This is a genomic window from Methanobrevibacter wolinii SH, assembly GCF_000621965.1.
GTDB lineage: Archaea > Methanobacteriota > Methanobacteria > Methanobacteriales > Methanobacteriaceae > Methanarmilla > Methanarmilla wolinii.
Genome location: NZ_KK211376.1, coordinates 60,700 through 114,847, shown reverse-complemented (window position 1 = coordinate 114,847; position 54,148 = coordinate 60,700). Strand labels below are relative to the sequence as shown.

General features: G+C 24.1%; 41 protein-coding genes and 1 tRNA gene. 34 read left to right on the top strand and 8 right to left on the bottom strand.

The genetic code is table 11. The annotated features are described in order from the left end of the window. The coding region (locus T523_RS09170; protein WP_198016031.1) for a hypothetical protein at positions 1-714 on the bottom strand (714 nt) is incomplete at its 3' end. Between the two features lie 324 nt (positions 715-1,038). Between T523_RS09170 and T523_RS05565 the strand changes: the two genes are divergently transcribed. The 9 genes from T523_RS05565 (at position 1,039) to T523_RS05525 (ending at position 10,889) form a co-directional block, all read left to right on the top strand. Beyond that, complete coding sequence (locus T523_RS05565) at positions 1,039-2,274, top strand: LL-diaminopimelate aminotransferase (RefSeq protein ID WP_042707936.1); 1,236 nt, start codon at positions 1,039-1,041, stop codon at positions 2,272-2,274. 150 nt (positions 2,275-2,424) lie between these two features. Then, on the top strand, positions 2,425-3,120 hold the full coding sequence (locus tag T523_RS05560; RefSeq protein WP_052334655.1) for a DUF6882 domain-containing protein: 696 nt from the start codon (positions 2,425-2,427) through the stop codon (positions 3,118-3,120). A 278-nt stretch (positions 3,121-3,398) separates the two neighbouring features. Beyond that, positions 3,399-4,016 (top strand): DUF6891 domain-containing protein, encoded by a 618-nt coding sequence (locus tag T523_RS05555; protein ID WP_042707934.1) that lies wholly within the window; start codon positions 3,399-3,401, stop codon positions 4,014-4,016. Positions 4,017-4,261: 245 nt separating this feature from the next. Further along, the gene (locus T523_RS05550; RefSeq protein ID WP_042707933.1) at positions 4,262-4,894 is read left to right on the top strand and encodes a hypothetical protein; all 633 of its coding nucleotides are present in this window, start codon (positions 4,262-4,264) and stop codon (positions 4,892-4,894) included. Positions 4,895-5,238: 344 nt separating this feature from the next. Further along, positions 5,239-6,258: an adenylosuccinate synthetase gene (locus tag T523_RS05545; RefSeq protein ID WP_042707932.1), complete on the top strand. Its 1,020-nt coding sequence runs from the start codon at positions 5,239-5,241 to the stop codon at positions 6,256-6,258. Between the two features lie 298 nt (positions 6,259-6,556). Then, entirely contained in the window at positions 6,557-6,940 is a 384-nt protein-coding gene (locus tag T523_RS05540) for a transposase (RefSeq protein ID WP_042707931.1), read from the top strand. Positions 6,941-7,588: 648 nt separating this feature from the next. Beyond that, complete coding sequence (locus T523_RS05535) at positions 7,589-8,536, top strand: ABC transporter substrate-binding protein (protein WP_042707930.1); 948 nt, start codon at positions 7,589-7,591, stop codon at positions 8,534-8,536. Between the two features lie 732 nt (positions 8,537-9,268). Further along, a complete protein-coding gene (locus tag T523_RS05530) occupies positions 9,269-10,012 on the top strand; it encodes an ABC transporter permease (protein WP_042707929.1) in 744 nt (247 codons plus the stop codon). Positions 10,013-10,154: 142 nt separating this feature from the next. Beyond that, positions 10,155-10,889, top strand: a complete 735-nt coding sequence (locus tag T523_RS05525; RefSeq protein ID WP_042707928.1) for an ABC transporter ATP-binding protein — start codon at positions 10,155-10,157, stop codon at positions 10,887-10,889. 247 nt (positions 10,890-11,136) lie between these two features. Here the strand turns inward: T523_RS05525 and thiD are convergent, their stop codons facing one another. The 3 genes from thiD to proS form a co-directional block, all read right to left on the bottom strand. After that, a complete protein-coding gene (gene thiD / locus T523_RS05520; protein WP_042707927.1) occupies positions 11,137-11,889 on the bottom strand; it encodes a bifunctional hydroxymethylpyrimidine kinase/phosphomethylpyrimidine kinase in 753 nt (250 codons plus the stop codon). A gap of 117 nt (positions 11,890-12,006) precedes the next feature. Then, complete coding sequence (cofC, locus tag T523_RS05515) at positions 12,007-12,696, bottom strand: 2-phospho-L-lactate guanylyltransferase (protein WP_042707926.1); 690 nt, start codon at positions 12,694-12,696, stop codon at positions 12,007-12,009. A gap of 23 nt (positions 12,697-12,719) precedes the next feature. Continuing rightward, positions 12,720-14,129 carry a proline--tRNA ligase gene (proS, locus tag T523_RS05510; protein ID WP_042707925.1) on the bottom strand — a complete coding sequence of 470 codons (1,410 nt, stop codon included), beginning with the start codon at positions 14,127-14,129 and terminating at the stop codon, positions 12,720-12,722. A 419-nt stretch (positions 14,130-14,548) separates the two neighbouring features. Between proS and T523_RS05505 the strand changes: the two genes are divergently transcribed. The 8 genes from T523_RS05505 to T523_RS05470 all read left to right on the top strand — a co-directional run bounded on the left by T523_RS05505 (position 14,549) and on the right by T523_RS05470 (position 22,917). Then, on the top strand, positions 14,549-15,064 hold the full coding sequence (locus T523_RS05505) for a nitroreductase family protein (RefSeq protein WP_042707924.1): 516 nt from the start codon (positions 14,549-14,551) through the stop codon (positions 15,062-15,064). Positions 15,065-15,721: 657 nt separating this feature from the next. After that, a complete protein-coding gene (locus T523_RS05500) occupies positions 15,722-17,392 on the top strand; it encodes a nitrogenase component 1 (RefSeq protein WP_232229042.1) in 1,671 nt (556 codons plus the stop codon). Between the two features lie 12 nt (positions 17,393-17,404). Further along, positions 17,405-18,787, top strand: coding sequence for a nitrogenase component 1 (locus T523_RS05495; protein WP_052334654.1), 1,383 nt, complete (start codon positions 17,405-17,407; stop codon positions 18,785-18,787). Positions 18,788-19,057: 270 nt separating this feature from the next. After that, the gene (locus T523_RS05490) at positions 19,058-19,936 is read left to right on the top strand and encodes a nucleotide-binding protein (protein ID WP_042707923.1); all 879 of its coding nucleotides are present in this window, start codon (positions 19,058-19,060) and stop codon (positions 19,934-19,936) included. Positions 19,937-20,478: 542 nt separating this feature from the next. Then, positions 20,479-21,522 carry an NAD(P)-dependent glycerol-1-phosphate dehydrogenase gene (locus tag T523_RS05485; protein WP_042707921.1) on the top strand — a complete coding sequence of 348 codons (1,044 nt, stop codon included), beginning with the start codon at positions 20,479-20,481 and terminating at the stop codon, positions 21,520-21,522. 11 nt (positions 21,523-21,533) lie between these two features. Beyond that, on the top strand, positions 21,534-21,971 hold the full coding sequence (locus tag T523_RS05480; protein WP_042707919.1) for a UPF0179 family protein: 438 nt from the start codon (positions 21,534-21,536) through the stop codon (positions 21,969-21,971). Positions 21,972-22,019: 48 nt separating this feature from the next. Continuing rightward, positions 22,020-22,691 carry a ribose-5-phosphate isomerase RpiA gene (rpiA, locus tag T523_RS05475; RefSeq protein WP_042707918.1) on the top strand — a complete coding sequence of 224 codons (672 nt, stop codon included), beginning with the start codon at positions 22,020-22,022 and terminating at the stop codon, positions 22,689-22,691. A 22-nt stretch (positions 22,692-22,713) separates the two neighbouring features. Further along, positions 22,714-22,917, top strand: a complete 204-nt coding sequence (locus tag T523_RS05470; RefSeq protein WP_042707917.1) for a hypothetical protein — start codon at positions 22,714-22,716, stop codon at positions 22,915-22,917. A 539-nt stretch (positions 22,918-23,456) separates the two neighbouring features. Here T523_RS05470 and T523_RS05465 read toward each other — a convergent pair. Then, positions 23,457-24,791, bottom strand: coding sequence for an FAD-dependent oxidoreductase (locus T523_RS05465; protein ID WP_042707916.1), 1,335 nt, complete (start codon positions 24,789-24,791; stop codon positions 23,457-23,459). Between the two features lie 564 nt (positions 24,792-25,355). On the opposite strand from T523_RS05465, the gene mch reads away from it, so the two are divergent. From mch to T523_RS05450, 3 genes are all read left to right on the top strand, one after another. Further along, entirely contained in the window at positions 25,356-26,327 is a 972-nt protein-coding gene (gene mch, locus T523_RS05460; protein ID WP_042707915.1) for a methenyltetrahydromethanopterin cyclohydrolase, read from the top strand. Between the two features lie 269 nt (positions 26,328-26,596). Continuing rightward, entirely contained in the window at positions 26,597-27,139 is a 543-nt protein-coding gene (locus T523_RS05455; protein WP_042707914.1) for a flavodoxin family protein, read from the top strand. 75 nt (positions 27,140-27,214) lie between these two features. Beyond that, positions 27,215-27,625: a secondary thiamine-phosphate synthase enzyme YjbQ gene (locus tag T523_RS05450; RefSeq protein WP_042707913.1), complete on the top strand. Its 411-nt coding sequence runs from the start codon at positions 27,215-27,217 to the stop codon at positions 27,623-27,625. Between the two features lie 358 nt (positions 27,626-27,983). Here T523_RS05450 and T523_RS05445 read toward each other — a convergent pair whose 3' ends face one another. Then, the gene (locus T523_RS05445) at positions 27,984-29,705 is read right to left on the bottom strand and encodes a right-handed parallel beta-helix repeat-containing protein (RefSeq protein ID WP_042707912.1); all 1,722 of its coding nucleotides are present in this window, start codon (positions 29,703-29,705) and stop codon (positions 27,984-27,986) included. 766 nt (positions 29,706-30,471) lie between these two features. Here T523_RS05445 and T523_RS05440 point away from each other — a divergent pair. After that, on the top strand, positions 30,472-32,304 hold the full coding sequence (locus T523_RS05440) for a right-handed parallel beta-helix repeat-containing protein (RefSeq protein ID WP_042707911.1): 1,833 nt from the start codon (positions 30,472-30,474) through the stop codon (positions 32,302-32,304). Between the two features lie 181 nt (positions 32,305-32,485). Here T523_RS05440 and pheT read toward each other — a convergent pair whose 3' ends face one another. Next, the gene (gene pheT / locus T523_RS05435) at positions 32,486-34,144 is read right to left on the bottom strand and encodes a phenylalanine--tRNA ligase subunit beta (protein ID WP_042707910.1); all 1,659 of its coding nucleotides are present in this window, start codon (positions 34,142-34,144) and stop codon (positions 32,486-32,488) included. Positions 34,145-34,329: 185 nt separating this feature from the next. Then, on the bottom strand, positions 34,330-34,686 hold the full coding sequence (locus T523_RS05430) for a hypothetical protein (protein ID WP_042707909.1): 357 nt from the start codon (positions 34,684-34,686) through the stop codon (positions 34,330-34,332). A 410-nt stretch (positions 34,687-35,096) separates the two neighbouring features. Between T523_RS05430 and T523_RS05425 the strand changes: the two genes are divergently transcribed. From T523_RS05425 to T523_RS05365, 13 genes are all read left to right on the top strand, one after another. Continuing rightward, complete coding sequence (locus tag T523_RS05425; RefSeq protein WP_042707908.1) at positions 35,097-37,823, top strand: valine--tRNA ligase; 2,727 nt, start codon at positions 35,097-35,099, stop codon at positions 37,821-37,823. 485 nt (positions 37,824-38,308) lie between these two features. Next, positions 38,309-39,631: a 3-phosphoshikimate 1-carboxyvinyltransferase gene (gene aroA / locus T523_RS05420; protein ID WP_042707907.1), complete on the top strand. Its 1,323-nt coding sequence runs from the start codon at positions 38,309-38,311 to the stop codon at positions 39,629-39,631. 47 nt (positions 39,632-39,678) lie between these two features. Next, positions 39,679-40,320 carry an endonuclease III gene (gene nth, locus T523_RS05415; RefSeq protein WP_042707906.1) on the top strand — a complete coding sequence of 214 codons (642 nt, stop codon included), beginning with the start codon at positions 39,679-39,681 and terminating at the stop codon, positions 40,318-40,320. A gap of 655 nt (positions 40,321-40,975) precedes the next feature. Beyond that, positions 40,976-41,965 carry a cysteine synthase A gene (cysK, locus tag T523_RS05410; RefSeq protein WP_042707905.1) on the top strand — a complete coding sequence of 330 codons (990 nt, stop codon included), beginning with the start codon at positions 40,976-40,978 and terminating at the stop codon, positions 41,963-41,965. 413 nt (positions 41,966-42,378) lie between these two features. Next, positions 42,379-43,101: a serine O-acetyltransferase gene (gene cysE, locus T523_RS05405; protein WP_042707904.1), complete on the top strand. Its 723-nt coding sequence runs from the start codon at positions 42,379-42,381 to the stop codon at positions 43,099-43,101. A 268-nt stretch (positions 43,102-43,369) separates the two neighbouring features. Continuing rightward, entirely contained in the window at positions 43,370-43,747 is a 378-nt protein-coding gene (locus tag T523_RS05400) for a transcriptional regulator (RefSeq protein ID WP_042707903.1), read from the top strand. A gap of 136 nt (positions 43,748-43,883) precedes the next feature. Beyond that, a tRNA-Cys gene (locus T523_RS05395) sits at positions 43,884-43,955 on the top strand. 370 nt (positions 43,956-44,325) lie between these two features. Next, complete coding sequence (locus T523_RS05390; protein WP_042707901.1) at positions 44,326-45,501, top strand: MalY/PatB family protein; 1,176 nt, start codon at positions 44,326-44,328, stop codon at positions 45,499-45,501. A gap of 187 nt (positions 45,502-45,688) precedes the next feature. Then, positions 45,689-47,158 (top strand): cysteine--tRNA ligase, encoded by a 1,470-nt coding sequence (gene cysS, locus T523_RS05385; RefSeq protein WP_042707900.1) that lies wholly within the window; start codon positions 45,689-45,691, stop codon positions 47,156-47,158. A gap of 354 nt (positions 47,159-47,512) precedes the next feature. Beyond that, on the top strand, positions 47,513-47,740 hold the full coding sequence (locus T523_RS05380) for a hypothetical protein (RefSeq protein WP_042707899.1): 228 nt from the start codon (positions 47,513-47,515) through the stop codon (positions 47,738-47,740). Positions 47,741-48,680: 940 nt separating this feature from the next. Next, the gene (locus T523_RS05375) at positions 48,681-50,165 is read left to right on the top strand and encodes a radical SAM/SPASM domain-containing protein (protein ID WP_042707898.1); all 1,485 of its coding nucleotides are present in this window, start codon (positions 48,681-48,683) and stop codon (positions 50,163-50,165) included. Between the two features lie 439 nt (positions 50,166-50,604). Next, positions 50,605-51,189 (top strand): TetR/AcrR family transcriptional regulator C-terminal domain-containing protein, encoded by a 585-nt coding sequence (locus T523_RS08770; protein WP_052334653.1) that lies wholly within the window; start codon positions 50,605-50,607, stop codon positions 51,187-51,189. 592 nt (positions 51,190-51,781) lie between these two features. Further along, a complete protein-coding gene (locus T523_RS05365; RefSeq protein ID WP_042707897.1) occupies positions 51,782-53,878 on the top strand; it encodes an acetate--CoA ligase family protein in 2,097 nt (698 codons plus the stop codon). Positions 53,879-54,148: the final 270 nt, after the last annotated feature.

Here is a 54,148-nt window from a genome sequence, read left to right as displayed (position 1 = left end):
TGTTTTTATTTCTGTTGGTTCTGGTTTTTCTTCTTTTATTTTTTGTGTTGTTGGTTCTGGTTTTATTTTAGGTTCTGTTCTTAATTTTGGAGTTATGTGTGCTTTTTGTTTTGGTTTTATGAATTTTACTTTAGTTTCTTCTTTTGGTTCTATTTTTTCTTTTATTTCATCTTTTTCTGGTTCTACTATCTCTTTGTGTGCAGCTTTAACTGGTTTTTCTTCAATTTTTTCAATTTCTTCTTTACTTACTTTTGGTTTTGTTGCTGTAGTTTTCAATTTATCTTTTGCTATTTCTTCTTGAGTTTTAGCATTTACTACTTTTGGTTTTATTTCTGGACTGTTTTTAACATTTATACTAATTGGTTTTCCATTTGGTTTATTATTGTTTTTTGGTTTTTCTTTTAATATGGTTCCATTTGTATTTGTTGTTTGTATTATTTTGTTATTTTCTTCTTTACTTGGTGTTGTTGTAGTTTTTGGTCTTGTAATTGTTAGTTCTTCAATCTCTTTATTAAGATTATCATTATTTTCTTTTACTTGTTTGGTTTTGAATATTTTATTTTTAGTAGATGATATTGTATTATTAATTTTGTTTCTGCTATCTTTTTTATGATGTTCTTCTTTAAATAAAGGCATTTGGTTATGTCCTTTTAAACTACTTTCAATTTCATGGGTTTCTAATTTTCTTCCTTTTTCTTCATCTCTATAATACAATTTAACGATTATGCATGCTATTATACATATAATAGCAATGTTAATCAGTATTAATATTGTTTTAAATGGCATGTTATCCTCAACTTTCTTTTTTAAAGATTAATTAATTAATCATAATAATTTTTATTATTATTAATATATATTATTTATTAAATATTATAATTTTAATTTATTATTAATAAGAATATTTAATTATAAATTTCCATTTAATTTATATATTTATAAAACCTAATATTTTATTAGTGTAAATCTTACATATTATTTTTAAAAATATTATTTTAAAATAATCTTTTTAATTTAATTTAAATTTTATCGAGGAATAAAATGGTTGTTAAAGTAAATGAGAATTATCTTTTATTAAAAAGTAATTATCTTTTTGCTGAAGTAGCAAATAGAGTTGCAAAATTTGAGGAAGAAAATCCAGATATTGATCTTATTGCAATGGGTATTGGGGATGTAACAAAACCATTACCAAAAACAGTAATCAAAGCATTTAAAGATGCAGTTGATGAAATGGGTGATTCTGAAACATTTCGTGGATATGGTCCAGAACATGGTTATGAATTTTTACGTGAAGCTATTATTAAAGGTGATTATGAACCTTTAGGTGTTTCTTTAGATGTTGATGAAATATTTATTAGTGATGGAGCTAAATGTGATACTGGAAACATTCAGGAATTATTTTCAAATGATAACATTATTGCAGTAACTGATCCAGTATATACTGTTTATGTTGATACAAATGTTATGGCAGGAAGAACTGGTGAAATGCAAGATGATGGTAAATATGAAGGATTAGTATATCTTCCATGTACTGAAGAAAATAATTTTGAACCTTCTATTCCTGATGAAGATTTTGATATTATTTATTTATGTTATCCTAATAACCCAACTGGTTCAACTTTAACTAAAGATCAACTTGCTAAATTTGTTAAATATGCAAAAGAAAATAATGTTTTAATTTTATTTGATGCAGCTTATGAAAAATTTATTACTGAAGATAATATACCTCACAGTATCTATGAAATTGAAGGAGCTAAAGAAGTAGCTATTGAATTTAGAAGTTTTTCAAAAACAGCAGGTTTCACAGGAGCTCGTTGTGCTTATTGTGTAGTTCCTAAAGACCTTAAAATTCAAGATAATGAAGGTAATAAACATTCTGTAAATGCTTTATGGGATAGAAGACAATCTACTAAATTTAATGGAGTATCATATCCTGTTCAAAGAGCTGCAGAAGCTATTTATACTGAAGAAGGTCAAAAAGAAATCCAATCTAATATTGATTATTATCTTAGGAATGCTAAACTTATTCGTGAATCTTTATCTAATATTGGATTAAGTGTTACTAGTGGAATTAATTCACCATATATTTGGGTAAAAACTCCAAATGATATGCCTTCTTGGGAATTCTTTGATTTATTATTAAATGAAGCAAATATTGTAGGTACTCCTGGTGCAGGATTCGGACCTTCTGGTGAAGGATACTTTAGACTTACTGCATTTAATACTTATGAAAACACAAAAGAAGCTATGGATAGAATTTCAAAATTGTCCTTTTAAGATTTAAAATTTTTTAATCAAATTTAAAAAACAAATATTTTAATCTTTTTTAGATTTGATTTTATTTAATTTTTTTTAAATTTAAATTTATATAATATTTAAATTATATTCTTATTTTATTTTTTTATACAATTATTAAGGAGAATGATTATGTTTAATTTACCATTAGAAATTACCGCTGAAGATGATTTACAATCAATATTTACAAAATATGGTGCTTATGCTTTAGATAAGCAAGAAAATTTATCTGATTTGATTGGAGAAAAAAAAGGAAATTTAGATATTGAAAATGGTATATTATCTTTTGGTGAAGATTTAAGTTTTTCTATTCAATTAATTGCTTACTTATCTCTTGATGATAATAAATTTTCATGGGCATGGGATAATAGTGAAATTGGTTTTCCGCTTGAATTAATTGATGAAGCTAAAAAAATTAAAGAATTTGGTGAAGAATATAATATTCCTCAATTTACAACTCCAATGTTTAATGCAGATATTGAAGAAGCACACTTTTTACTTATGACTGTTATTTCTTTATTTGATGATAGTGCATATTATGTTGCAGAAATTGGAAACTTTGCATTCTTTGTAACTATTAATTCTGAGGATATTCCTGAAAATAATACTATAGATAGATTTGAATTCATTTATTATAATTTCCAAAAAAATTATGATGTAAATGGTAAAATCGCATTTGAAGGTTATGCAGCACTTAAAGGTTATCCTACAAATGTTTATGATGAAGATAATTTTCAAGTTGCAATCATTGGTGAAGATAAAATAATGATTGGATATTCTAAAAGAGGTAATGTAAATCTTATTAAAACATTTAAACCTAATGAATAATCTTTTTCTTTTTTTATTTTAACTATCTTTGTTTTTTATATTTTGTATTTATAAGAATATGAATTATATTTGTATCTTATTTTTTCCTTTTTATTTAATTAATATTTTTTAGACTTTCTTAAAATCAATAAATTAATAATATAATCTAATTTTAGTTTAAAAATAAAATAAGTTTTTAAGAGTCAATTTTTTAAAGTACTATTTATCTAAACTCTAGAATCAAATTTATATAATTAATAATTATATATAATATTTAATTATAGATTTATTGTGATTTTATGAGTGATGATTTAAAAGAAGAATTAAATTATGAAATTGATTTTCTTGTAAAAACTGGTTTTTATGATATAGAAGAAATCTTAGAGACTATTGATGATGAATTTATTGATTATAATATTGATTTAGATGTTGTATCTAATATTATAGAGAATATTTATACAAAACATAATAGTACTAAATCAAATAGTTCTGATTTTAATAATTTAAAAAAAGTTTTTAATAGTTTATCTAAACAAGGTATTGTTTCAATTCATAACTGTGGTTATGATCCTGAAGAAGGTATACATGATTCTATTGAGGTATATACTCATTTAATAAACAATAATTATAAACCAATAGGTTTTGTATTTTATACATTATTTGATATTGAAACGGTTTTAGATGATAATTACTTAAGTATTTATTTTGGGGATTTTCATGGTGATAAAAAAGTTTCTAATAAATTAGCTAATATGATTATTAAAACTTTAGAATCATTTGGATTTAATTTAGATTGGGATAATAATCCTGAAAATCCAATTATTATTAATGATTTTAATTGGATTAAAATATTTGATAATGATAATTATTTCATGGAAGGAGCTTATGACGTGTTTACTCAATTTAACACTAATTAATCATTATTTTGAATTTTAATCTTTCGTTTACTATTTATATTTTTATTATTTGGTTGAATTAGTATTTTTATTGGATGTTAGTTTGTTTTGAATTGTGATTTTTTATATTATTTGGTTGAATTAGTATTTTTATTGGATGTTAGTTTGTTTTGAATTGTGATTTTTTATATTAATAATATTGAAATTATAAATTTATTAAATATTTTTTAATAATTTTTTATAGAAAATAATTTGAATTGATATTTATGAATAATAAATCTTATTTAATATTAGAAGATGTTATCTCTGAGGCAGGTAAATGGGTTTCATTAGAAGTTTCTGGTGATACTATTTATTTAGATTTCTCATCTGTTGAGTTATTTAATATTCATGATGATTCAAAAAAAGATTCTAAGATTTCTATCCGTTTTTCTGATAATTCTCTTTTTTCTATTTTTTATAATGATAAAAAGGACCTTGATTTTTTAAATCTTACTAAAAAAGATAGAAATGATTTTTTAATGGAATTTAATAGGAATTTAGATAAAGGCATGTTTAAGTTTCAGGATATGTCATTTATTAATTCTAAATTTACTAAGTTTAAAAATGAAATGATTTTCTTAGATAATTTTAATAATGATTCACCTGATTTTATAATGTCTTTTTTATCTAATGGTATTGGTGTATGTGTTGGTGGAAATTCATTAAATATTTATATGGGCCTTGAAGAATTAACAGATAATGATATTTTGTTTTTATCAAATAAATGGTCAAGATATTATCTTTCATATTGGATAAATAAAGGTACTAAAGATGAATATAGTTATGATGCTCTTTGTGAATTAAATCCAATTGAAATTAATAAAGGTTTTAAATTATTTAGTAAATTTAAATTTTGATTTTATTTGACTTTTTTAAATCATTCTAATTTTTTAAAATAAAACTTTTAAATTTAATTTTTAAGTATTAATGTGGTTTAAATTCTTATAGTAAAATATTATTTCAACAGACTTATTTTTTAATTCTTTTTTTAATTTTTCATAATTTTTTATTTATTTTTTAATTTTAATTTTTTTAATTTTTCATAAATATTTTTAATTTTTTCTAAAACTTTATTAATATTAAATTATTAATATTGTAATGGTCTATAAAAACATTTTTTAAATTTATAGTTTATGTGAAAAAAAGGGTTTTTTTACAAAATTTTTAAGACTATTTATTATATTTATTTAGGAGATTTTAAATGACTTGTAGTATTTTAACTGGTGGTGCATGGGGAGACGAAGGTAAAGGTAAATGTATTACCTACTTCTGTAAGAATGATAATCCTTCCATCATTGCTCGTGCTGGTGTTGGTCCTAATGCGGGACATTCTGTTGAATTTAATGGCGAAAAATATGGTTTAAGACTTATTCCTTCTGGATTTGTAAATACTGATTCTGAGCTTCTTGTTGGTGCAGGAGTTTTAGTTGATCCTGAAGTACTTTTCCATGAATTTGATTATTTAAAAAAATACGATGTTAAAAGTAGAACTTTAATTGATGGTCGTTGTGCTATTATTAAACCAGAACACCGTGAAAGAGATAAACACTCTGATTATTTATCTAATAAAATTGGTAGTACTGGATCAGGTTGCGGACCTGCAAATTCTGATAGGGTTTTAAGAATTGCAGATTTAGCAAAAGATATTCCTGAATTAGAAGAGTATATTACTGATGTTTCTTTAAAAGTTAATGATACAATTGATGAAGGTAATGATGTATTTATTGAAGGTTCTCAAGGTTTTGCTTTATCTTTATATTATGGTACTTATCCATTTGTAACTAGTAAAGATACTTGTGCTAGTACATTTGCTGCAGATGTAGGTGTAGGACCAACTAAAGTAGATGAAGTAATAAGCGTATTTAAATCTTATATTACTCGTGTTGGTGAAGGACCTTTCCCTACAGAAATTTCTCAGGAAGAAGCTGCTGAAAAAGGTATTGAAGAGTATGGTGTTGTAACTGGTAGACGTAGAAGAGTAGGTTTATTCGATTATGACCTTGCTAAAGAATCTTGTAGAATTAATGGTACAACCCAAATTGCATTAACTTGTGTTGATAAATTATATGATTGTGCTGGTATTACTGATTATTCACTTTTACCTGCTGATGCTAAAGAATTTATTAATAAAATTCAAACTGCTACTGGTGTACCTGTAACTATTATTTCTACTGGACCTGATTTAAAAGAAACAATTGATTTAAGAGATGAATTATTATAATTCATTTTTTATCTATAATTTTTATTTTTTTAGTTTTTTGAAATCTTTTCTATTTTTGTGTGATTTTTAGTTTTTTTTAGTTTTTTTTGAAATCTTTTCTATTTTTTGAGTATTTTTTTAATTTTAATTTTCAAGTATTAATTTTTTTATAAAAAACTAGAATTTTAATAAACTCATTTTTTATATAAAATAAACTTTTTTTATAAGTTATATGCTTTTTAATTCTTTTTAAAACTTTATATTTTTTATTTAAATTCTTTCAAAAAATTTATATTTTATTTATTATATATTTATTATTATGAATGATTCTAAGAATACTGAAATTAAAACACCTGATGATAAGATAGCTATGGCTTTTTTTAGAAGTCTTAGATGGGTTAATGGTGTATATTGTCCTCAATGTAAATCTTATGATATTGTAAATAGAGGTCAACAAGGTAGAGTTAGAAGATATTCTTGTAAAAATTGTAAATCTAATTTTAATGATTTTACTGGAACTATTTTTCATAAAAGTAGAATTCCTATGGGTATGATGTTGTATGTCTTATTTAATATGGATGATAAAACAATTACTCAATTATCTGAAGAAACTGGTTATTCTCGTCAGTGTATCTCAAGACTTAAACATCTTTTTGAGAAAAAATTATTAAATAATCCAGAATTTTGTGATAAAATAGATTAACTGGTTTTTTGACTTCTTTTTTCTTATATCTAATTTTATTTTAATTAATTTTTAATTTAATTTACTCTTCTTTCTTTTATTATATCTTTATTTTTTTTATTTTAATATTTTTAAAATTTAACAATTGTTATATTTTTATATTTATTTTAATAAGTTCAATATTTTTATTTTAATTTTCATATTTTTTTATTATGTTAGTCTATTGAAATAATACTTTTTTATAATTTAATATTAACTTTTATTAGTTTTTTTATTATTTCATTTTAATGTTTATATTCTATTTTTTTCTAAAATCAGGTTAATTTTATTTATTTTTAAAAAATAAGTTTTAATATTTTATTTTAATCTATTTTATCGTTTTTTAGTTTATATTTTTATTTTTTAATTTATTATTTTAAAGTTAATATTTTTTTTATATAATACTTAATTTTTATTATTTTATATATTTTTCTTAAAGATTTAATCTTTAATTTTTATTTTTTGTAATAATAGTTTTACATTTTTTATTTTATAACAACGTTTATATATTATGTTTAAAAACTTAATATTATATTTTAATAATCATAATAATCAGTGTAATTTTTTTATTTTTTATAATTTGATTATTTAAAATATTTTAATTTTTTTTCAAAAATAAAAGGTGATTTAATGGAGAAGAAAACCGCAGGAATAATTATAGCAATTGTTATAATTATTGCTTTAATTGGAGGTTATGTATACTTTGCACATCCTGGTGAAACCACTGTAAAAATAGGATACTTACCTTCAGATCATGATTCTGCTTTATTTGTAGCACAATCTCAAAAATTATATGAAGCACAAGGAATCAATGTAGAAACCTCACAATTTAACAATGGTGGAGATTTAATGACTGCTATGGCTAGTGGTGATATTGATATTGGTTATGTTGGTGTAACTCCTGCTTTATCTTCTATTGCTAAAGGTGTACCTATAAAAATTGTTTCTGGTGCACAAATGGAAGGTAGTGGTATTTTAGTAGCTAATAATTCAACAATTACTAGTGTTGCTGACTTAAAAGGTAAAAAAGTAGCAACTCCTGGTGAAGCATCTATTCAATACATGCTTTTAGAATATGCTCTTAACCAAGAAAATATTAATATTTCTGAAGTAAATCCTTCATCTATGAAAGTTGCTCAAATGAATGATGCTCTTAAAACTGGTAAAGTAGATGCAATTGTAACTTATGAACCATATGCTTCTATTGCAACTAATGCTGGTTATGGTAAATTATTAGAAAATTCATCTAAAATATTACCAGATCATCCATGTTGTGTAGTTGTAGCTAGTGATAAATTTATTAAAGAACATCCTAAAGAATTAAAATCAATTTTAGCTATTCATGAAAATGCAACTAAATATATTAATGAACATCCTAATGATGCTGCTAAATTATTACCTAGTGACATAGTACCAAATGCAACTCTTGAAGGTAAAGTCTTAAGTAATATTAATTTCGTCTCAGGATTAAATGATTCATATAAAAAATCTGTTACTGATTTCATGAATACTGAGGTTAAATTAGGTGTATTAAAACAAAGTATTCCTGAAGATAAAATATTCTACAAACCACAATAAGTTGTTTAAGATTTATCTTTAGGTTTTAATAAAATTATTTAGATTATAATTTTTTATAATTCTAAATAATTTTATATTTTTAATTTGAAATTCTATTTTTATAAAAATTTAAAGAGTATTTATATTTTAAAATTAAATTTAAGAAAGTTTATTTTAAAAATTAGTGTTTTTAATATTATCATTTGAATTTATTATATTAAAAATTCGTTAAAAGCTATTTTAAAGAGTATTTATTTTTAATTTTAAAAATTATTAGTTTAAAAATTTAATTTTTAAATAAAATAAGTTTTAAAACAGTAAAAACAATTTTTATTTTATTAAACTTAAAATTATTTTATTAATTTAAATTTTTAATTAAGAAATTTATTTATTTATTATAAGAATAAGTTAAATACTTCTTTTTAAAAATTTTTTATTAATATTATTGTTTTTTAATTAAAAAAAAGGTTATTTTTATATATTATTTTAATATAATTTTATATAACAAGTGTTTTTTTAGTAATAATAAGTTTAAATAATTTATAGTAAATTACTTATTATTCTTTAAAAGTATCTTTTAGTATTATAAAGTATAATTTAATTTAATTAAGTTTTAATTTTAATTAAAATTAAATTATATCTTGATATAATTATTTATTGTTATTTTTAAGTATATTTATCTTTAAAAATATTTATTTAATTATATATGTTGAATTTATTGAATTTAAAAATTGTAATTATCAAGTGATTTATTTGAATTTTAAAAAATATGGATTACCATTAATATTACCATTAATTGTTCTTTTTGTATGGTATTTAATAACTGATGGTTTAGCATTATTACCTAACTATATATTACCAAGTCCTGTATCAGTTTGTCAATCTGCTTATACAATTTGTATTAATGGTCGTTTAGTTAATAATACTATAAGTACTTTGATTAAAGTTTTCTTAGGTATTGGTCTTGCTGCTGTTATAGCTATTCCTTTAGGTATATGTTTTGGATATTCTGAAACTTTAGATAGGTTTACTTCTTTAATGATAAGTATTTTAAGACCTATTCCTCCTATTGCTTGGATTCCATTTTCAATTTTATGGTTTGGAATTGGATTAAATTCTGCTATATTTATTATATTTATGGGTTGTGTTTTCCCACTTCTTGTTTATACAATAGATGGTGTAAAAAGAACTCCAAAAATTTTAATAGAATCTGCAGAAACATTAGGTGCAAGTAATAGTACTATATTAAGAAAAATTATTTTACCTTCATCTGTTCCATATATTATATCTGGACTTAAAGTAGGTGTAAGTATTGCATTAATGTGTACTATTTCTGCAGAAATGATTGGTTCAAGTACTGGTTTAGGTTATATGATTTTAACAGCAAGTAACTTATTTGATCCAGGTACAACTGTAGTTGGTATGTTAGTTATTGGAATTATTGGAATTGTATTTGATACAGTCTTTGGAAAATTACAAGATAAAATATTTTGGTAAATTATTAATCTAAATTTATTTTTAATTAAATTTAATAATTTAAATCATTTTAATTAAAATTTAATGGTTTAATTATTATTTTAATTTAATTAAATAATTTATTTAATTTTTTATTATAAATTAATATTAATGGGGATTTAATTTGACAATTGAAGTAAAAAATTTAACTAAAACTTTTAAAAACAATGATAATGAAGAAAAAACAGTTTTAGATAATTTAAACATTACTTTTGAAGATAAAAAATTTGTTTGTTTACTTGGTCATTCTGGTTGTGGAAAAACAACATTACTTAGACTAATTGGAGGACTAGATAGTCCAAGTTCTGGAGAAATTCTTGATGATGGTAAACCTATTACTGGACCTTCAACTAATAGAGGTTTTATTTTTCAACAATATTCTCTTTTTCCATGGATGACTGTATTTGATAATGTAATGTTTCCTTTAAGAGTTAAAGGTGATGATGAGGAAAAATCTAAACAAAGAGTTGAAGCATATCTTAAAGGTGTTGAATTAGAGAGTGCTAAAGATTTATATCCATATCAATTATCTGGTGGTATGAAACAAAGAGTAGCTCTTATTAGGACTTTAATTAACCATCCTAAAACTGTACTTATGGATGAACCATTTTCTGCTTTGGATATGTTAACTAAACATGATTTACAAGATAAATTATTAACTGCAGTTGGTAAATATAATACTATTATTTTTGTAACTCATGATGTTTCAGAAGCTACTTATTTAGCAGATGAAATAGTTGTTATGGGTAGAACTGGTGGAGAAATTAAAGATATTATTGAAGTTGATGTTCCTCGTCCAAGAAAAAGAAATGATCCAGAATTATTAAAAATTCAGGATAAAATTTCAGAATATTTATAAATTTTTATTTTTTTTTTTATTTTTTTATATTTTCTAGTTTTTTAGATAAAAAAATCATATTTTTAATAATATAAATGGTTTTTTTTTAATTTTAATTTAAGAATTTTTTTAAAAAATTAGTAATTTAATAAGTTTTTTTATTTTTTAATATCTTTTATAATTAAAAAAACATAAATAAACATCTCTTTTAATTGTTTAAATTAAAAATTTTATTAATATTATTAAATGTTTTTTAAAATTATTAATATTATTTATTGTTTAATTTATATAATGGATTTAATGTTTTGTATCTACCATATTTAATACTATTATATACATATTCATTAGATTTTTCAATGGATTTTCTTAAATCATGATTTTTTATAAGATATCCGCATACTGCAGCAGAAAATGTACATCCAGAACCATGAGTATTATCTGTTTTTATTAGTTCTTGATTGTATATTTTGATATCTCCATCATATAGAATACTTTTTCCATTTAAGTGTCCACCTGTAATTATAATATTTGATTTTTTACCTATTTTTTCTGCAGCTTTTATTCCATCTTCAAGATTATTAATTTTAATTCCAGATAATTTTTCAGCTTCATTAACATTAGGACATACTAGTATTCCATTTGGAATTAAATATTTTTTTAAATATTTACTATAATTATTATCTGATAAATTACTACCAGAACTTGCTATCATTACAGGATCTATTATAATATTAAGTTCATTTTCAACTATCTTTTCACTTACTAATTTAACAATATCCTTAGAATATAACATTCCAGTTTTTCCATATTTAATTGGGTATTCATTAAGTAAGGAATCAAATTGTAATGATATAAAATCTGTATCTATTTCTTTTATTCCATATACTTTATCTGGATTTTGTGCAGTTAAATTTGTAATAACACAAGTTCCATGTATTCCTAAAGCACTAAATGTTTTAATATCTGTAAGTACCCCTGCTCCACCTGAAGGATCAAGTCCAGCAATTGTAAGTCCAATCATTTTAATCACAAAAAATAGTTTTTTCAAGAGTTAAGTTTAAATTATTTAAATTTATAGTTCTAATTTAAAAATAAAATAGTTTTTAGTAATTTTATAAAAAAAGTTTAAAGAAAATTTTTAATTTTCTTTTTTCCTTTCAACTTCAAGTCTTTCTGGACCATGAACTGATTTAACACTAATTCCTAAAGATCTAAGATATTCTTTAGTTTCTGTTCCATCTCCATGGATTAAAATTTCTCCAAGATCTTCTTTTGTATTAACATCCATTGCCATAAAGAAAGAATCATGAATCATTGGTGTGAAATTGTGTTTATCTGCTTGTTTAACATGTTTTATGAAACTAAAATCACCAAATTTCATTTCAATACTTGATGGTTGTATAATTAATGCATTTGTTCCTCCACCTTTTGAAGGTACTATTACAAACTTCATAAATTTAGTTTGTTCAAGTAACATACTAATATTTGTTTTACCAATAAGAGGAACATCTGAAGGTAGGATTATAACTCTTTTAACTTTATCTTTTAATTCATCCATTGCTTGTGTTAATGCATTGTTTAAATTATTATCTTCATCAGTCTCTTTTTCAGTTATTGTTTTTAAATCAAGATTTTTAGCATAATCAAGTACTTCTGCATCTGAACTTATTATATAAATATCATCAACACAATCTTTTAGAGCACTTGTAACATCTTTAAGCATAGCTTTTAAGAGATTTTCTCTTTCTTCTAAATTTAAAAATGGTGATAATCTTGTTTTTCCATTTGAAAATTTACTTACTGGTATTATTGCATATATTTCATCCATTGTAACACTTCATTAAAATTTATTTAATATGTTTTTGCAATTGAACTTATGTGTTTTGCTTTTTTACCACAGTGAATACAAACAGCTTCTGTATCATCATCAAGTTCTTCACATGAACCAAGTACATCCATATCTGTTTCTTTTTCAATTGCTTTTCCACATTCAGTATCTCCACACCAATAAAATTTAGTGATGTTTCCATCATCTGCTGTAGGTTTTAACTCTTTTTCGTCTTCTACAAATTTTACAGAATCATTAAATTTATCCCATGCTTTTTTGTATAAGTCATTATGTATTGTTTCAAGTTCTTCTTTAATATTATCTGCTAAATTATCATCTATTGTAAGTTCTGATTTTTCACCATTATCTCTTCTTACAATAACAACTTTATTTTCTTTTAAATCTCTTGGTCCAAGTTCTATTCTTAATGGACTACCTTTTTGTTCAATGTCAAAGAATTTTTTACCTGGACGAATGTCTCTATCATCTATTTTTACACGGATATTTAATTCTTCAAGAGTTTCTTTAATCTCATTACATTTAGCAATAACTTCTTCTGCACCTTTTTTAAATAATATAGGAACAATTACTACTTGTGTAGGTGCTACAGTTGGTGGAAGAACAAGTCCTTTTTCATCTCCATGTATTGCAATTGCAGATGCAATTACACGATCTGAAATTCCATAACATGTTTGGTATACATAATCATGAGTTCCTTCTTTATTTTCAAAAGTAATATCAAAGGTTTTTGCAAATGTTTGACCTAAATTATGTACTGTACCAATTTGTAGTGTTTTTCCATCAGGGAAAATAGTATCAAATGCTATTGTGTAATCTGCACCTGGGAATTTATCCCATACTGGTCTATTACTAATTAAGTATGGTATTGCAAGATTATCAAAGATTTCTTTATAAATTTCAATACCTGTTTTTACTTGTTTATCTGACTCTTCTTTTGTAGCATGTGCAGTATGTGCTTCAATGAAACTTGTAATTTCACGAACTCTAATCATAGGTCTTGTATGTTTTGTTTCATATCTAAATGTGTTTACTTTTTGATATATTTTAATTGGAAGGTTTATATGTGATCTAATCCATAATGAAAACATTGGGTAAATTGCAGTTTCACTTGTAGGTCTGAGAGCTAATTGTTCATTTAATTCTTTTTTACCACCATGAGTTACCCAATATACTTCATCTTCAAATCCTTTTACATGTAATCCTTCTTTTGCAAGTTCACTTTCTGGAATTAAAAGAGGAAATAGTGTTTCATCATGTTCTTTATCAAGTAATTTTGTAACATAATTATAATAATTTTTTCTTATTTGAAATCCATAAGGTCTCCAAACACACATACCTTTAATTGGATATCTAGAATCTATAATATCTGCTGTATCTAAGATATTATGAAACCATTTGCTAAAATTTTCCATTAAATCACCATTAATTTTTTGATAATATTTATTTTAAAAATAAGCATTATTTTAAAATAATTTCTTATAAATTATTTTATAATATATTTATTTTCTTTTTTTTAATTAATAAAATATTTGAATATTTAGTTTTTACTTTTTATTTATATTTTTTAATTTTAAAATTATTTTTTTTATTTAGATTACATTTTAGACTTATTTTTATACAATAAATTAAATCTAAACATTTAAATATATTAATATATATTATCTTATATAATAGTTGATTTTATTAAAATTATAATCTTCTTAGATTATTTATTCAAAATTTAGTTTTTTAAAATTTGTTTATTTTAAATTTTAAAATAAATTTTCTCTTAAATTGATTTTAATAAAACCAAAATTATATTATTTTTATAATAATTTACTAGGTGATAATAATGGTTGATTTTGAAACAGTTATTAAAACAAGACGTAGTATAAGACAATATCAGGATAAAGAAGTAGAAGATGAAAAAATTGATAAAATATTACATGCTGCAATGCAAGCACCAGGTAGTAGATTAAATGCAGAACCTTGGGAATTTTTAGTTATTAAAAATAAAGATACTCTTAAAAAATTAGGAGAAATAAAACCTAGAGTTAAAGGTGCACCTCTTGCAATAATACTCATTGCAAATATTGAAAGATCATTTTATAAACAGTCATGGCAACAAGATATGAGTGCAGCAGCAGAAAATATGTTACTTGAAGCTGTTAATTTAAATCTTGGTGGTTTATGGAATGGAGTAGCTCCTTTTGAGGATAAAATGCAAGATATAGCAAATGTAATTGGTATAAATAATGAAAATATTAAACCATTTTGTATTATAACATTAGGTTATCCTGCTGAAGGTTATGAAAATAAATTTATGGATAAATATGATGAAAGCAGAATTCATTATGAAACTTATTAATTAATTTTTATTTTCATTTTTTATTGTTTTTTTTGTTTATTTAGTTTTTATCTTTTTTTTATTTTCATTTTTTATTGTTTTTTTTGTTTATTTAGTTTTTATTTTTTTATTTTTTACTTATTTCTTATCTTTAAGCTTTTTTTATAAATTAAAAAATTAATAAGAAAAATATCTATGATAATTTATTTTTAAAAATTTTTTAATTAATATTTATATTATTTAATTATTTGTTAATTTTTTAATCATTTTTTTGTTCGTTTGTTATAAAATAAATCTTTTTCTTACATTTTGTAATAACAATATTTATATATTATAAATTAGCAATAATTTAATATCATAACAATTGTTATATCACGATTGTTATAAATTTTTTATTAAAATTTTTTAGATTCTTTATCTATCTAATTTTTTTTAAATATTTTTTATAACAATTGTTATTATAATTTTTTTAATGTCTTAGAAAGTTAAATTTCTATAATATTGTTATGTAAATTTAATAAAATTTTTTAAAATATTTTATAACAGTAGTTATAGTTTTTTTTTTAAAATTTAAAATTAAATTTTAGCCTAATACAGATAAATTCAGTGTATTAGGTATTATATTAAAAAGGGATTCAAAATAACTATTAAAATTTTAATTAACTATGGAGAGATAATATGAGTCAAGAAAATCATTTTAATCATAGTAATATGCAATGTAATCAAGGAAATTATAAATTAAGTCCATGTAAAAGACGAAAAATTAAAGAAATTTTAGGTATTGATATTGATCATAAGCCACCTGTACAAGATATAACGCTTGATAAGATAACGAGTCCCAATAGGGAACAAAGAGCTCATGGGACGAATATTTATTATGGTAAAGCATCAAAATTGTTAGATGATGCAATTAATGAAAATGTCCATATTAAAGAAAGGAAATTCCAACAATCTGGTGGTTGTGTTTTAAACTTTTATCTTGCAGTAAGAGTAAGTACTATACGTGATGCAGTTGTTATATTTAATGCACCTGTTGGTTGTTCTTCATCTGCACTTGGTTATAGAGAGCTATTTAGAGGAGTTCCTGAGGAACTTGGAAGACCTGCTCATTATAAATTAAATTGGATGACTACTAATCTCCAACAAGATGATGTAGTATATGGTGCTGGTGAAAAATTAAGAAAAACAATCTTAGAAGCACAGGAAAGATACAATCCTAAAGCTATATTTATACTTACTTCTTGTACTACTGGAATTATTGGTGAAGATATTGAAGGAACTGTTGAAGAAGTTCAACCTGAAGTAGATGCTACTATTGTACCTGTTCATTGTGAAGGTGTAAGAAGTAGACTTGTACAAACAGGTTATGATGCATTTTGGCATGCAGTATTAAAATACTTAGTAAAAGAACCTGAGAAAAAACAAAAAGATTTGGTAAATGTTGCAAGTATGTTATCTTATACTTGGCAGGATAGATTAGAAATTAAAAGATTACTTGGTAAATTAGGTCTTAGAGTTAATTTTATTCCAGAATTTGCAACAGTAGAACAATTTGAGAAATTATCAGAAGCTGCAGTTACTGCACCGATTTGTCCAACATTTACAGATTATTTATCTAGAGGTTTAGAACAAAAATTTGGTGTTCCATATTTCTTATATCCTACACCAACAGGATTTGCTAATACTGATGAATGGTTAAGAAATATAGCTAAATATACAGGTAAAGAAAAAGAAGTTGAAGAATTAATTAAAGAAGAACATGCTAAATGGGAACCTAAATTAAACAATATTAGAAATAAATTTTTAGATATTGCTCGTGAACGTAAAACTGGAGAAAAAGTAAGAGTTTTAGGTGCTTTAGGTCAAGGAAGGCTTGTTTCACAAATGCCTTATTTTGATGAATTAGGTCTTCAAGCACCTGCAGCAATGAGTCAAGATTTTGATGAATTATTAATTGATGAGTTAGCAGATATTATTGAAAGAACTGGTGATTTTAATATTATGGTAAATACTTTCCAAGCTGCAGAACAAGCTAATGTAACATCTAATTTAAAACCAGATTTAACCTTAACTTGTCCATTCCAAGGTGGAAGTTGGAAAAGAGATACTCAAGTTACAAGAATCCATTCTTTAAGAGGAGATCCAGATCCAGCAAGTGCACAAACTGCATATTCTGGTGCTGTAGCATTTGGTGAGTTTTTATTAAAAGCATTCCAAAATAAATCTTATCAAAAAACATTATCTGAAAAATCTAAACCAGCTTATAAAGATTGGTGGTATGAACAAGATAATCCATTGTATTTTGTTGAAGATATTGATGATAATCAAATTGAGCAAAATTCAAAATGAGGAGGTGATAAAATGGTAGAAAACGCAGAAGATAATTTAACAATTTCAGAAAAATATCATGCAAAATCTAATATAGATAGTTTTGAACGTGATTCTGTAGAAGCACCAAGATATGGTTGTGCATTATCTGGAGTATATGGAACAGTTCTTGGACTTAATAATGCAGTACCTATTTTACATTCTGGTGCAGGTTGTGGTGTTGGACACTTATTTGGAACATTATATGCTGGAGGAGAAGCTTGTGGTGCAAATAAAGGAGGTACTGCTACTCCTTGTTCTTGTCTTGTAGAAGAACATGTAATTTTAGGTGGAGAAGAAAAATTAGATAATATTATTGATTCTACAATTAAAGTATCTAATTCAAACTTTTATGTTGTAATCTCTGGTTGTGTTCCTTCATTAATTGGTGATGATGTTGATAGTGTTGTTGATAATTATAAATATCAATATCCAATTATTCATGTAAATGCTCCTGGATTTAAAGCAAATTCTTATGAAGGTTATAATTTGTTTTGGGATTCTTTAATTGATGAGAGTGATATTCTTGAAGAAAAAGAAATAGAAAAAGGAACTGTAAATATCTTAGGAGTAGTTCCTTATAATAATGTTTTTTGGAAAGGAGATCTTTATGAAATTAAAAAAATCTTTAAAGAAATTGGTGTTAAAGCAAATATTATCTTTGGTGAAGGTGATGGTTTAACTAATCTTAAAAATGTTCCAAGTGCTGAACTTAATATTGTTCTTAATCCATGGATTGGAGTAAGAGCTGCAGAAAAATTGCATGATAAATTTGGAACTCCATTTATTACTTTCCCTGGTATACCTATTGGATCAAAACAAACTTCTTCATTTATATATCGTGTAGCAGAACAACTTGATTTAGATATTGATAAAGTTGAAGAATACATTAAAGAGAAAGAAGAATGGTATTATCAATTATTTGAGTATCCTGGAGATGCTATTATTTTATGTCGTCCAAATCAATATTTTGCAGTAGCTGCTGATAGTTCCTATGCAGTAGGCTATACTAAATTTTTAACAAATGAGGTAGGATACCTTCCAGATATTGTACAAATAACAGATAATCCACCTAAAGAGGTTAGACAGAAAATTGTAGATGAAATAAACAATACTTTAGAATCTACTGTAAAACCAGATATTGTATTTGAAGCAGATACATATAAAATTAGGAATAATCTTAAAGACAGACCATTTTCATTTTTACTTTCAAGTTCTCTTGAAGAACCTACTTCACTTGAAGAATTTGGGGCATGTCATATAAATGCTTCATTCCCAATATATGGTAATTCTGTTCTTGTAAATCATTATTCTGGTTATTATGGTGGATTAACTTTATTTGAAGATTTAGTATCTACATTTGTTGGTCCATTGTAAATGGATTTAATGGTGATATAAAGATATCTTAAATTAGATTTATGATTTTTAGTATTACCTTGAGGATTAGTATATAAATTAATTGAATTTAAATAGAATATTTACTTTATAGATTTTAAGTAAATAATTCTACTTTTAAATTATTTAATTAAACAAAACATAAGATTATGGGTTAAATTGTATTGTATACAGTTTAAACTTTTTATATTAATTTAAAATAATTATATAACATTTTAATTTGAAAAAGAAATTATTGGAGTTTTAGATAATATGGGTGTAAAGAAACAAATAGCGATTTATGGAAAAGGAGGAATTGGAAAGTCAACGACAACATCAAATTTATCAGCAGCATTATCTGATTTAGGTTATAGTGTAATGCAAGTAGGTTGTGATCCTAAAAATGATTCTACTACTACATTAAGAAATGGTAAAACAATACCAACAGTTTTAGATACAATTAGACAAAGAAAGAATAATTTTGATGATATTGTTTATGAAGGTTACAATGGTATTTATTGTGTTGAAGCAGGAGGGCCAGAACCGGGTGTAGGATGTGCTGGTAGAGGTATTATTGCAGCTATTGAATTATTAGATAATAATGGAATCATTGAAGATTATGATCCTGATATTATTATTTATGATGTACTTGGAGATGTTGTATGTGGTGGTTTTGCAATGCCTATTCGTAAAGGAGTAGCAGAACAAGTGTATACTGTAACTTCTTCTGATTATATGGCTATATATGCAGTTAACAATTTATTTAAAGGAATTCTTAAATATTCTAATAAAGGTGGAGCATTACTTGGTGGAATTATTGGTAATTCTATTAAAAATGAAACACAAAAAAGAATGATAAATGATTTTAGTGAAAAAACAAAATCTAGTGTAATTGATTTTGTACCAAGATCTTCTACAGTAACTCGTTGTGAACTTGATGGTGTAACAACAATTGAAGGAGCTCCTGATTCAGCTCAAGCTGATGTATATAGGCAATTAGCAAGAGATGTAGTAAATAATAAAAAGAAAATTAAACCTGAACCATTTTATGGTGATGATTTATCTGAATGGGCTTCAGGTTGGATTCATGAATTACTTGCTAATGATATTATTGAACGTGATAATATTCAAAAAGAAGGTTCTGGAATATAATTTTATTATTAAAATTTATATTCTTTTTTTAATTATTTTCTCTTTTTTTAGATAATTATTATTTTTTGATATTAGTTTATTTTTGGTTTTTTTCTCTTTTTTTAGATAATTATTATTTTTTGATATTAGTTTATTTTTGGTTTTTTTCTCTTTTTTTAGATAATTATTATTTTTTGATATTAGTTTATTTTTGGTTTTTTTCTCTTTTTTTAGATAATTATTATTTTTTGATATTAGTTTATTTTTGGTTTTAAATTGTATAATTTTGATATTTATTAAAAAAATTAAAAGATAGCTATTTTTAATAATAATTTTATCTTAATTCAAAGAAAAAAGATTATTAATTAATAAAATTTATTATGTTTTTTAATTTTTTGGTTAGGTTCGTATTTATAATATAAAAATAGAAAAACATTTTTTTAAAATTTTTCTATATTAAATTTTATCATAATCAAAAATTATTTTATTAAGATTAAAAAAATATATAAATAAATATTATTTTTATAATAATTTTTAAATTATCTTTTTATATTGGTGAAATAATGGATTCTAAAACTATTCAAATGCCTAGAGAAGTACATATTGGACCTGATGTCATTTATGAAACAGGTGAAATTTCTAAAAATTTACGGCTTCCTGGTGAACCTTTGGTTGTTACAGGTTATAAAACCTTGAACATTGCTGGTAAATTAGTTTATGATAGTTTAGAAGATGCTGGATTTAATCCAGATATTATTCAAGTTAAAGGAGCTACTGAAGAATCAGTTAAACAAGTTGAAAATAAATTAACAGATAATTCATTTGTTCTAGGTGTTGGTGGTGGAAAAGTTATTGATGTTGCTAAGATGGCATCTACAAATAATAATTCTTATTTTATTTCAATACCAACTACTGCTTCTCATGATGGTATTGCTTCACCAATGGCTTCTATTAAAAATGAAAAGGGTTCTGTTTCTAAGAAAGCACAAGCACCTATGGCTTTAATTGCAGATTCTGAAATTATTAAAAATGCACCATTTAGATTTTTAGCATCTGGCTGTGCAGATATAGTTTCTAATTATACTGCAGTTAAAGATTGGCGTCTTGCTAAAAGGCTTCAAAATGTAAGTTTTTCAGAATCTGCTGCAGCATTGTCTTTAATGACTGCAAAATTAATTATTGATTCATCAGATAGTATTAAAGAAGGTTTAGAATTAAGTGCTAGACTTGTTGTTAAGATGTTATTTAGTAGTGGTATGGCAATAAGTATTGCAGGTTCAAGTAGGCCTGCAAGTGGTTCTGAACATTTATTTTCACATGCACTTGATAAGGTTGCTAAAAAACCAGCATTACATGGTGAACAATGTGGTATTGGTACAATTATGATGATGAATCTTCATGGTGGAGATTGGAAATTTATTAAAAATGCTCTTGAAAGTATGAAAGCACCGACAACATGTTATGATATTGGTATTGATCCAGAAGATATTATTGATGCATTAACTATGGCTCATACAATTAGACCAGAGAGATATACAATACTTGGAGATAGAGGTTTATCAAGAGAAGCTGCTTATCAATTAGCAATTAAAACAGGAGTAATATAGGAGAAATTTTTATGATAACATTAGTAGGTAAAGATTTTGCAAAAGAAGGAACAAAATTTATATTTTATGGTCCTGCAGAAGCTTGTAAAAATTGTAGATATAAAGCATCATGTGTAGACTCTTTAGAAGAAAATAGATTATATGAAATAATATCAGTAAGACATAATTCTCAAAAATGTCCTTTACATGCTGAAAAAGAGGTATTTCCTGTTGAAGTTCAAAGAGCTGATGTTAACATTTTATTTAATTCTAAAAATGTTTATGAAGGATCAACTATAGTGTATAATACTCCTGAATGTGATGAATATTGTGAATATCATGATTTATGTTTCCCTGAAGGTTTATTAGATAATGATAAATGTATTATTATTAAAGATTATGGTAAATTTGAAGGAAAATGTAAAAAAGGATATAAATTAAATAAATTAGATGTTAATTTTGTTGAATAAATTATCTTAATTTAAATTTTATATTAAATATTATTTTTTGGTGTAATTATGAATCTTAAACAAGAAGTAGGTTATAAAGCTGCTGAAGAAGTAAAAGATGGTCAAATTTTAGGTTTTGGTACTGGTTCTACTACTAAATATTTCATTGATAAAGTAGGTATGAGAGTTAAAGAAGAAGGTATTGAAGTTATGGCGATTCCAACATCTTATCAATCTGTATTACTTGCTCAAGAATGGAATATCCCATTAACTACCCTTGATGAACATTCTATTGATTTAGCTGTTGATGGTGCTGATGAAATTGATCCACAATTAAATTTAATCAAAGGTGGTGGAGCAGCACATACTATGGAAAAAATTGTAGATTATTCTGCTGATGAACTTATTATTATTGCACATGATTCTAAATATGTTGATCAATTAGGTGCTTTTCCAGTTCCTGTAGAAGTTATTCCTAAAGCAAAAACTATTGTTTCAAATACTCTTAAAGACTTAGGTGCATCTCCTAAACTTAGAATGGCAGTTAATAAAGATGGTCCTGTAATAACTGATAATGGAAACTTTATTATTGATGCTAAATTTGATGAAATTTTATCTCCAGTAGATTTAGAAATTGAATTGAACACTATTCCAGGTGTAGTTGAAAATGGTATTTTCACTGAAATGGTAGATAAAGTTCTTCTTGGTACTGAAGATGGAGTTAAAGAATTAAAACCTTGATTATTATTTTTCTTAAGATACTATGATACCTTATGATTTACAATATAAAATAAATAAATGTTTAATATTTGTTGGAATAATTATTGTAGTTTATTCTGTTTTATGGATTCTTGTAGTTCTTGGTTATATTCCTCAAATAGTTGTTGCTTTATTCCCACAAATAGGTTTACTTATTATTGGTTTATTTATTATTTATATGGCTTATATGGCTAATAAGAAATTATAATTTTCTTATTTTTACTTTATTTTTATTGTTTTTTTTTTAATTTTTTTAAGTATTTTTTAATTATTTAAAATCCCTCTATTTTTTGATTATTTTTTTAGATTTGGTTTTTTAATCTTAGAGTTTCTATTTTTTGATTATTTTTTTTATATTTGGTTTTTAAGGGTTAAGGTTTCTAATTTTTTAATTAAACTTTTTTAGATTTAGTTTTTAAGTGTTAAAGTCTATATTTTTGATAAACCTTTTTAGATTTAATCTTTAAATATTAAAATACTTTAAATTTTTATATTAAAATCAATAGACTTATTTTTTTTAAAATTAGTTTTTTTAATAAATATTTTTTTTATTAAACAATTTTTGAATCTTAAAATTAGTATTGGTTAAATTTTATATTATAAATTTTTAAAATTAGTATTTTATTTAAATTTATAATTTACTTTTATTTGGTTTTATATTTTAAAAATTAGTATTTTATTTCATTAAGTTTTTGAACTTTTAAATAAGCAAAATTCAATAAAAAAAGAAAAAGTAAAGAATTGGATTTAATCAAATTTTTTACTTACTTCATCTACAGCAAGTACTAATGGGTCAATAACCATTGATACTGGAGGTGCATAAGCAAATTCCATGTTACTTAAATCATAACAACTTAATCCTTCAGTAATAGCAAGGGTCATTGTATCAATTCTTTCTGCTACACGTTCTTCAGCAATTATTTGACAACCAATGATTTTACTATCTGCATCACAGATAACTTTAATATCCATAGGTTTTGCATTTGGATAATATCTTGCTCTTGTAAATGCTTCAATTTTTTCAGAAACAGTTTTAATATTGTTTTGTTGTGCAAAACTTGTGGTTAAACCTACAGCACCAAATTCTAATTTACCTACTTTAGTAACCATTGAGTTTAATACTGGATTAAATTTAGATTTTTTACCTGCAATGGTTCTTGCACATGTTTTTGCTTGACGTACTGCAGTAGTACCAAGTTGTGAGATTGTGTTTGATTTTAAGATTGCATCATATGATTCTACACAGTCACCTACAGCATAAACATCTTTAACTGAGGTTTCCATATTTTCATTTACTTGAATAGCCCATCTTCCAATTTCACATCCAAGTTTTTCAGCAATGTTAAGTTCTGCTCTTACACCAGTAGCAAGGATAACCATTTCAGTAGGAACTTCTTCAGTACCATCAACAACTACTGCTTCAACTTTTTTATCACCTTTGATTTCAGTAATTGGTTTACCTAAAACTATGTTAAGTCCTTCACTTCTTAAATATTCTGTAACAATTTCTGCCATGTCACTATCAAGAGATTTTGGTACGATTTGAGGTAACATTTCATTTAATGTTACATTTAATCCCATTTTTTTAAATGCATATGCTATTTCAATTCCAATAAGACCTGCACCAGTAACAACAACATTCTCACAATTTTCAGCCCATTTTTGAACTTTAATACCATCGTGGATGTTTCTTATTTTAAATACACCATCAAGATCATTACCTTTAATTGGTGGTACAAATGAATTTCCACCTGTTGCAAGAACAAGTTTATCATATTTCATAGTTTTAACTTCACCATTTTCATCGGTGTAAGTTATTTCTTTTTTATCTTTATCTGCATCAGTAACTTCACAATTAGTTAAAACTTCAATATCATCTTTTTTATAATCTTCTGGTGTTTTCATTACAATATCATCAAAAGATTCAATTGTGTGTCCTAATACATAAGGTATTGCACATGGGGAATATGCAATGTAGTTATCACGGGTGATAACAGTTATTTCAATGTCATTATCTAACTTTCTAAGGTTAGAAGCTGTTGGCATTCCTCCAGCTCCTCCTCCTATAATTACTACTTTCATTCTTCTTACATCCTTTAATAATTAAATAAAACTAGTTTATTATATTAGTTTCTATATGGATTATATTATATAACTATTATTATTTATTTAGTTTTTTTACTATTAAATTCATTTTATCTTATTTTTTATTAGGTGTTTTAATATTTTTAATTTAATATATTCTTTTTAAATTTTTTATTAATTTTTATAGTGTTTTTTCTATTTTTATAAATTTTTTTTAGAGTTTTTAAAAATATTTATTCTTTTATTTTTTTAAATTACCTTCATTTTTTTAATAAAATTTTATTCATTTTTTGGCTTTGTTGAAATCCTCAAAATCTTTTGAATAAACTTTCTTAAAATTGATTTTCAAGTATTAACTATGTTTAAGTTTTTATAAAAAATAAGATTTCAAATACATAAATTTTTTTTATATTTTTAGAAAATCACTTATAAAATTTTAAATATAATGTTTTAATAATTTATTAATAGTTAGCTTATACTTATCAATTGATTTTAAAAATTGAATTTTAATCTTATAAGCTCAAATATGAATTAATCAAAAATATTTTTTGAGGTTAAATAATGGTTAGTGTTAACTTAGAAGCTAAAAAAACTGTAGATGAAATGATTGATAAAGCAGATGCTTTAAAAATTGCTGTTTCTAAATTAGATAATGGTGCTACAATTCTTGATTGTGGTGTAAATGTTGAAGGAAGCTTTAAAGCAGGTGAATTATATACTAAAGTATGTCTTGGTGGACTTGCTGATGTAGGTATTTCTATTCCTGGTGATTTAAGTGAAAAATTTGCACTTCCTTCTGTAAAAATCAAAACTGACTTCCCATCTATCTCAACTTTAGGTTCTCAAAAAGCAGGATGGTCTGTATCTGTTGGAGATTTCTTTGCATTAGGTTCAGGTCCTGCAAGAGCATTATCTCTTAAACCTGCAGAAACTTATGATGAAATTGATTATAAAGATGAAGAAGCAGATTTAGCTATTTTAACTTTAGAAGCTGATGTCTTACCTGGTGAAGATGTTGCTCAATATATTGCAGATGAATGTGGTGTAGATGTAGCAAATGTTTATTTACTTGTTGCTCCTACTTCTTCTCTCGTTGGTTCTATTCAAATTGCTGGAAGAGTTGTTGAAAATGGAACTTATAAAATGTTAGAATTCATTAAATTTGATGTTAAAAAAGTTAAACATGCAGCTGGAATTGCACCTATTGCACCTGTAGATCCAGATGGATTAAAAGCTATGGGTAAAACAAATGATGCAGTTTTATTCGGTGGAAGAACTTATTACTATATTGAATCTGAAGAAGGAGACGATATTGAAGCTGTTGCAAAACAAATTCCATCATCTGCAGCTGATGGATATGGAAAACCATTCTTTGATACCTTTAAAGAAGCAGGATTTGACTTCTATAAAATCGATAAAGGAATGTTTGCACCTGCTGAAGTAGTAATTAATGATTTAACTACTGGTAAAACTTATAAAGAAGGATTTGTTAACGCAGAATTACTTAAAAAATCCTTTGGTGTAGATAACTAAGTTTTTTACTAATTCAATAAATTAGTTTTTTAACTAATTTATTTTTTATAATTTCTATTTTTTCTCTATTTTACATTATTTTAAACTATTTTTATTGAGATTTTTTTCTAAAATCATTTATTTAAATTTTAATCTTGTATTATAAATATCATTATTTATTAAAACATTTAAATTTTTGAATTAATTATTTATTTTAGATTAATTATATATTATTAATGATAATATAATTTAATTATTATATTATTTAAAATGGTTAGGAGTGTGTATTTATGAAAGTTATTGGTATTCAAGCTAGTCCAAGGAAAAATGGAAACTGTGATATTTTAATGGATGAAGTTTTAAAAGCTGCTGAAGAAAATGGTGCAGAAACTACTAAATATTACTTAGATGATTATAAAATTGAACCTTGTCATGCATGTTGCTCATGTGGTGATGGTGTTGACTGTGTTACTGATGATGATTGTAATGAACTTCTTAATGCTAGTTTAGATGCAGATGTTCTAGTATTTTCAACTCCAATTTATTATGGTCAAATGACTGCTCAAGGTAAATTGTTTACAGATAGATTTTATTCAGTAAGTAGAAATCCACAAAAAACTTTTGAAGGTAAAAAAGCAGTTTTAATCTTTACTCATGGTGCTCCTACTGGAACCTATGAAGAATATATTGATCTTACTAAAAAATCTCCATTTGGACATATGGGATTTGATATTGTTGATACTATTTCTATTGGAGGACTTGAAGAACAAGGTGCTGTAAAAGATTTAGATGATGTTATGTCTAAAGCTAAAGAAATAGGTAGTAATTTATAATGTATTTAGTTTTAAATTAGTAATTTAATTTTACTAATTTTATTATTTTTAATGACTATAATTATTGGTGTTAATATGATTATAAAAGATGGATTAATTATTAATTCCAGATGTAAATTTCAAATTATAGATATAAGTCCTTATATTAATGATAAAATTAGAAATCATGCTATTGATTCTGGGATAATTAATATATTTACAAAACATACAACTTCTGCAATTGTTATTAATGAGAATGAAGCAGGTTTAGGTACAGATATTCAAAATATTTTATATGATTTAATTCCTGAAGGTAATGGTTATAGTCATGATGTTATAGATCATAATGCAGATTCTCATCTTAAATCTTTATTATTAAGTCCTTCAGAGACTGTTCCAATTAAAGAGGGAAAAATGGATCTTGGAACATGGCAATCTGTATTTTTTATTGAACTTGATGGCCCTCGTTCTAGAAGAAAAATTGATTTAACAATAATTGGTGAATAATTTAATTATTTTTATTAAATTATATTTTGAATTTTAAAAATAGTATTTTTATAGTTTATTCTAATTTATATTTTTTATTTATTAGTTTTGATTTAAGTGATTGAATATTCTTATTTTTTTAATTTATATTTTATTTGTCTTATTTTTGATATACTATTTAAAGTTGAATAATTTTACTTTTAATTTATATAGTATTTAAATGATTGAATAATATTATTTTAATTTATTATATAAAATTAGTATTTTTTCTAAATATTATTTGATTCTTAAATTTAATAATTTCTAAAAATAATAAAAATATTAAAATATGATAAGTTAAATTATTTATTAATAATTTAAGCTTATCTTAAATGTTTATTTAGTATATTCTAATTTTTGAAGTAGTTGTTTTATCTGGGTAAGCACCAGTACCAACAAATTTAGTGGTTACAGTATATGTTCCTCTTTTATTTATTGAAACTTTAACACTTGCAACACCATTTGAATTAGTTTTTCCAGTATAAGTTTTTCCATTTACAGTTATAGTAACTTTTTTATTTGCTACATTTACATATTTTTTATTAATATTTGTAGCTTTTAATGAAATAGATATTACTTTGGATTTTGCACTTAATTTGTATTGTTTGTATGGAACAGTTAAAGATACTGCTTTTTTATCAATATGTATTTTTGAAACAACAAAACTACCATTGTATTGGTCGTCACCTAAATAAGATATTGCAAAGGTATAATCTCCAGCCCAAGCAAGGTTAATTTGTAATCTTGCAACACCATTTGCATCAGTAGTTAAATTATATACTACACCATTAAATCCAATTTGAACAGGTTTATTTCCTAAAGTTTTATTGTTTTGATCTTTAAGAGTAACACTGAAGTATCCTCCTCTTTCACCACTATAGAAGTCAACAGCAGTTTGATTGAATTCTTTTGGTGCAACAATGGTAGTGTTTAATTTAGTATTATATTCACTATCACTAAATGTTCCATTATTACTGTTTATAGTTGTTGAATCACCAGTTACAATTTTATATGTAAATGTTGGTGGCATAGGTATAAATTTTAATCCACTAAAGTCATCATTTCCGCCAATAGTAATATTAGAGTATCCACTAGCAAGCATATATCCAATCATTGTGTTGTTTGTAAAATTATTATAATTACTTTTAATATCAGCTGATCCAAAACAAGTAATTCCAATTGAACAATGATTTAATGTATTATTTTCACAGATATGACCACGAGAATGCATTAAGTAAATACCTTCCTGAGCATTGTATACTGTATTATTAATAACTATACAATTAGGTCCAGTTCCATGTCTTACATCAATACCATGGTTGTATGGGTTAATTATTATGTTGTTTTTAATTAAGGTATTAGCAGAACCAAATGATTCAATTCCACCATCTAAAACATTTGAAACTGTGTTATTTTCAACTGTAGTATTGTGGTTAGGAGCACTAAATGCACTAGTTACAAATATTCCATATCTTCCACCACTAACTGTGTTATTTATAAATTTAACATTAGTGGTATTGTATATAATTACATTTGATTGAGTACTAGCAATTATTCCACCATCATTATTAGTTTTAGTACTTGTACTTAATTTTGAATTATCTACAACAAAATTAAATCCATTGATTATAGTATTATTACAATTTTCAATATAAAAAATTCCATTATATGTACCTGCAGGATTTACAATTGAACTTCTGCCTTTTGTAGGTACTCCCGTTAATGTAGCACCATTACCATTTAATGTAAGAGTTTTATTTATAACTAAATTTGTATTTTCATAAGTTCCATTAGCAAAATTAATGATATCTCCATCTTTTGCATTATCTATTTTACCTTGTATATCTGTATTACTCATAGAGTTATCAATATTAATTGTTGTTGCTGTCTTAGTGTTATCATCAGTTACAATACTTGAAGAGTTATCTATATTTTGAACACTTAAAGAATTAGAATCACTAATTGTTGTATCATTACTTGATGTTGCAGCACTTACACATCCAATAGTTATGATAACAAATAAAATTAATACAGAAAAAATAATTTTTTTACTATTTTTCATTATTACACCTTATTCGTATAAAATTAATTTTATTTATTAAATGTAATGATTTTTTAGTATAAAATGATTTAAACAAAATTTATATTTATCTATTAATTTAAAAGTTTTATTTTTTAATATAATGGTATATAGGAATATATTTATTAAAATAATTGGATAAATTTATGTTAAATTATATTTTATACTAAAATAAAATTTTAATTAAATTATAAATCGTTATATTATTATTTACTTGTCTAAATAATTAATATAATCTATTTGTTTATTAAAATTTATATATCGAATTACATTTAATGTTATTCTATAAATTTTTCATAATATAAAAATCTTTTTACTTTAAAATTTTTAGAATTATATTTAATCACTTTCTCTGTATTTTTAATTATTATAAATATATTAACAATCTTTATATTTTTAAAAAATCTTTTTTATTACTTTTATAATAAAATTTATATATTCTTTTTTCTATATATCATAATAATTAAAATTTGTTTATTAATTTTAGTGGGAATAAATAGGTCCATTTATATTTATTTTCATATCATAATTCTAATTTAATAAATTTTAATTATATTGTATTTTATGGATAAATACGATATTTTATATTTTAAATTTAATTAAATATGATTATTTTTTATTTAAATTTAAAAAATAATTTTTAATATTATTAATAACTCTATTAATTATTTTTTAATAGTTTATAGTAGTATTTAAAATTTAATATCGTGATATTTAATAAAATACATTAAATTTACAGTTGGTTATTATGGATTTAACTAAGGAAAAATCTTTTAATGCTCATATTTTTATGAATATAATCATAATATCATTGGTTATTATTTTAAGTTTTTGTTTAATTACATCTGTATCTGCAGCTAGTAATAACTCTACAAATACTTATCTAAATAACACATCTTATACTCATATTGTAACATCAAATATGTCTAATAATGAGATTCAAAGTGTTATTGATAATGCAAATAATGGAGATACTGTAAAATTCAACAGTAAAAAATATAATAATGTGTCTTTAATAATAAATAAAAAATTAAACATTATTACTACAGTTAGAACTGTATTAGAAAGTTCTAATATTATTTCTAATAGGGCTAAATCACTTAATATAAAAAACAGTTTTGGTTTTTATTTTACATCTAATAGTTCTGGTTCTACTCTTAAAGGTTTTACATTAACAGGTAATCCTGATTATCAGATTATAGTTAATGGTGCTAATAATTTAAATATTGAGAATAACACAATTTCTAGTGGAAAAAATGGTATTTATATAAATAATACTAAAAAGTCTAAAATTTTATCAAATAATATTTCTAAAGTTCAGATTAATGGTATAAGTGCATATAATACTCATTCAACCACTTTTAAAAATAATAGTGCTTCACATAATGGTGAAGATGGTGTTTATTTCTTTAATATTGAAAATTCTTATATTGGATATAATGATTTTTCTAATAATGATTTAAATGGTATTGAATTAGCAGGTATTACTAATAATAATACTATTATTCACAATCATTTAAGAAATAATATTAATAATCTTTTTATTAATTCTACTTCTCATATGGATAAAGTTACTAAAAATACTATTACTGGAGCAAGAATGAGTCCTAAAGCTAGGTATGATTATGATATGACTGGAATGGGTGTATTATTTGGTGATAGTTATAAATCTAGTACTAAAGATACTGGAATATATATTGGATACAATACTATGGGCTTTAATGCTCAATTTGATGCTAAAAACCATATGACTTTACCAATATTTAAATTAGGTGATAATTATTATGTTACTAATGATGGTAGTTTAGCTAGAGCACATTTATGTCCATTTTTACTTGGTGGTGAACTTGGTTGGGAAAATACTGGTTATTTAAGATTAGGATTTACTCAAAAAGGAAACCAAATTATTGGTAAATTATATGATAAAAATGGTAATGTTGTTGAAGCAGGAGATTTTAATATAGATCAAGTATCAGTAGATGGTAATAATGTAGGTTCTGCATCTTATCAAAATGGAAAAGTTGTTATTAATGCTGGAAAAGATGGTTCTAATGTTAAAATTGTTAGTAATGGTAGAACATTATTTGAAGGTATTGTAAAAGCTTTAAATTCTGATAAATCAGGACAAGATAATTCAAAACAATCACAAGGTTCTGGTGATTCAAAATTAGATAAAAATAATCTTGTTAATGGTGGAGGATCTTTAAATAAAACCAGTAATAGTATTATTGCATCTCTTGCTAATAAAAATTCAGGTAAAGGTTCTGGTTTAGGTTCTTTATTTGGTGCTGGTAATAGTAATACTAAAGTAAATGGTACTGGTGTTTCTTCTGGTGCTTATAGTGGAACTTCAAATAATGGACTTGGTACTGCTGGAGAAAATGGTCAAGGAGGATCTACTGTAAGTCAAGGTTCTGCTAGTTCTCCTAAAGCATATGAAATTGCTACTCAAAAAGCTGCAAGTAAATTATCTTCAGATAACACACGTAACCTTGCAGTATTAGCTATTTTCGCTTTAATGTTATTATTTGTTATTGGATATAAACGTAGAAACAAAGATGATGATAATGATGATTATTAATTAAAAATTTATTTTTCTTTTTTTATTTTTTATATTTCTAAATTTTTAGTTTTTTTTATATCGTTTTTTAAAATTAGTAAATAAAATGAGTATTTAATGAATATTGTATTTTAAAATTAAATAATAAAATTAGGTAATTTAAATAAATAAGTTTTTAAAATTAAAAATTAAAGGAGATTAATTAATCTCTTAAGAATTCAATTTCAAAAGCAATTACTGGATATTCTAAATTGAAGTTTGTAATAACTTCTGGTGAAATTTCACCAAATACACCTTCAATATCTCCATGTTTAGAACTTCCTTTAACTGAAGCTACTCTTCCTTTAATAAAACTTGGATTATCTGATTCAGAAATTTCCATTGTATATCCAAGGTTAGATAATACACTATCAGTTATAGATTTAATCTCAGTAAAGTTAGCATTGGAGTGGCAGACTACTGCTGCTAATTTTTTACCTAAGTGTGTATTAAATTCACTTGAATCATCAAGGTATATTACATCACCAATTTCAAATAATTTTTGAGGTAAATCTTCTGCTTTATTATCTTCTAAGAATTCCATTAATGCATTAAGAAGACTAGTTCGTATCATAGTTCCTTCAACACTAATTGGTCTTGCAACTTGAACATGTTCTGTTTCTTTTTGTAACATTTTTTTATAATGTGATTCTTCATTAGTAAGCATTAAACTCATTATTTCATCAAATCCAAGACCTATCATAAGTTCACGAATAGTTTTTTCAGATTTAAACCAATCATGTTCATATGCTACTGTGTTGATATCTGGAAGTGTACTTGGTATTTTTTTAATACAATATTGGATAGCAATATTTTCAATAATATCTACTTCATGTAAAATATCTATTCTAAATGGTGGAATTTGAACCTTAATTTCATTATCATTTAATATCTCTGCACCAAATCTTGCTTTTTCAAGTAATCTTTTTACTTCTTTTGCATCAAGGCAAGTTCCACCAATAAGTTCATTGGTTTTATTAACATGTACTAATGATTCTTTTGGACTTAAATCAGGAGTTGTTATTGTTTTATCTTCATAAACCATTTCCATACTTTTAACTTTTCCTCCAACTTCTGCAAATGAAGAACAAATGATGTTTAATGATTGTTCTACTGCTTTTTTATCTGTACCAGTTACATCTACAATAACAGTATTAGTATCTTCAGTAAGTTTTGTAAGTTCACTATTAATAATTGGAGGCATACTCATAGTTTGATTATTATTATCAAGAATCATTGGATATTTATCAAATCCTTCAAGAAGATGTGCATATTTTTTACCTTTATCATGTTCTTTTAAGATTTCTTTAGGACTAAGTTCTTTATCCATCTCAAGAGGTATAAATGAATGTTCATCTTTAGATGTTGCAATATATTTATAATCTCCAGATACTACATCTGCATTGTGGATACCTATTGCTACTTTTTTCCTGTCACGACCAATTACCCAATGAAGGTTTTCTTGGAAATCCATAATATATTTAATTTTATTTCCTGTAAAATCTACATTTTCAATTTTAGCAAAAGCAATATATGGTCTTATTTTTTCAACTTCTTTTGAAATATATACTTTTTCTCCAGAAGGTTCTACAGTATAATTTGGAAGTCCAGTTTCTTGTGATAGGAATCCTTTAAGTGATCTTGAAACTCCTTCTATTGAAAGGTTATCTGGACGATTTGGGAAAAATTCAACTTTAATTTCTTTATCATTAAAGTCTTCAATATCACTACCCATCATAGGTAAAATATTAATAAGTTTTTCTTGTTCTAAATTAATTCCTAAATCTTTTAAATCTTGATATTCGAATGTAATAACTGGCATTAATATTATCTCCAATTGTAATTTTTGATAATTAAACTTTTAAAATTAAAATAAGTATTATTAAAGAACTTATTTTTATTAAGAAATAATTTTTAAAATTCTATGTTTTAGTAAATTTTTATTAATTACTGATTTTATAGAAAACATATAATTTTTATTAGTTAAAAGTTTTTAATGTATTGGTTTTAGAAACCAAATATTAAGATGAAGAATAATGATTCTATTACAAAGTGTAAAGCTCTATGTTCAACAGTGCCCATACCTCTAATAAATATTGAATGGGTTAAATCAATAAATAAATGTATTAATGCTGCTAAAAATCCAATTTCAATATTTAAGAAAACTATTGAAATTACAATAAAGTGGAATAATGCTTCAAGTAATTCATGTACTAACCATGCTTGGACATTACTTTTTGTTGTGAGGTGAAGTATTCCACCAAATACAATGTAAAAATCACTAAAAATGTTCCAAGTTAGTTGGCCATGAACTATATCACTTATTGCAAGTGCAACAGCAACATAAAACCATAATAATTGCATTTTTATTCTCCATGTTTTATTAAAAATAATAAATATATAATATTAGTTTATTTATATTAATTATATTAATTAAATATTTATCTATTATTAATTATATATTAATAATATGAATAATTTTTATTCAAGTTTTTAGATTTGAAATTTAAACATATACTTTATTAGCTATTTTTTTAAAATTAAAATTTTAGCTATTTTATATTGTGTTTTAATTTTTGTTTTAAATAATTTATTAATATAATAAATTAATTATATTAATTTTGAAAATATATTATAAGTGTATGTTAAATTAGGTTTTTAGAAATTTTAGGTATTGATTAATATAATTATTTTTTTATAACTTTAATACTTAAGTACTAAAGACTACTTTTTATTTATTATTAATTTTATCAAAAATTTCGCATGGAGAAAATATGTCAGAAAAAGATATACCAAAAGATTATGACCATAATAAGGAAGAGTTATGGCAGAAAAAATGGCAAGATGATAAAATTTATAAATATATTGGTGATGGAACAAGACCAAGATATATTATAGATACTCCTCCACCATATCCAACAGGATCTATACATTTAGGTCATGTATTAAATTGGGTATACATTGATATGAATGCAAGGTATAGAAGATTAAAAGGATATGATGTATTATTCCCTCAAGGATGGGATTGTCATGGACTTCCTACTGAAGTTAAGGTTGAAGAACTTCATAATATTAAGAAAAATGATGTTTCTAGAGCAGAATTTAGGGATATGTGTATTGACTTAACCACTAAAAATATTGCTCTTATGAAAAAACAAATGTTATCTCTTGGTTTCTCTCAGGATTGGGATAGAGAATTTGTTACTATGACTCCAGAATATAGGAAAAGAACTCAATATTCATTTTTAAAAATGTATAATCAAGGGTTAATTTATAGAGGTATTCACCCTGTATATTGGTGTCCTAGATGTGAAACTGCTATTGCTTTTGCTGAAGTAGAATATGCAGAAAATAAATCTCATTTAAATTATGTTAATTTTCCACCAGCTGATCTTTCAGCTGTAGAAGAATTCCCTAAAGATAATTCTTATATAAGGCCAGATGGTCACAATGCAGATCCTAAGGAAAGTGGAATTTTAATTGCAACTTCTAGACCTGAGTTAATGTCTGCTTGTGTTGCAGTTGTTATTCATCCTGATGATGAAAGGTATAATCATCTTTTAGGTAAATATGTAGAAGTACCTTTAACTTCTCAAAAAGTAAAAATCATTGCAGATGAAGAAGTAGATCCTGAATTTGGTACTGGTGCTGTAATGGTATGTACTTTTGGTGATAAGACTGATGTAAGTTGGGTAAATAAATATGACCTTGAAGTTATTGAAGCTATTACAGAACAAGGTTTACTTACTTCTGCAGCAGGTAGATATGAAGGTATGACTTTAAAAGATGCTAAAGAAGCAACTATTAAAGATCTTAAAGAAGAAGGTTATCTTTTAAAACAAGAAGATCTTGATCAAAATGTTGGACAATGTTGGAGATGTAAAACACCTATTGAAATTTTAGTTAAAAAACAATGGTTTGTTGCAGTTAGAAAACTTATTAGTCAAGTTAAAGAAGCTTCTAATGAAATGAATTGGATGCCTAAACATATGGAATCTAGGCTTTTAAATTGGGCAGATTCTATGGAATGGGATTGGTGTATTTCAAGACAAAGATTATTTGCAACACCTATACCTGTATGGTATTGTAAAAATTGTGGTAAGATAATTTTACCTGATGAAGATCAATTACCAGTAGATCCTACTGTAGATAAACCAAAACATCCATGTGAATGTGGTTGTAATGAATTTATTGGTGAAACTGATGTTTTAGATACTTGGATGGATAGTTCTATTTCTCCATTATCTATTGCAGGATGGCCTGATCCATCATATGTAAATGATTTCCCTGCAAGTATTCGTCCACAAGGACACGATATTATTCGTACATGGACATTTTATACAATTCTCAGATGTTTAGCATTAACTGGTAAAAAACCATGGGATGATGTTGTTATTAATGGTATGGTCTTTGGTGAAGATGGATTTAAAATGAGTAAATCTAGAGGAAATGTTATTGCACCTGATGATGTAATTAAAGAGTATGGTGCAGATCCATTAAGAACTTGGGCTGCAAATAGTCTTCCAGGTTCTGATGTAGCATTTGCATGGAAAGATATTAAACATGGTTACAAATTCTTACGTAAATTCTGGAATGCATTTAGATTCATTAGTATGCATATATTTTCAGAGGATGATTTATCTGATGAAAAAACTATTATATCAAATCTTAATCCTATGGATAAATGGATTTTAGCTAAATTTACAAATTTAAACAGAACTGTTGATGAAGCATTTTCTAAATATGAATTCGCAAAAACTATTACAAGTATTGAACAATTTGTATGGCATGATTTCTGTGATGAATATATTGAAGCTGTAAAATACAGATTATATGATGATAGTGTATCAGATGAATCACGTATTGCTGCTAAATATACTCTTAGATATGTTGTAGAAAATACTCTTAAAATTTTATCTCCTATTGCTCCATTCTTTACAGAAGAAGTATATCAACACTTTGAAGATTCAAGTATTCATACCTCTTCATGGCCAGAAATTATTAAAGAATTTGATGATAATGATTTCATGGTAAATGGAGATTCTGCTATTGAAATAATTGATGAAGTAAGAAGATTTAAATCAGCTAATAAAATAGCATTAAATGCACCTCTTACTAAAGTCAATATTTACACTTCTGATTTATCAGATATTTGTAATACTTTTAAAGAAGATATTGCAGGTACTTTAAAAATTAATGAATTAAATGTTTTATCTGGTAAACCAGATATTCATGAAAAAGTTATTGAAGTAGAACCAGTAATGAGTAAAATTGGACCAGAGTTCAAATCTGATGCAGGTAAAGTAGTTGGTTATGTTAAATCTAACTCTGTTGAAGATATTGCAGATGAACTTTCAGAAAACAATAAACTTAATATTGGTGAGTTAGAAGTTCCTAAAGATTACTTTAATCTTAAAACAGAAGTGGTTGGAGCTTCTGGTGAAAAAGTAGATATTTTCCAATCTGAAGATTTAGATGTTATTTTAGAAGTTATTAGATAAATAACTTCTAATTTATTTTAATTTTTGTATTGTTTAATATTTTTTTCTTGTTTTTTGTGTTTTTGTATTGTTTTAGTGTTTTTTTCTTTTTTATGTTTATTTTTTTAAATATTTGCTTATTTTCTAGCTATTTTATGTTTTAATATATTAATTATTTATACTCTTTTAACTAATTTTTATTACTTTTTAAGTTTTATAAAAACAGAATCTTATTAAAATCTTTTTTATTATTTTAAATTTAGTTTTATATTTTTAATTTTGTAATCTGTTGAAAACTATTTTTTATAATATTTTAATTTGTATTAATACTTGAAAATTTAATTTAAAAAAGTTTATTTAAAAAATTAGAATGATTTCAACAAAGCTTAATTTTGATATTTTTTTAATATTTTTAGTATATTATTAATATTGTATAATATAATATTATATTAAGAAATTATTTTTTTAAAGAAATTTATTTATTATATAATATAGTGCTGATTTATATGAAATTGAAATTTAAAAGATGTTTAGATATTGAAGGTGAAATTAAAGCACCTTCTTCTAAAAGTTATACACATAGAGCAATAATTTTAGCTTCACTTGCAGATGGTTACAGTCAAGTTTTTAATCCATTGTTATCAGAGGATACTTTATCTACATTAAATGCATGTATTACATTAGGTGCAGATATTACTAATTTTGGTAATTATGTTGATATTAATGGAGTTAATGGTATAATAAAACCAAATTTTAATCCTCAACCATTTATTACAAATCCAGAGCATATTATAAATCTTGGAAATTCTGGAACTTCTTTAAGATTACTTACCTCTATTGCAGCATTAGGTAATACTGAAGTAGTATTTACAGGAGATGATTCTCTTCAAACTAGACCTATGGGTGATTTATTAGAAGCATTAAAATCATTAGGTGTAAAAACTGAATCTGTTGATAATAAAGCTCCAATTACTGTTTTTCCTGGATTTGAAGGAGGAATTACTTCTATTTCTGGTAATGTTTCTTCTCAGTTTATATCTTCAATATTAATTTCTGCTCCACTTACAGAGAAAGGAGTAGAACTTGAAGTTTTACCTGAATTTGTATCAAAACCTTATGTTGATATGACTATTGATATTATGAATAAATTTGGGGTTAATGTTGATGTATCTCTTGAAGGTGAAAATACTAAATTTATAGTTAAACCACAAAAATATACTGCTTGTGATTATATTGTTGAAGGAGATTATTCATCTTCATCTTATCTTCTTGCTGCATGCGCTATATTTGGTGGTAAAATTACTATACTTAATTTATTTAAAGATTCTAAACAAGGAGATAAAATTATTTTAGATATTTTAAGTGAAATGGGTGCAAATATTAATTGTGATGTTAATTCTGTTACTATTGAATCTCAAGGTAATCTTAAATCTATTGATGAAATTGATTTAGCTAATGCTCCTGATTTATTACCTACTATAGCTATTTTAGCTGCTCTTGCAGATGGAACTACAAAAATTAAAGGTATTGGTCATACTAGATTTAAAGAAACTGATAGAATTGCAACAACTTGTGAAGAACTTAGAAAATGTGGTTGTGAACTTGAAGAATTTGAGGATTATATAATAATTAAAGGACAAACTCTTAATAAAAATGAAGAATTTATAGTTTCATCTCATAAAGATCATAGACTTGCTATGGCATTTATTCTTTTAAATCTTAAAGGTTATAATGTAATTATAGATGGAGGGGATGTTTTTAATGTGTCATTCCCCGAGTTTATTGAAGCTATGAGTTCTATTGGTGTAGATTTAGAATTATCATATTAACTATTTAATCAGTATTATATTATTTTAATTTAATATGGGGAATTTTAATGGAAAATAAAGAAGAAACAATTAGAAAAATTTTTGATATTCTTAGTAAGAATTATAATTTAAGGGTATTTCTTGATGATGGACCATATAGAGTTCTTATTAGAACTATTTTATCTCAAAGAACTAGAGATGAAAATACTGATCAAGCAACAGATAATCTTTTTAATAAATATAAAGATATTTATGCTATTGTTGATGCACCAGTTGATGATATTGAAAAACTTATTAAACCTGCAGGTTTTTACCATGTAAAAGCAGCACGTATTAAAGAAGTTTCAAGAATTTTAATAGATCAATATGGAGCTAAAGTTCCTAATGATATGAAAGAACTTTTAAAACTTCCTGGAGTTGGAAGAAAAACAGCAAATTGTGTACTTGTATTTGCATTTAATGAACCAGCAATTCCTGTAGATACTCATGTTCATAGAATCTCTAATAGATGGGGTTTAGTTAATACTAAAAAACCAGAAGATACTGAACAAGAACTTATGAAAGTTGTTCCTCGTGATTTATGGATTAAGTTAAATGATTTAATGGTTCAATTTGGTCAGACTATATGTAAACCTACATCTCCGCAATGTGATATTTGTCCTATTTCAGAATATTGTGATTATGATAAAAATTTAGATGAAAATATTTAATTTAGTTAAAATTTATTTATTTTTTTAAAGTTTAGTTAGATTAGTAGTATAAGTGGATTTTTTTATTACTATTTATTTTTTTCATGTTTTTTGTTAGATTAGTAGTATAAGTGGATTTTTTTATTACTATTTATTTTTTTTATGTTTTTTGTTAGATTAGTAGTATAAGTGGATTTTTTTATTACTTAAATTTTTTATAATCATTTAAAATTAAAATTAGATAAAATTTTGTTTGTATTTATGGATTTTTTTATAATTATTTAAAATATACATTTTTTTACATGATAATTTTTCTTATTTTTTAATAATATAACGAAACATTTATAAGTATTAAAATTTAATATAACAATAGTTATAAAACATTGTGATATTGTGTCTTATAACTTTTATATATATTTTTATTTTAATTGAAAAAATATAACAATAGTTATATACTATGAATTTCTAATAATTATTTGTAAGGATTTATAATATATTCATATTAATTTTTAGATTTTTTTAATTGAAAAAATATAACAATAGTTATATACTATGAATTTCTAATAATTGTATGTAAAGATTTATGTATGTGGTTTAATTTTAAAATTTTTTAAGTGAAATATGGTGCAAAATTTAAAATTAAAGATTTAACAAAAATAACTTGTGGTGATAAAATATGGTAAACATTCCAAAATTAACTAGAGGAGTAGCAAACGATATAACTGAAACAGTGGGTAACACTCCACTTGTAAGATTAAATTCATTAACTAAAGATTTAGATGCTGAAGTACTTGTAAAATTAGAATCATTTAACCCTGCAGGTAGTGTAAAAGATAGGATTGGTGTAGCTTTAATTGAAGATGCAGAAAAAAGAGGATTATTAAATAAAGATTCTGTTTTAATTGAACCAACTAGTGGTAATACTGGTATTGCACTTGCTATTGTAGCAGCAGCAAAAGGTTACAGATTAATTTTAACCATGCCTGATACAATGTCTATTGAAAGAAGAAAATTACTTGCAGTCTTTGGTGCAGAAATTGTTTTAACACCAGGTAGTGATGGTATGCCTGGAGCAATTGCAAAAGCTGATGAATTATTAAAAGAAATTCCTAATTCTGTAAACCCAGCACAATTTAGAAATCAAGCAAATCCAGAATTCCATAAAGCAACTACTGGTCCAGAAATAATTAGGGATACTGATGGTAAAGTTGATGTAGTTGTAGCTGGTGTAGGTACTGGTGGAACTATTACTGGTATTTCTGAAGCTATTAAAGAAGTAAACCCAGATTTACATGCAGTAGCAGTAGAACCTGAAACTTCTCAAACTTTAGGTAAAGGTGTAAAAGGACCTCATAAAATCCAAGGTATTGGTGCAGGATTTGTACCTGAAACTTATCATGCAGATGCAATTGATGAAATATTCCCTGTATCTGATGAAAATGCTGGTAAAACTTTACTTGCTCTTGCTAAAGAAGAAGGTATTTTTGCAGGTATTTCTTCTGGTGCAGCAACTTATGCAGCATTACAAATTGCTAAAAGACCGGAATACAAAGGTAAAACTATTGTAGCTATTTTACCTGATACTGGTGATAGATACTTATCTGTTGATTGGGTATTCCAAGATCTCTATAAAGAATATGGTCCAGAAATATTCCCAGTAGAATAAATTTTTAAAAATATTTTTTTATAATATTTTTTTAGAATTTAAGAAATTTATATTAATTTATAAAATTAAGTAATTTTTTATTTTATAATTACTTTTTTAATATTACTAATAATCTAATATATATTCTATTTTAATTATTTAAAATAGAATTTTTTTTAAAGATAAAATAATAACATTGTTAAGTTTTATTATAAAAATATTAATTTATTTAATCTTAAATTAGTTTTTAAGAATTATTATTATTAAATTACTAATTAAAAGTTAAAAAAAGATTAGTTTTTATTTTTTAGTAATAATCTAGTATTTTTTTAACTTTTAGTTAAAATCAAAAATATATTAACTATAGTTAAGAAAGTATTTATATAGGGTGTTATAAAAGTTATTAATAATATTTTAAAATTTCAGGTGATAATATGTTTAACAGAATAAGAGAGGATATAATGACTGCCAAAATGAGAGATCCTGCTAGCCGTAGCGCTATTGAAATCTTATTTTGTTACCCTGGAGTCTATGCTGTTTGGTTCCATTTAATAAGTCATTGGCTTTGGAAAAAAGGGGCTAAATTTTTAGCAAGATTTAATTCTACTATTGCAAGGTTTTTAACTGGTGTGGAAATACATCCTGGTGCTACAATTGGTCGTAGAGTTTTCATAGATCATGGTATGGGGATTGTTATTGGTGAAACAGCGATTGTAGGTAATGATGTTTTAATTTATCAAGGAGCAGTTCTTGGTGGAACATCTCTTGAAAAGAAAAAAAGACATCCAACTATTGGAGATGCAGTAGTAGTTGGTGCAGGTGCAAAAGTTATGGGTGATATTACAATTGGTAATTCATCAAAGATAGGTGCAGGTTCTGTAGTCTTAAAAGATGTACCTCCACATTCAACTTGTGTTGGTATTCCTGGAAGAGTTGTTAAAACTAAAGATAAATCATGTCCTTTAAATTTAGAGCATAATAAACTTCCAGATCCAGTTAAAAACTGTTTACAACAATTAGTAAAACGTCAAGATGAACTTGAAAATGAATTAGAAACCTTAAAAAAATTATATAATATTTCTAATTCGGGTATAAATATTAATAACTATAGAAAATATAATGAAGATGTTGTATTTGAAGAAGGTGGAGGAATTTAATTCCTTCATTTTTTTTTAATTAGAAAATATAACAATAGTTTTATATATTATAATAGTTTTATTATTAATTATATTTCTAAAATTAAGTTAAAAAAAGATTCATTATTATAAATTAATGTATATGTTTGAAATTTAATATTAAATTTTTATAATATTATATTTCTTAATTAATCTTTATTGAATATTTTTTATATTCATAATTTATTATTCAAAGATTTTTATTTTTTGAATTATTATTTAATTATTTAAAAATTATGAGGCGATGAAGATGAAACCTCCTTGTGAAATGGTAGTTTGGTATGTTATTCCAGCAATAAGATCTGAGTTAGCAAAACAATTATTAAGTTTAGGTATGAAACAGAAAAAGATTTCTGAATTAATGGATATTACACAGCCTGCTGTAAGTCAATATATTACAGATAAAAGAGGTAGTGAATTAGAATTATCTGATCATATTAAAGATTTAGTTAAAGATTTTGCAAATGATCTTTACACTGAAAAAGCTACAAAATTAGATATTATCCCACGTACATGTTATATATGTCATCAAATCAAAGCAGAAGATGTAATGTGTCAATTACATCATGAAAAAGGTAATATGCCTTATGAATGTCATGCATGTTTAAATTCTTCATTTGATTGTTAAATTTTAATTTTTTAATTTTTAATTATATCTTTTTTTGTTTATTTTAATTTTTATTTAAATGAAAATATTTGTAAATATTTAAAAATAAAAACATTTATATATGAGTTATAATTAATATATGTATGTTGTATAAAATGGCAAGGTGACCGAGCGGCTTAGGTGCGTGGCTGCAGACCATGATACTGGGGTTCAAATCCCTATCTTGCCTTTTAATGAAACTTTTTTTTAGATTTTTTTTATTGATTATATTTTTTAATTAGTCTATTTTTTAGATATTATTTTTATTTATTTTCATTTAGGTTTTTATTAGAATTTGACTTTGTTGAAATTCTTAAAAATTTTTATAAATAAATTTTCTTAAAATTGATTTTTAAGTATTAAGTATGTTTAAATTTTTATAAAAAATAGTTTTCAACAGATTCTAAAATTTTTTAATTTTATTGTATATACTATTTAAATCTAGAAAACATATGGGTTTTAAATTTAAAAAGGAAAATATCTAATAGTGTTTTTATTTATATAAACTATTTGGTTATAATTTTTAATTAGATATAAAATATTATATTTGGAGATTAAGTATGAATTATGATTTTAATACAATTAATAGAAATAATACAAACTCATTAAAATGGGATTTATTTAATGATAAATTTCCAATGTGGGTAGCAGATATGGATTTTAAAGTAGCACCAGAAATATCTAATGCTATTTTAAATAGAGCAAATCATAAAGTATATGGTTATTCAATTGTTTCAGATGATTTATATGATGCTTATATTAATTGGTGGAAATTTTATGGTTTAAAAATGAAAAAAGATGAGTTATTATTTGCTGTTGGAGTCATGCCTGCAATAACTAGTATTATTCGTGAATTTACATCTTTTAATGATGGCGTGTTAATTCAAACTCCAGTTTATCATGTATTCTTTAATGTAATTTTAAATAATAATCGTAAAGTTATTGAAAATCCATTAATCTATGATAAAGATAATTTATCTTATTCTATTGATTTTAAAGATCTAGAAGAAAAATTAGCAAATCCTAATACAAAAATGATGTTACTTTGTAATCCACATAATCCTATTGGTAAAGTCTGGAGTATGGAAGATTTAATCAAAATTGGAAAACTTTGTTGGAAATATAATGTTATTCTTGTTTCTGATGAAATACATTGTGATTTAACTAATCCAGGTAAACAATATATTCCTTTTGCATCTCTTGATGATGAATTAAGTTTTGAAGAAATTGAAAATTCATTAACTTGTATCTCTCCAAGTAAAACTTTTAATATTGCGGGACTTAAGAATTCTATGGTTTTTACTAAAAATAAAGAATTTTATTCAAGACTTAATGGAAGATTATTTACTGATTTCTTTTCAGAACCTAATGTATTTAGTACAGTTGCTACTATTGCTGCATATAATGATTCTAAAGATTGGTTAGAAGAATTAAAAGAAGTATTATTTGAAAATAAGAAAATAGTAAATAATTTTTTAACTAATAATATTTCCTGTATTAAATTAGTTCCATCTGATGCAACATATCTGTTATGGCTTGATTGTTCTAGTTTAAATATTGATTCTAAATCTTTATCTGAATTCTTAAGAAAAGAAAAAGGCATATTTTTATCACCAGGTATTCAATTTGGTCGAAATGGTGATAATTTCTTAAGAATGAATATTGCTTCTCCTAAAGAACTTTTAAATAAAGAATTAATAGCATTTAAAGAAGGAATCGACTTATTAAAAAAATAATTTCTTTAATTTTTATATTTTATGAATTATTTTAAAAATTATTTTCTCTATATAGAATAGTTTAATTATATTAAAAAATATAATTATAAATATTTATAAAATTTTAGTTATTATTTATTAATTTGTAATTTTAGTTATTTTTTTAATAACTTATTACAATTTATTTTATTAAAAAATGGAGATTAAAATGAATAGTCAGAAATCTAATAAACATACTTCACTTAAAGTATATTCTACTTTAACACGTAGGAAAGAATATTTTAAACCACTTAATGAATCAAGGGTTAAATTCTTTGTTTGTGGACCTACTGTTTATAATGATGCTCATATAGGACATGGTAGAACATATATCTCTTTTGATATGATAAAACGATATTTAGAATATAAAGGTTACACTGTTTTATATTTACAAAATATTACTGATGTTGATGATAAAATTATTAACAGAGGAAAAGAGATTGCTAAACAAGATGAAGATTTAGCAGATGTATGTATGACTCTTGCAAGAAGATATGAACGTAGATATAAAGAAGATATGGAATCTTTAAATGTTAAAGGTGTAAATCTTTATATGAGGGCTACAGATCATATGGATAAAATAATTAATCAAATTGAAAGATTAATTGAAAAAGGATATGCATATGAATCAGATAATGGAGTATATTTTGAAGTTAAAAAATTTGATGATTTTGCAAAACTTTCTAATAGAAATATTGATGAACTTGAGGGTCATAGACTTAAAGAAGATTCAAGTAAAAAAGATCCTAGAGACTTTGCATTATGGAAAAAACGTCAAGATATTGAATATTATGGTGAACCTGTATGGAATTCTCCATGGGGTAAAGGAAGACCTGGATGGCATATTGAAGATACTGCTATTACTGAAGAATACTTTGGTGAACAATATGATATTCATGGTGGAGGTCTTGATTTAATTTTCCCTCATCATGATGCAGAAATTGCACAAATGGAAGCATTATCTGGTAAAAAACCTATGGTTAATTATTGGTTCCATACTGGATTTTTAAATGTTAATGGGGAAAAGATGTCTAAATCTCTTGGTAACTTTATTACTATTAAAGATTTACTTAAAGAAATATCTCCAGAGACTTTTAGATTCTTTGTATTATCTACTCATTATAGAAGTCCTATAGATTTTAGTGTTGATAGTCTTCATCAAGCAGATAAAAGTCTTAATAAGATTAAATCTTATATAAATGATGTTGATGATATTTTATTAAATGAGTTTGGTGATGAAGATACTATAGAAGATCAAATTGATTCACTTGAAGCAACACAATATGATACTTTAAAAACAGCTATTGTTTCATTTTTTAATGCAATGGATGATGATTTTAATACTCCTAAAGCTATTGCAGCAATATTTAAATTAATCAGTGATTCTAAATCTGAACTTAATAATTTAGATATTAATGATGTTTTAGCTATTAAAGGATTTTTATCTACTGTTAATGATATTCTTGGGATTATTTTCTTAAAAGATGATGGCAATTCTAATAATAATGGTTCTAATGAAGAAGCTTTACTTGATATTCTTGCAGATACTCGTAAAAAGTTAAGGGATGAAAAACAATATGATTTATCTGATGAAATTAGAAGTAGACTTACTGATTTAGGTTATGAGATAAGTGATTAAAACTTATCTTTTTTTATTTCTTGAAATATTTAATTTTAAAATAAATGGATTTTAATAAATTAAATTTTTAAATAAAATGTATTTTTGAGTATTTATTATTTTAATAAAATTTACTTGTTTAATTTTTGTTTAAATGTCTTATTTTTATTTGTTTTCTTTTATTTGCTAATATTTTTTAGTTTTTTACTTATTATTATTTTTAAGTTTTTTATTTTTATCTTCATATTGTTTTTTATGTCTAGATATTTAATTATTCTTGTTTATACCATTTTAATTATGTATTCTTTAAAAAATATTTATAAATATCATATTTTACTATATCATATTAAGAATTGGAAATATGTGTTGATTAATATGGATAAAAATAGATTAGCAATTATTATTTCATTCTTTTTACCTGGAATTGGGCATGCTATGAAGGGTAAAAAAGCATTTGGGATTAGTTCTTGGATTGTTGTATTATTTTTAACATTTTTCTTATATTATCTTACTGAGCCTAATCCATGGTTTTCTATAATATTTTATTTTACTCTTGGATTTTTTGTAGCATATGGATTATCTGTTTATGGTGTTGATAATTAAGTTTTTATTATATCTAGAAATTTATCTTTTATTATCTTATGTAAGAAAATTATATTTTTATAAAAATTATTTTAATTCTTTAATAACTAATTAAATTTTATTTAAATCTTGTTGAGCATGTTTTATTTCTAATTTTAATATTTTTAATTTGTATGTTCTTAGATTAAGGATAATCCTGTTTTAAATTTAATTTTTAAGTATTAATATTATTTAAATATTTTAATTTTTTTGAATATTTTTTATTTAGATTATTATAAGAAATAGTTTCTAATAAACTTAAGTTTTTTATTTAGATTATTATAAGAAATAGTTTCTAATAAACTTAAGTTTTTTATTTAGATTTATAGTTTTATATTTATATTTAACTTCTTTTTAAAATTAGAAAATTTTTTTTAAATATTGATTTATTACTTGTAATTAATTTCTATATTTTAATTTTATTATAATTGTAATTAATATTTTTAATAGTTTTTAATTAACTATGATTTATATTATATGGTATTTTATTTTAATTAATCAAGATTATTTTTAATTTATTTAATTATATGTTTATATATATCCTAATTATTTTTAATTTATTATTTACTCATTGAATCAATGTTTATATGACAAATTTTATTCATCTGTTTAAACATTTTTTTAATTTTAACTAATTGTTGAATTTTTTTATATTTTTTTTAAATTTTCATAAAAAAATATTAATATTATGTTTTAATAAATAATTTATTAAAAAAAATGAATATATTAATGGTTTTAAATATATTAATATTTTTTTTATTATTATTACTTATCTTATGGATTTTTTAAAAATTTTATTTTAATTAATTAATTAATATTTTTTAAAATCTGTTTATGAAATGTAAAGATAATTATGTAATTATTTTATAATTTTTTTAAAATTTGATTATAATTGATAGTCAAATCTGAAGGTGGTTTTATTATGAATAAGATTAAAAGTGCAGAAAAAGAAACTGCAGATACTAAACAAGTTATTGAAACATTTGAAAATATTGTTAATAGTAATATTTCTCAAAAAGTTTTAAATGGTGCTCTTACTTATTGTGACAAATGTGGTGAAACAAGATTAGAATCTGCATTACGTCATATTGTAGGTCTTCAAGATGATATTTGTTTTAAATGTGAATTACTTGTTCCACCAATAAAACTTATTATTAAAAAAGGTTTATCTACTTTTGATACATCTGAAGAATCTTTTATGAGAGCTATGCAAGATGAAACTTGGATTAGGGGATTAGTAACTACATTTCAGGGTATGGCTAAATTCGGTGTTCAGAAACCATTTGTTCCAGGTGCACCTTATCAAATAGTTTGGAATATTACTCGTAAATGTAATTTTAAATGTGTCCATTGTTATGAGAATGCAGGTAAAAAAGGTCCAGATGAATGTAGTCCTGATGAAATAAAAGCAGGTATCAAAAAACTTGCAGATTCTGGTGTTATTTCTTTAGCATTCTCTGGAGGAGAACCAACAACTGATCCAAATTTAGTAGATTACATTAAATATGCAACTGATTTAGGATTATATGTTTCACTTGCTACTAATGGTTATATTTGTGCTAAGAAAGAGAAAGCACAAGAACTTGCAGATGCAGGTCTTAAATTTGTACAGATTAGTTTAGATGGACTTAATCCTAAAACTCATGATGAATTTAGACGTGTTCCAGGTTCATGGGAACATGCAGTTCAAGCAATTGATAATTTTAATGATACTGATGTATTTGTAGAAGTTTCAACTACTGTTACACAAAATAATAAAAATGAAATTCCAGATATGATTGATTTCATGAGAAAGAAAAAAGTTGGATGGTTTATGTTATATAATTTTATTCCAACAGGTAAAGGTTCAGAAGCAAGAGAACTTGATTTAAGTCCAGAAGATAGATTTGAATTATTGAATCTTATTTATCAAGAAAATGGTAAAGGAGATCTTCAAATATTATCTACTGCTCCACAATTTGCAGATGTTGCAATTCATACAAATCCTGAAGATGTAGATAGAGAGGATGGTAAAACATTAATCCCAACTCACTTTTATAATGTTGAATATAGTAATCCTGCAATGATGGAACTTTCAAGATTTATTGGTGGTTGTGGTGCAGGAAGATTCTATTTAGGAATAGAACCTAATGGTGATATTTATCCTTGTGTTTTCTTCCCACATGATCCTATTCTTAAATTAGGAAATATTAAAAAAGATAATCTTGAGGATATTTGGATTAATAATAAGGTATTAAAAGAATTAAGAGATAAAAATGCTCTTAAAGATAGTTGTTCTCAATGTGAATCAAGATTTATTTGTGGTGGTTGTAGAGCTAGAGCATATACTATTACTGGTGATTACCTTGCAGGTGATCCTGGTTGTATAAAATATGAAGAGTATATGGCTAAACATAATTCTAATTAATTTTTTATTTTTTTTATTTTTTTAGAATTTTATTTTAAGTATACTTTTTTTTAGAATCTTATTGAAATTATATTTTAATTTTAATTTTCTAAAATCATTTTTATTGTATTTTCACTGGTTTTTATTCTTTAAATCTATTTTTTTTAGGTTTTTAAAATTTACTAATTTTTAGAATGGCTTTTCTTAATTTTTGATTTTTAAGTATTATTTAAATTTTTATAGAAAATAATTTTTAATAGACTCATTTTTCATGAATTATATTTTTGAATATTTTTATTATTTTGTTCATTTTTTTATTTATTTTATATTTTTATTTAAATTTTGTTTTATATTTTTATTTATATTATTAGAAAAAACAATAAAATTATATATAATGTATACATAAGTTATTATTAAATTTATAAAAAGTATATTTACAAGATGATAAGGGGATTTAAATATGGATAATTCTAAAGAAAAGATTGATATTAATTTAATTCTTGCAAATAGTTTAGCAAATTTACTTCTTGAAAAACCATTTGAAAAAATTAAAGTTATAGATATCTGTAAAAATGCAAATATTCCAAGGAGTACTTTTTATTATCATTTTAATGATAAATATGAATTATTAGAGTTTACAATTAATTCTTTATCTGATAAACTTTCTAAACAAGTTATTAATGATTCTTCTAATGATTTTTTACAGTATATTGATAATTTTATAAAAGTTTTTGTAGAATACTTAAATGAAAATAAAAATCTTTATATTTCATTAATAAATAAAAATAAGGATGAATTTACTTTAAATGTTTTATTTACTATGGTTTGTTCTGATTTGAAGGAGAGATTATATGAAGAAAAGGTAAAAGGAAATATTAATCCAAGTATTCCTATTGATTTCATAGCAGAATTTTATATTGGTGGATTTGCTAGACTTAGTCAATTTTGGTTACTTCATACTGATATTTATGATGCTAATGATTTGTATGAGGCACTTTCTTCATTGTTTTTACATAATTCAAATAACACTATTTTAAATCCTTAATATTAAATCTTTTTGAAAATAAGTTTATTAAACATTAAAAAGCTAAGTTTTTTTTTTAAAAAAAGAAGTTTATTAAACATTGAATAATAAATATAATCTATTTTTTTTGAATTGTTTAATTTTTATATTTTATTTTTAAATATTTTTTGTTTATTTTTTTAAATGATTTTTTTATTTTGTTTCTATTTTTTAAGTTTTTTATTTTAATTTTTTAATTTTTTTTATTAATTTTCCTCTAATTTTAAAAATATTTATAAATCACTTTTTATAAAGTATTGAATAATATAAAATTTTTATTTTGTTATAATATTATAATTTTGTTTATATCAAAATTTATTTATATTATATGTAAAATAATAATCTTTAATTATTTATAATGATAAATTATTTATTATATAATGATTAAATATTAAAGATTAGATATAACTAAATCTTAAATTTAAGATTTTATCAATAAAATTTAAAAATATATTTAAAAATCAAATTCTTGTTTAAATAAGGGTATTATTTGTTTAATTTATTAAAGTATAATATTTGTTATTTTAAATAATTTTGATTAATTTAGTAATGAAGTAATTTAAGGAGTCAAATCATGACAAATCTTGACAAGATGTTTAAACCAAATTCTATTGCGGTTGTAGGAGCATCAAATACTGAAGGAAAAGTCGGATATATTATTGTTAATAATATTATTATTGGTGGATATAAAGGTACTATCTATCCTATTAATCCAAAAAGTGATGAAATTCAAGGATATAAAGCTTATTCTAGTGTTTTAGATTTACCTGAAGTACCTGATTTAGTTGTTATTTCCATTCCTGCTGCTGGTGTTAATCCTGTTCTTAAAGAATGTGGAGAAAAAGGAGTGAAAAATGCAGTAGTCATTAGTGCAGGATTTAAAGAAACTGGTGAAGAAGGAGCTAAATTAGAAGAAGAATTATCTAATATTGCTAATCAGTATGATATTAATTTAATTGGTCCTAATAGTTTAGGTATTAGTGATTCACATACACCAATTAATTGTTCATTTGCACAAGCTATTCCTCCTAAAGGAAACATGGCTTTCTTATCTCAAAGTGGAGCTATGATGGTAGCTATTATTGATTGGAGTTTTACTTCAGGAATTGGTTTTAGTAAATGTGTTTCAATGGGAAACAAAGCAGGTACTAATGAAATTGAAATTATTAATAATTTAGCTAATGATCCTGAAACTGCTGTTATTACTATTTATCTTGAAAGTGTAAGTCCTGATGATGATTTTGTTAATACTATAAGAAAAGTATCTAAGAAAAAACCTATTGTTATTCTTAAATCTGGTTCTAGTGCTGCTGGAGCAGCAGCTGCTTCTTCACATACTGGAGCTCTTGCAGGTAGTGATGCAGCATTTGATGCAGCATTTGATCAATCTGGAATTTTCCGTGTAAGTTCAATGAATGAATTATTTGAGGTGGGTTTGGCATTCTCTAATTGTCCACTTCCAAAAGGACGTAATGTTGCAATAGTTACCAATGCTGGTGGTGGAGGAGTTATTGCTGTAGATGCAATGGAAAGATATAATCTTGATCTTGCAAAATTCAGTGAAGATACTGTTAATAAATTAAATGAAATTATTCCAGATGAAGGTACTACAAACAATCCTATTGATGTATTAGGTGATGGACCTGTTGAAAGTTATAAAAAATCATTAGAAGTCCTTATTGATGCTGATGAAGTAGATAGTATTATTGTAATTGTTTGTCCTACTGCTAAAGCAGATACTCCAGGAATTGCAAAAGCATTAGTTGATGTATATTCAAAATCTGATAAACCTATTCTTGCTGTAAATATGGGTGGACCTTCATTTGAATTCTCTAATAAACTTTTAAAAGATAATTGTATTCCATCATATGTATTCCCAGAACCTGCTATAAAAGTAGTTGAATATCTCTGTAAATTTGCAGAATTACAAGATAAAACTTATGATAACCCTGTAAATGAAATTGATGATGTTGATAAAAAAACAGTAGAAGATATATTTGAAAAAGTTAAATCTGAAGGTAGGGATACTTTACTTGGTAGTGAAGCATATGCAGTTGCTGAAGCTTATGGTATTGCTGCAGCACCTATTAAATTATCAACTTCTGCTAAAGAAGCTGCAGATCTTGCTGAAGAAATGGAATTCCCAGTTGTTTTAAAAATCGCTTCTGATAAAATTTTACATAAATCTGATATTGGTGGTGTAAAAGTAGGTATCTCTACAAGGGATGAAGCAGAAAAAGCTTATAATGAAATTATTGAAAACACTAAAAAAGCATTCCCAGATATAATCCCTAATGGTGTAGAAGTACAAAAAATGATGGACTCTGGTATTGAAGTTATTGTTGGTATGATAAGAGATAAACAATTTGGACCAATGATTTCATTTGGTATGGGTGGAGTCTTTGTAAACCTTATTGAAGATGTTTCATTTAAACTTGCTAAAGGTATGACTTCTGAGGAAATTAATGAACAAATAGAATCTACTAAAGTTTCTAAATTATTACATGGATATCGTGGAGAAGCTCCTGGAGATATTGATGCAGTTAAAGATACTATTAAACGTGTTGCAAGATTAACTCTTGATTTTGATGAAATATCTGAATTAGATATTAATCCAATATTCGTATATGAAGATGGATCAAGTGCTTTAGATATTAAAATTAAATTATAATTTTAATGTCTTTATTTTACTTTTTTTAATTTTTTATTTTACTTTTTTTTAATTGATTTTTCTAATTTTTTTAAGTATTTTTTTAATTTTTTCAAAACATTTATATGTATCTTATAACAATTGTTATATATTGAATAAATAATTGCTTTAAAATAGTGGAAAGTAGTTTATTTTAATATATAACATTTTTTTGGAGTTTTTTTATTAAGTCTCCAAAAGATTTATATATGTCTTATAACAATTGTTATATATTGAATAAATAATTGCTTT

What these genes read in the sequence shown, in the direction of transcription:
- T523_RS05565 (WP_042707936.1), top strand. Translation starts at nt 1,039, where the DNA reads ATGGTTGTTAAAGTAAATGAGAATTATCTTTTATTAAAAAGTAATTAT.
- T523_RS05560 (WP_052334655.1), top strand. Translation starts at nt 2,425, where the DNA reads ATGTTTAATTTACCATTAGAAATTACCGCTGAAGATGATTTACAATCA.
- T523_RS05555 (WP_042707934.1), top strand. Translation starts at nt 3,399, where the DNA reads ATGAGTGATGATTTAAAAGAAGAATTAAATTATGAAATTGATTTTCTT.
- T523_RS05550 (WP_042707933.1), top strand. Translation starts at nt 4,262, where the DNA reads ATGAATAATAAATCTTATTTAATATTAGAAGATGTTATCTCTGAGGCA.
- T523_RS05545 (WP_042707932.1), top strand. Translation starts at nt 5,239, where the DNA reads ATGACTTGTAGTATTTTAACTGGTGGTGCATGGGGAGACGAAGGTAAA.
- T523_RS05540 (WP_042707931.1), top strand. Translation starts at nt 6,557, where the DNA reads ATGAATGATTCTAAGAATACTGAAATTAAAACACCTGATGATAAGATA.
- T523_RS05535 (WP_042707930.1), top strand. Translation starts at nt 7,589, where the DNA reads ATGGAGAAGAAAACCGCAGGAATAATTATAGCAATTGTTATAATTATT.
- thiD (WP_042707927.1), bottom strand. Translation starts at nt 11,889, where the DNA reads ATGATTGGACTTACAATTGCTGGACTTGATCCTTCAGGTGGAGCAGGG.
- cofC (WP_042707926.1), bottom strand. Translation starts at nt 12,696, where the DNA reads ATGGATGAAATATATGCAATAATACCAGTAAGTAAATTTTCAAATGGA.
- proS (WP_042707925.1), bottom strand. Translation starts at nt 14,129, where the DNA reads ATGGAAAATTTTAGCAAATGGTTTCATAATATCTTAGATACAGCAGAT.
- T523_RS05505 (WP_042707924.1), top strand. Translation starts at nt 14,549, where the DNA reads ATGGTTGATTTTGAAACAGTTATTAAAACAAGACGTAGTATAAGACAA.
- T523_RS05500 (WP_232229042.1), top strand. Translation starts at nt 15,722, where the DNA reads ATGAGTCAAGAAAATCATTTTAATCATAGTAATATGCAATGTAATCAA.
- T523_RS05495 (WP_052334654.1), top strand. Translation starts at nt 17,405, where the DNA reads ATGGTAGAAAACGCAGAAGATAATTTAACAATTTCAGAAAAATATCAT.
- T523_RS05490 (WP_042707923.1), top strand. Translation starts at nt 19,058, where the DNA reads ATGGGTGTAAAGAAACAAATAGCGATTTATGGAAAAGGAGGAATTGGA.
- T523_RS05485 (WP_042707921.1), top strand. Translation starts at nt 20,479, where the DNA reads ATGGATTCTAAAACTATTCAAATGCCTAGAGAAGTACATATTGGACCT.
- T523_RS05480 (WP_042707919.1), top strand. Translation starts at nt 21,534, where the DNA reads ATGATAACATTAGTAGGTAAAGATTTTGCAAAAGAAGGAACAAAATTT.
- rpiA (WP_042707918.1), top strand. Translation starts at nt 22,020, where the DNA reads ATGAATCTTAAACAAGAAGTAGGTTATAAAGCTGCTGAAGAAGTAAAA.
- T523_RS05470 (WP_042707917.1), top strand. Translation starts at nt 22,714, where the DNA reads ATGATACCTTATGATTTACAATATAAAATAAATAAATGTTTAATATTT.
- T523_RS05465 (WP_042707916.1), bottom strand. Translation starts at nt 24,791, where the DNA reads ATGAAAGTAGTAATTATAGGAGGAGGAGCTGGAGGAATGCCAACAGCT.
- mch (WP_042707915.1), top strand. Translation starts at nt 25,356, where the DNA reads ATGGTTAGTGTTAACTTAGAAGCTAAAAAAACTGTAGATGAAATGATT.
- T523_RS05455 (WP_042707914.1), top strand. Translation starts at nt 26,597, where the DNA reads ATGAAAGTTATTGGTATTCAAGCTAGTCCAAGGAAAAATGGAAACTGT.
- T523_RS05450 (WP_042707913.1), top strand. Translation starts at nt 27,215, where the DNA reads ATGATTATAAAAGATGGATTAATTATTAATTCCAGATGTAAATTTCAA.
- T523_RS05445 (WP_042707912.1), bottom strand. Translation starts at nt 29,705, where the DNA reads ATGAAAAATAGTAAAAAAATTATTTTTTCTGTATTAATTTTATTTGTT.
- T523_RS05440 (WP_042707911.1), top strand. Translation starts at nt 30,472, where the DNA reads ATGGATTTAACTAAGGAAAAATCTTTTAATGCTCATATTTTTATGAAT.
- pheT (WP_042707910.1), bottom strand. Translation starts at nt 34,144, where the DNA reads ATGCCAGTTATTACATTCGAATATCAAGATTTAAAAGATTTAGGAATT.
- T523_RS05430 (WP_042707909.1), bottom strand. Translation starts at nt 34,686, where the DNA reads ATGCAATTATTATGGTTTTATGTTGCTGTTGCACTTGCAATAAGTGAT.
- T523_RS05425 (WP_042707908.1), top strand. Translation starts at nt 35,097, where the DNA reads ATGTCAGAAAAAGATATACCAAAAGATTATGACCATAATAAGGAAGAG.
- aroA (WP_042707907.1), top strand. Translation starts at nt 38,309, where the DNA reads ATGAAATTGAAATTTAAAAGATGTTTAGATATTGAAGGTGAAATTAAA.
- nth (WP_042707906.1), top strand. Translation starts at nt 39,679, where the DNA reads ATGGAAAATAAAGAAGAAACAATTAGAAAAATTTTTGATATTCTTAGT.
- cysK (WP_042707905.1), top strand. Translation starts at nt 40,976, where the DNA reads ATGGTAAACATTCCAAAATTAACTAGAGGAGTAGCAAACGATATAACT.
- cysE (WP_042707904.1), top strand. Translation starts at nt 42,379, where the DNA reads ATGTTTAACAGAATAAGAGAGGATATAATGACTGCCAAAATGAGAGAT.
- T523_RS05400 (WP_042707903.1), top strand. Translation starts at nt 43,370, where the DNA reads ATGAAACCTCCTTGTGAAATGGTAGTTTGGTATGTTATTCCAGCAATA.
- T523_RS05390 (WP_042707901.1), top strand. Translation starts at nt 44,326, where the DNA reads ATGAATTATGATTTTAATACAATTAATAGAAATAATACAAACTCATTA.
- cysS (WP_042707900.1), top strand. Translation starts at nt 45,689, where the DNA reads ATGAATAGTCAGAAATCTAATAAACATACTTCACTTAAAGTATATTCT.
- T523_RS05380 (WP_042707899.1), top strand. Translation starts at nt 47,513, where the DNA reads ATGGATAAAAATAGATTAGCAATTATTATTTCATTCTTTTTACCTGGA.
- T523_RS05375 (WP_042707898.1), top strand. Translation starts at nt 48,681, where the DNA reads ATGAATAAGATTAAAAGTGCAGAAAAAGAAACTGCAGATACTAAACAA.
- T523_RS08770 (WP_052334653.1), top strand. Translation starts at nt 50,605, where the DNA reads ATGGATAATTCTAAAGAAAAGATTGATATTAATTTAATTCTTGCAAAT.
- T523_RS05365 (WP_042707897.1), top strand. Translation starts at nt 51,782, where the DNA reads ATGACAAATCTTGACAAGATGTTTAAACCAAATTCTATTGCGGTTGTA.